Consider the following 53,505-nt stretch of genomic DNA (forward strand, 5'->3'; position numbering starts at 1 on the left):
CATCGGGCCGCCCGCGATGATCCCGGTCCCGGCCGGAGCCGAGCGCACGTTGACCTTGCCCGCACCGAATCGGCCCTTGCCGTCGTGATGCAGGGTGCGGCCTTCCTTGAGCGGAACGCGGACCATCTTCTTCTTGGCCGAGGCAGTCGCCTTCGTGATGGCTTCCGGCACTTCGCGAGCCTTGCCATGGCCGAAGCCCACGCGGCCCTTGCCGTCACCGACCACAACCAGCGCGGCAAAACCGAAGCGCTTGCCGCCCTTCACGGTCTTGGAAACGCGGTTGATGTGCACGAGCTTTTCGATCAGCTCCTCGCCACCTTCCTCGTCGCCGCCGCGACCGCGACGATCGTCGCGCCCACGGCCACGGCCACCACGGTCGTTACCGCCGCGATCGTTGCCGCCACGGCCCCGACCACGACCACGGCCGCCTTCGCGCTCGCCACCTTCAGCGGGAGCAGCAGCCACATCGGCAACGACGCCTTCGGCTTCAATGTTGGTTTCGTCAGCCATCTTAGAACTCCAGCCCGCCTTCACGCGCGGCGTCGGCCAGCGCCTTGACGCGGCCATGGAACAGGAAGCCGCCGCGATCGAACACGACGGAAGTCACGCCAGCCTTCTTCGCGGCTTCGGCCAGGGTCTTGCCAACCTGCGCAGCGGCATCGACGTTCGCACCGGGGCCCTTGCTGCCCTTGGTCAGGGTCGAGGCCGAAGCGATCGTGCGGCCAGCCGCATCGTCGATGATCTGGGCGTAGATGTGACGGCCCGAACGGTGCACCGACAGCCGAGGACGGCCACCGGCGCGCGCCTTGAGAGCGGTGCGAACGCGCCGACGGCGGCGCTCGAAAAGGGACAGCTTGGCCATTACTTCTTCTTCCCTTCCTTGCGGAAGATGAACTCGCCGCGGTACTTGATGCCCTTGCCCTTGTAGGGTTCAGGCTTCCGCCACCGGCGAATTTCGGCCGCAACCTGGCCGACCTTCTGCTTGTCGATACCCGAGATCTCGATCGTGGTGTTGTCGGGCGTCTTGATTTCAATGCCTTCCGGCACCGAGAAATCGACGTCATGGCTGTAACCGAGCTGCAGCTTCAGGTTCTTGCCCTGCGCGTTGGCGCGGTAGCCGACACCGGTGATTTCGAGGACCTTGGTGTACCCTTCGGTCACACCGGTCACGAGGTTCTGGACCAGCGTGCGCTGCATGCCCCAGAACGAACGGGCGCGCTTGGATGCGTTAGCCGGCTGCACCAAGATGCTGCCTTCTTCCACCGCGTAAGTCACGTCGTCAGCGAGGCTCAGCGTGAGGGTGCCCTTCGGGCCCTTCACTGTGAGGGTGCCGTCCGCGATCGCGGCAGTGACGCCGCCCGGAACGACAACCGGCCTTTTACCGATGCGGCTCATCAGAACACCTCCGCCAGCACTTCGCCGCCGACATTCTGCGCGCGGGCTTCGGCATCCGAAAGCACGCCGCGCGGAGTCGAGACGATGGTGATGCCAAGGCCATTGCGGACCACCGGGAGTTCCTTCGAACCCGAGTAGACCCGGCGACCAGGCTTGGAGACGCGGGCCACGTGCTTGATCGCGGGCTCGCCTTCGAAATACTTCAGTTCAATCCGCAGCTGCGGGTGGGCGCCAGTGGCGTCCTCGCTGAAACCACGAATGTAGCCTTCGCGCTGCAGAACTTCGAGCACACGAGCGCGCAGCTTCGAAGCCGGCGAAAGGACGGAGTCCTTCTTCGCACGCTGGCCGTTGCGGATGCGGGTGAGCATATCACCCAGGGGATCGGTCAATGCCATCGCTTTGGATCCTTACCAGCTCGACTTCGTGAGACCGGGGATAAGGCCCTTGTTGCCCTTGTCCCGCAGCTCAACACGGCACAGGCCGAACTTGCGATAGTAGCCGCGCGGGCGGCCGGTGGTGGCGCAGCGGTTGCGCACCCGGGTCGGGTTCGCGTTGCGCGGGATTTCGGCGAGCTTCAGACGCGCGATCAGGCGTTCGGTATCGTCGACGCTTTCATCGTCGGCAATCGCCTTCAGCTTCGCGTACTTGGCTGCGTACTTCTTGACGAGCAGCTTGCGCTTCTCGTTCTTGTTCACGGAACTCAGTTTCGCCATGGACTTAAGCTCTCTCTAACTCAGGCCGCTTGCGCAGCTTCGGCCTCGGCCGGGAACGGGAACCCGAACAGACGCAGCAGCTCGCGCGCTTCGTCGTCGGTCTTGGCAGTGGTCGTGACGATGATGTCCATCCCACGCACCTTCTCGATCTGGTCGTAGCTGATCTCAGGGAAGATGATCTGCTCCTTCAGGCCCATGGCATAGTTACCACGGCCGTCGAACGATTTGGCGTTCAGACCACGGAAGTCGCGAATACGGGGCATCGCCACGGTGATCAGCCGGTCGAGGAATTCGTACATGCGTTCACGGCGCAGGGTGACCTTGCAACCGATCGGCATGCCTTCACGCAGCTTGAACTGCGCGATCGACTTCTTCGCCTTGGTGATCACGGGCTTCTGACCCGAAATCAGTTCCATTTCAGCGGCGGCAGTCGTGACCTTCTTCTTGTCCTGGCTGCCTTCGCCAACGCCCATGTTGATCGTGATCTTCTCGATCTTGGGCACTTCCATGTGGTTCTTGTAACCGAACTTTTCGGTCATCGCCTTGGCAATTTCAGCGTCATACTTGCTGCGCAGACGCGGAACGTACTTGTCAGCCATCGATCGTCTCCCCGGACTTGACGGCCACACGGACCTTCTTGCCGTCCTTGGTTTCGAAACGCACTCGCGACGGCTTGCCTTCAACGGCCAGGCCGACCTTCGAGATCGCCATCGGCGCTTCGCGGCGTTCAATGCCACCCTGCGGGTTAACCTGGGTCGGCTTGCGGTGACGGGCAGCGATGTTCACACCCGAGACCACGACCTTGCCTTCCTGCGGCAGGACCTGGAGGACAGTGCCAGTGCGGCCCTTGTCCTTGCCCGAACGGACGACGACGTTATCGCCCTTCTTGATCTTAGCGGCGGCCATTACAGCACCTCCGGCGCAAGGCTGATGATCTTCATGTAGCCCTTGCCGCGCAGTTCGCGCACCACGGGGCCGAAGATACGGGTGCCGATGGGCTCGGCGTTCTTGTTGATCAGCACGGCAGCGTTGCTGTCGAAACGGATCACGCTGCCGTCAGCACGGCGCACGTCCTTCTTGGTACGCACGATCACCGCACGGTGGACGTCGCCCTTCTTCACCTTGGTGCGGGGCTGCGCTTCCTTGACCGACACCACGATGATGTCGCCCACGCCGGCAGTCCGGCGCTTCGAGCCGCCCAGCACCTTGATGCACTGGACGCGCTTGGCGCCGCTGTTGTCAGCGACGTCGAGCTGGGATTGCATCTGGATCATTGATCCGGTTCCTTCCTACTGGCTTGCCGGAACCTGTCCGGCAGTTCCAAATCGCTTGCGAGGCTCAGCGCCTCAGACGTCAGCCTCGACCGCAGCCGTCTTACCGGCGGTGACGCGTTCGATCACCTTCCAGTTCTTCAGCTTCGAAAGCGGACGGGTCTCTTCGATCCGCACGGTTTCACCGGTCTTGTAGGCATTGTCCTCGTCGTGGGCGTGATACTTCTTCGAACGACGGATGATCTTCCCGTAGAGCGGGTGCTTCACCTTGCGTTCGACCTTCACGACCACGGTCTTGTCGGTCTTGTCGGAAACCACGGTCCCGATCAGGATACGCTTGGGCATCGTGGTGCTCCTTACTTCGCCGCTTGGGCGCGTTCGCCCTGCAGCGTCTTGATGCGGGCGATGTCGCGGCGCACTTCCTTGATGCGCGCCGGACGTTCCAGCTGGTTGGTCGCAGCCTGGAAACGGAGGTTGAACGCCTCGCGCTTCAGGTCGGCCAGGTCAGCCGAAAGCTGATCGTCGCTCTTCGCGCGCAGATCTACAGCCTTGGCCATTATTCACCTCCCAGGTGGCTGGTGTCGCCGAGACGGGCAACAACCTTGGTCTTGATCGGCAACTTCATCGCCGCGCGGCTGAACGCTTCAGCGGCCAGCGGGCCAGCCACACCGTCCAGTTCGAACAGGATGCGACCCGGCTTGACGCGGGCAGCCCAGTATTCGATCGAACCCTTGCCCTTGCCCTGACGAACTTCGGCAGGCTTCTTCGAAACCGGCACGTCCGGGAAGACGCGGATCCAGAGACGACCCTGGCGCTTGATGTGGCGAGTGATCGCACGGCGAGCCGCTTCGATCTGGCGGGCGGTGATGCGCTCCGGCTCCATGGCCTTCAGGCCGTAGGAACCGAAGTTCAGATCGGTGCCGCCCTTGGCGTCGCCCTTGATCCGGCCCTTGAAGGCCTTGCGGAACTTGGTCTTTTTCGGTTGCAGCATGGCTTAGTTCCTGCGGTCTTCGCGCGCCGGACGCACGCCGGAAGTCTGCGCTTCCATCATCAGCCGGTCCTGCGCCATCGGGTCGTGGCCAAGGATTTCGCCCTTGAACACCCACACCTTGATACCGATGATGCCATAAGTGGTAAGCGCTTCAGCTTCGGCATAGTCGATGTTGGCACGCAGGGTGTGCAGCGGCACGCGACCTTCGCGATACTGTTCGACACGGGCGATTTCAGCGCCGCCGAGACGGCCGCCGCAAACCACCTTGATGCCTTCGGCACCAAGACGCATCGCGGACTGCATCGCCCGCTTCATCGCCCGGCGGAACGCCACGCGGCGGATCAGCTGATCGGCGATGCCCTGGGCGACAAGCTTGGCGTCGATTTCCGGCTTGCGGATTTCAACGATGTTCAGCTTGACGTCGCTGTCGGTCATCTTGGCGAGCTGCGAACGCAGCTTTTCGATGTCCGCGCCCTTCTTGCCAATGATGACGCCCGGACGGGCGGCATAGATCGACACGCGGCACAGCTTGGCCGGACGCTCGATCACCACCTTCGAAATCGCGGCCTGGGGCAGCGTTTCGATGATGAACTTGCGCATCTTGAGGTCTTCCTCAAGCAGCTTGCCGTAGCTCTTGCCCTCGGCATACCAGCGGCTGTCCCAGGTGCGGTTGATCTGCAGGCGCAGGCCAATGGGGTTGCTCTTGTGACCCATGGATCAGGCCTCCTCGACTTCGCGAACCACGATCCGCAGCCGGCTGAACGGCTTGAGGATTCGGGTCGATTTGCCACGGCCACGAGTGTGGAACCGCTTCATGGTGATCGCCTTGCCGACGCTCGCTTCAGCCACAACCAACGCGTCAACGTCGAGGTTGTGATTGTTTTCCGCGTTGGCAATCGCCGAAGCGAGGACCTTGCGGGCATCGACGGCCATCGCCCGCTTCGAAAAAGCGAGGATGTTGAGGGCCTCTTCGGCCTTCTTGCCGCGGATCAGCGCAGCGACCAGGTTGAGCTTCTGAGCCGAACCACGGATCGTGGTGCCGACAGCCAGCGCTTCCTTGTCACCGACGCGGCGGGGAGCTGCTTGCTTGCCCATTAGCGCTTGCCCTTCTTGTCGGCGGCGTGGCCGGGGAAGCTGCGCGTGGGCGCAAATTCACCAAGCTTGTGACCGACCATGTCCTCGTTGACCGAGACGGGGATGAACTTGTGCCCGTTGTAGACGTTGAACGTCAGACCAACGAACTGCGGCAGGATCGTCGAGCGACGCGACCAGGTCTTGATCGGACCGGAGCGGTTGCCACCATCCTGAGCGGCTTCCGCCTTCTTCAGGAGGTGCAGGTCGACGAAGGGGCCTTTCCAGACGGAACGTGCCATGGGGGCTTACCTCTTCTTCTTCGCGTGACGCGAACGGATGATCAACTTGTCCGTCTGCTTGTTGTTGCGGGTACGGGCGCCCTTGGTCGGCTTGCCCCACGGGGTAACCGGATGACGGCCACCCGAGGTGCGACCTTCACCACCACCATGCGGGTGGTCGACCGGGTTCTTGGCAACACCGCGAGTCAGAGGGCGCTTGCCCAGCCAACGATTGCGACCGGCCTTCGCCAGGTTCTGGTTCTGGTTGTCGGGGTTCGACACCGCACCGATCGTGCCCATGCAATCGCCACGCAGGTAGCGCTGCTCACCCGAGTTCAGGCGAACGATGACCATGCCGCGGTCACGACCGACGACCTGCACGTAAGTGCCGGCCGAACGGGCGATCTGACCACCCTTGCCCGGCTTCATTTCAACGTTGTGGCAGATGGTGCCAACCGGCATCTGGCTGAGCAACATCGCGTTGCCCGGCTTCACGTCGGTTTTTTCGCCAGCCACCACTGTGTCACCGACAGCAAGACGCTGCGGAGCAATGATGTAGGCCTGTTCACCATCAGCATACTTGATGAGGGCAATGAACGCGGTCCGGTTGGGATCGTATTCCAGGCGCTCGACGATCGCGGGAGCGTCCCACTTGCGGCGCTTGAAATCGATGAAACGGTACTTCTGCTTGTGACCGCCAGCGATTCCGCGCGAAGTAACGTGGCCCTTGTTGTTGCGGCCACCGGTCTTGCGCTTGCCTTCGGTCAGCGCCTTGACGGGCTTGCCCTTCCAAAGCGCCGAGCGGTCGACCAGGATCAGGCCGCGACGGGCCGGGCTGGTCGGGTTGTAGTTCTTGAGTGCCATGGTGCGCCTCAGATCCCGCTGGTGACGTCGATCGACTGGCCTTCAGCCAGACGAACGACCGCCTTCTTGACGTCCGAACGGCGATAGGGCTTGCCCTTCCACCGCTTGGTCTTGCCCTTCTGGGTCAGGGTGTTCACGGAGACCACCTTGACGTCGAACAGGGCTTCAACCGCCGCCTTGATCTGCGGCTTGGTGGCGCTGTCCGCCACCTTGAAGACCACGGCGTTGTTTTCGCTAAGCAGCGTCGACTTTTCAGTGATGTGGGGAGCCACGATCACGTCGTAGTGACGCGTGTCGATTGCGTCCTTAGCCATTGAAACGCGCCTCCAGCTTTTCGACCGCGGCGCGCGTCAGCACCAGCGTATCATGCTTCAGGATGTCATAGACGTTCGCGCCGATGGCCGGGAGCACGTTGATGCCGACGAGGTTGCGGGCAGCGCGGGCAAACCCGGCATTGACCTGCTCACCGTCGATCACGAGCACCTTCTTGCCCCAGTTGGCCTTGGCCAGCTGAGCAGCAACGGCCTTGGTCTTGGCATCGGTGACGTCGAGCGTGTCGACCACGACCAGTCCGGTCTTGGCCTTGCTCGACAGGGCCATCTTCAGACCCAGCGCGCGGACCTTCTTGTTCAGCGACACGTCGAATTCACGACGACGCGGACCCATGGCCTTGCCACCGCCGATGAACACGGGCGCCTTGCGATCGCCGTGACGAGCGGTACCGCCGCCCTTCTGGCGACCGAACTTCTTGCCGGTGCGGGCCACGTCTGAACGCTCGCGCGCCGCACGGGCGATGCCGCGACGGTTTTCGAGCTGCCAGGTGACAACGCGGTGCAGAATGTCGGCGCGCGGTTCGAGACCGAATACGTCGTCATTCAGTTCGACGTCGCCCTTGGCGGCGGTGCCGTCGAGATTGGAAAGCTTCACCTTCACGACTTAGCCCTCCTGGCCTTCACCGGCTTCCGGCGCGTCAACCACGGGGGCTTCGGCGGGAGCAGCGGCATTGCTGTTGGCGGCCTGCTTCAGACCAGCGGGATAGGGCGCTTCGGCGTGACGGGCGACCTTGACGGCGTCCTTCACGGTCAGCCATGCGTTCTTGGAACCCGGGACCGAACCCTTGACGAAGATCAGCCCGCGCTCGTCATCGACGCGCACGACTTCCAGGTTCTGTTGGGTGCGGTGACGGTCGCCCATGTGGCCAGCCATCTTCTTGTTCTTGAAGACGCGGCCCGGATCCTGGCGGTTACCGGTCGAACCGTGAGCACGGTGGCTGATCGAGACACCGTGGGTGGCGCGCATACCGCCGAAACCCCAGCGCTTCATCGCACCGGCAAAACCCTTGCCCTGGGTGTGGCCCGAAATGTCGACGAGCTGGCCAACCGCGAAATGCGAGGCGGCGATCGTCGAGCCGACTTCGAGCACGGCGTCATCCGCAACGCGGAATTCGACGACCTGCTGCTTCAGCGGCACTTCGGCCTTGGCGAAGTGTTCGCGCTGCGGCTTGGCAACATTCTTCTGCTTGGCAGCACCGGCGCCCAGCTGAACCGCGACGTAACCGTCACGTTCGGCAGTGCGGACCGAAACCACCTGGCAATCTTCCAAAGCCAGAACGGTGACCGGCACGTGCCGCCCGTCGTCCTGGAACAGGCGGGTCATCCCCACCTTCTTTGCGATCACGCCAGTGCGCATGATCCATTCTCCTACAGAGGCCTGCAGGGACCATCCCTACAGGCGTGTCCAGCCCATTTTGTGATGCGAGCCCCGTCCGGGCTGGGTGCCCCCTCAAGAGGGAGCGAGACGGGGGACGCATGCCCGAGGCTAGCCTCGGAGGTATCCCTTGTGTCCCCAACATTTGCCGGGGCTCTGTCTCGTCGCGGTCTTGATCCGCTTGGAGCCGGGTAGAAACCCGGAAGGAACGTGGACCGAGAGGTCCGAAACTTTGCGTCGAGCGTGGCTTACGCCAGCTTGATCTCGACGTTCACGCCAGCTGCGAGGTCGAGCTTCATCAGCGCGTCCACGGTGGTGGCGTTCGGCTGCACGATGTCCAGCAGCCGCTTGTAGGTGCGTACTTCGAACTGCTCACGCGACTTCTTGTCGATGTGCGGCCCGCGGTTGACGCAGAACTTCTCGATCTTGGTCGGCAGAGGAATGGGGCCCCGGATCAGCGCACCAGTGCGGCGCGCGGTTTCCGCGATTTCGCCAGTGGCCTGGTCAAGCACGCGATGATCGAACGCTTTCAGGCGAATGCGGATATTCTGAGCTTCCATTGTGTCCTGCTACCGATGAGAAAGAGCAAAGAGGCTTTCGCCCCCAATTGAATATGAAGGGCGCCCCTACACGCGGGTTGGGATTCGTGCAAGCCCCTTTTTTCGCAGTTTTCTGGCCTTTCCTGCCACCTGGTCCGGACATCTTGTGCCACGCAAGATAGTAACCACTTTGGATGCGCTGACGTAATGATGCGATAGGCGATTGGCCAAGTGGCCCGCGCCTGCCGAAACGAAAAAGCCCGGCCTCCTTGCGGAAGCCGGGCATTTCTTTCCGGTGTTAGCCGAAGATCAGCGAATTACTTCGTGATCTTGCTGACAACGCCCGAGCCGACGGTGCGGCCACCTTCGCGGATGGCGAAGCGCAGACCTTCGTCCATCGCGATCGGCGCGATCAGCTTGACCGACAGGGCAACGTTGTCGCCCGGCATCACCATTTCGGTGCCTTCCGGCAGAATCACTTCGCCGGTCACGTCGGTGGTGCGGAAGTAGAACTGCGGACGATAGTTGGCGAAGAACGGCGTGTGACGGCCACCTTCGTCCTTCGACAGCACGTAGACTTCGGCCGCGAATTCGGTGTGCGGGGTGACCGAGCCGGGCTTGGCCAGAACCTGGCCGCGCTCGACGTCTTCACGCTTCAGACCACGCACCAGCGCGCCGATGTTGTCGCCGGCTTCACCCTGGTCGAGCAGCTTGCGGAACATTTCGACGCCGGTCACGACGGTCTTCTGGGTGTCCTTGAGGCCGATCACTTCGACTTCGTCGCCAACCTTCACGATACCGGTTTCGACGCGGCCAGTCACCACGGTACCGCGACCCGAGATCGAGAACACGTCTTCGACCGGCATCAGGAACGGCTTGTCGGTCGGACGCGGCGGCTGCGGGATCGCCGTGTCGACGGCGTTCATCAGCGCAACGATCGATTCCTTGCCGATCTTTTCGTCGCGACCTTCGAGCGCGGCCAGAGCCGAACCCGGGATCACGGGGATGTCGTCGCCCGGGAAGCCATAGCTCGACAGCAGTTCGCGGATTTCGAGTTCGACGAGCTCGAGGATTTCCGGATCGTCGACCTGGTCAACCTTGTTCATGTACACGACCAGTGCGGGCACGCCGACCTGGCGGGCGAGCAGGATGTGTTCGCGGGTCTGCGGCATCGGGCCGTCAGCAGCGTTCACCACGAGGATGGCGCCGTCCATCTGCGCCGCACCGGTGATCATGTTCTTCACATAGTCGGCGTGACCCGGGCAGTCGACGTGCGCATAGTGACGCGCAGCGGTTTCGTACTCGACGTGAGCGGTCGAGATGGTGATGCCACGCTCGCGCTCTTCGGGAGCCTTGTCGATGTTCGCGAAGTCAACGGCTTCACCGCCGTTGATTTCCGCCATGACCTTGGTGATCGCGGCAGTCAGCGTGGTCTTGCCATGGTCGACGTGACCGATGGTGCCGATGTTGCAGTGCGGCTTATTCCGCTCGAATTTTGCCTTAGCCATTGTCTCAAACCTTCTTTCGCTTGAATTGAATCTGCGGGGTTTGGACGGCGCCCGCTGAATCTGGCGCCGCCCCTAGCCTGATCCGCAGGATCAGGCAACCCCTTCGAGAACGCGTGCTCCTGCCGATTAGGCAAGCTTCTCCTTGACCTCGGCCGCGACGTTCGCCGGGACCTCGTCATAATGCGAGAACTGCATGGTGTACTGGGCACGCCCCTGCGTGAACGAGCGCAGCTGGTTCACGTAACCGAACATGTTGGCCAGCGGCACCATGGCTTCGACGACCTGGGCATTGCCCCGGCTGTCGGTGCCCTGGATCTGCCCGCGACGGCTGTTGAGATCGCCGATCACGTCACCCATGAACTCTTCGGGGGTGACGACTTCGACCTTCATGATCGGTTCGAGGATCTTGATCCCGGCCTTCTGCGCACCTTCGCGCATCGCACCGCGACCAGCGATTTCGAACGCCAGCGCCGAAGAGTCGACATCGTGGTACTTGCCGTCGATCAGCTCGATGTCGAAGTCGACGATCGGGAAGCCGATCAACGCGCCAGTGGCCGCCGTTTCACGCATGCCCTTTTCGATCGCGGGGATATATTCGCGCGGAATATTGCCGCCCTTGATCGAATCGATGAAGTTGATGCCCGCGCCGCGTTCACCCGGCGTGATCTTCACCTTCACTTCGCCGAACTGGCCCGAACCACCCGACTGCTTCTTGTGGGTGTAGGTCAGCTCGACCGGCTTGCCGAGATATTCGCGGTAAGCCACCTGCGGCGCGCCGACATTGGCTTCAACCTTGAATTCGCGGCGCATGCGATCGACGAGGATGTCGAGGTGCAGTTCGCCCATGCCCTTGATGATCGTCTGGCCCGATTCGTGATCGGTCGAGACGCGGAACGAGGGATCTTCGGCAGCCAGGCGGTTGAGCGCGATGCCCATCTTTTCCTGGTCGGCCTTGGTCTTGGGTTCAACCGACAGTTCGATCACCGGCTCGGGGAATTCCATCCGCTCGAGGATGATCGGCTGGCGTTCGGCGCACAGCGTGTCCCCGGTGGTGGTTTCCTTGAGGCCCGCCAGCGCGACAATGTCGCCGGCATAGGCGGTTTCGATGTCTTCGCGGTTGTTCGAGTGCATGAGCAGCATGCGCCCGACCTTTTCCTTCTTGTTCTTCACCGAGTTCAGGTAGCTGCCCTTGGTCAGCGTGCCCGAATAGATGCGGCAAAAGGTGAGCGAGCCGACGAACGGGTCGTTCATGATCTTGAACGCCAGCGCGCTGAACGGCGCGTCGTCCGAGGTCGCGCGGCTATCGGCTTCTTCAGTGTCGGGATTGATACCCTGCACGTCGGCAATGTCGAGCGGCGAAGGCATGAAGTCCACGACCGCGTCGAGCAGCGCCTGAACGCCCTTGTTCTTGAACGACGAGCCGCACAGCACCGGAACGAACGCCTGGGCGAGCGTACCCTTGCGCAGCAGCGCCTTCAGCGTCGCCACATCAGGTTCGTTGCCTTCGAGGTAGGCTTCCATCGCGTCGTCGTCCTGCTCAACGGCAAGTTCGACCAGCTTTTCACGATATTCGGCGGCCTTATCGACCATGTCAGCCGGGATTTCCTCGTAGAAGAATTCCGCGCCGAGGCTTTCATCCTTCCAGATGATCGCGCGCTGGTTGATCAGGTCGACGAGGCCGATGAAGTCGCTTTCCGCGCCGATCGGCAGGTAAAGCACCGCCGGCTTCGCACCGAGGCGATCGATGATCGTCTGGACGCAGTAGTAGAAGTTCGCGCCGGTGCGGTCGAGCTTGTTGATGTAGCACATGCGCGGAACGCCGTACTTGTCGGCCTGGCGCCACACGGTTTCCGACTGCGGTTCGACGCCGGCGACGCCGTCAAAGGCGGCCACCGCGCCGTCGAGCACGCGCAGCGAGCGTTCGACTTCGATGGTGAAGTCGACGTGGCCCGGGGTGTCGATGATGTTCAGGCGGTGATCGTTCCAGAAGCAGGTCGTCGCGGCCGAGGTGATCGTGATGCCGCGTTCCTGTTCCTGCTCCATCCAGTCCATGGTGGCGGCGCCGTCGTGGACTTCGCCGATCTTGTAGGACTTGCCGGTGTAGTAGAGGATCCGCTCGGTCGTGGTGGTCTTGCCGGCGTCGATGTGCGCCATGATACCGAAATTACGGTATTTTTCAAGGGGATGGCTGCGTGCCATGATAGGGGTGTCCTCTTACCAGCGATAGTGGCTGAACGCGCGGTTCGCGTCGGCCATGCGGTGGGTGTCTTCACGCTTCTTCACGGCGTTGCCACGGTTGTTGGCAGCGTCGAGCAGTTCGGCCGACAGGCGCGCGGCCATGGTCGTTTCGCTGCGGTTGCGCGCGGCCGTGATCAGCCAGCGGATCGCCAGCGCCTGGGCGCGTTCCGGGCGGACTTCGACCGGGACCTGGTAGGTCGCACCACCGACGCGGCGCGAACGCACTTCGATCTGCGGCTTCACATTGTTCAGCGCATCGTGGAACAGCGCGACCGGATCGCTCTTGGCGCGGGTTTCCATGGTTTCCAGCGCACCATAGACGATGCTTTCGGCAACCGACTTCTTACCATCGAGCATGAGGTTGTTCATGAACTTCGACAGCACCTGATCACCGAACTTCGGATCAGGCAGGATTTCCCGCTTTTCGGGACGACGACGACGTGACATCGCTTGAATTCCTTATCCTGGGGCCGCGCAACTGACGGCGCGCCCGCATAAAACCAGCCGTAAGGGCCTTACTTCGGACGCTTGGCGCCGTACTTCGAACGGCTCCGCTTGCGGTCCTTGACGCCCTGGGTATCAAGCACGCCGCGCAGCACGTGATAGCGCACGCCCGGAAGGTCGCGCACACGGCCGCCGCGGATCAGCACGACGCTGTGTTCCTGCAGGTTGTGACCTTCGCCCGGGATGTACGAAATGACTTCGCGGCTGTTGGTCAGACGGATCTTGGCGACCTTGCGCAGCGCCGAGTTCGGCTTCTTCGGGGTCGTGGTGTAAACACGGGTGCAAACGCCGCGCTTCTGCGGGTTCTGCTCCATCGCAGGGACCTTGCTCTTGGCCTTCTGCGGCACGCGACCCTTGCGGATCAGCTGGTTGATCGTAGGCATGAAGTACTCTTCACCTTGGTTGAAAGGCCATCGCGGCACAGGTGAAGAGATTGCGAATCGCAAATGCGACAACTGCGAGGCCCTGCCCCGCCAGCCAGCATTCACGAGCCGAAAACGCTCCACCCGGCTGAATAGACCGGGTTACTTTGACGGCTTGCCCGGAAAACCAGACGCACCGGCAATGTTCAGCTCAATCCAGACACAAGGCCCGGAAGCGCGCGCCATTAGGCGGGATCGGGGGTGAGGTCAAGCCAGATAGCCACTTCAGACCGTTCGAACGCCTATCGAGCTCCAGACCATACGAGCAAGGACCGGATCGCTCTCTCACCCAAATTTTGGACCATTCAAGATAAGGAAGACCCGAAAATTCGAGAAGCATAGCGCATTATCGTATATATAATCTGTTAATATAGTTCAAAGGAACTATTAAATATATCATTTGTATCTCTTATAATCATCACTTCGAGGCTGTCGAGTTTATACAATTTTTTTCGAAAGCTCGGGCAAATCATGTTCGGATATGTTTGCACTTTAATGTGCTTCACGATTGGATCCGACGCTATGCATCTCACCCGCATCTCAACCTTTAGAATTGCCATTTCCTCGCTTGCCATCGTTGCATATGCCAGCCCGGCGATAGCCCAAGCCAATCTTTCTCCTCAGATCAATTCAGCAAACTCGCAAATTACTGGCTTCGTCAGGAATGTGGCGATTGAAAACCCCGATGACCTAGCTTTGGAGTACCAACTTCCTTCCGAGCAAGTTTGGCACGTCCTTAGGGCCGGAGCAGTAATTCAAGCCAAGGCGATAGGCGCCATCAAAGTGCGAACTGCATCGAGGCAGAATTTCATTCACACTGTTCAAGGCAACTCAAATCCTGCCGTATTTGCGCCAAAGGATTGGAGCTTCAGCGTAGCAGGCCCACTCGCTCAAATGAATCGAACCAAGACTGTGTGCGTCAATCAACGGGATTGCCACACGGTGCAGGTGCCGTCACCCGATCCTAGAAATGAAACGCAAATCGAAACTATTCGCCTTAGCTTGACCGAACAACTCAAGATCCAGGTCAATCAGATCGGGATAGGCCGCTTCGAAGACTGGCTCGGCACTGGCTTCCAAACAGCCAATTCGTTGTTCTGCGCACCAATGCCCTACCCGCTGAAAACCGATCAAGGAACATTTCAGGCTGGCGATTTCGCACCATCCCTTGGCTCGCAAATCTCGGTTGCGCGAACGAGTAACTGGCAGGACTTCAGCAGCTTCGCCATTGGCATCGCCAACTGGTGCTCGACCAAATCGGCGGCAGGCAGCCGGGCTGTGGGAGAGGCCCTGACGTATTCCGATTTCATCAAACTGGTATCCCAGCGCTCTCCTGACTTGATTGCGCGGCTAAGCGCCCCCGACCAGACTTCTTATTGGACCTTTCCGCTAATCGCGACCGACGCGCAATTGCGCACAAACCGAGCCGCCTACACCTATTCAGCAGGCGGAAGCCTGATTGACAGCCAGACATTGTATGCGGACAATACCGCCTCCAAGGTAATGGTCAGCAATGGAGCATCCCCACATGGGGTCGCACTTAGTCGTGCTCTGATTTCCCAATTTGGAAACAGGGCTGGCGTTAGGGTCTTCTGGCCAATCGAAAAGCGTCCAGAAGCGTTTAAGCGCATTACCCTTTTTGAAACCGCAAGAATCCAGCAGAGCCTGAATGATCTCTCCGTAAAGCTGTCGCGCTCCGGTGGGCGAACCTTCCGCATCCGGTTCGGACATGCCGGTCAGGCCCCGATCGTCGACAAGACAGTTGAGGCGGCCGGCCTTGAATATCCGCTCACTTCGATGACAGAGGGAACGTTTGTTTTCGAAAGTCGTCTCTACCTGAAGGGCGATGCCGCCTCTCCCGCAGTTGCACCTTTCGTGCCGCTGATTGACAATGAGGTGCTGATCGAACTGACCGCCAAACTGCCAAACAAGATCGATCTAGAAGCGGACAATCCCGGTCCAAATGTAGATTTGGACCTTAAAGCTGGTCAGGTGTCGGTTCTGGCAAAACTAAAATTCGAGAATGTGTCAGACTGGCAAGGCAATCCGTACATGCGGGTGTCGCTGCGACCGGCCTGTGAGCAGGCGCGCAACGCAGACGGCTCAATCAATTCAAACTGCGCGATCAATCTCTCAGGATTTCAAGTCACCAGCGATGGGGGCTTGATCGACGATCTTGGACATTGGATTGCAGGCGTGCAGAACACTGTCCGCACCATAATCTCCACCGAACTGACCAATGCGATTGCACTCAATGTGGGACAGATCGATCAAGGCATACTAAATCTGTCTGCACTGCTGGGTCAGGACAAGGTTGAACCGTGTGGAGCCGGGGCTGCCTGCTTGCCGATGCGCAAACTTGTTCCAATCGGCAACCAAGCTTTCAAGATCGGTACGATAGACACTTCGGCGACCAAGATCAGCGAAGCGCTTCTGGGTTATCGGCTGGAACAATTTCCCGTCCGCTTCACACGGTCGACCGCTTGCCGAGATCAATGCAGAGAGGTCGTCGGCTTGAAGGTTGAGCCCAAGGTCACCTTCGCAACCAATGCTCTTTTTGATCAGATCGTACCTTATGCAACTGCGGACTAGCGCTTTGCTAGCAATTTGAACCAGAGTGCCGCTTAGCAAGAATTGTAGAGTTATTGACGTCGATTGAAAGCCAGGGCCGCTGCTGCGGCTCTGGCTTGAGCCGTCAGACCACGGGCGATTGCAAGGGAACAATAGCCCAGGGCCATTCCTAGACTGCCAGTCTGTCGCGCAATTAGATCTGCAAGAATGGGCGAGGCCCCCTCACCCCCGCAAAACCATTTTCCTACACACCCCCGTCTGTGTCAGGTTGTCCCGCCAATGGGGAATCCAACACGCCTGACGGAGTTCTGGTCCCTTGAAACAATCCGATTTGACGAGTGACGGCGCGGGGCGCGCGGGGCTGGCTTGTGCTTCGGCGCGGCCGGGGCGGCGGACCAGCGGGAGTGCCTTTGCCGATCTGCCGCCCGCGCCGGACGATCCCTTGCTGGGCTTTGCGCCCTATGTCCACCGCGCGCCGCGGCGCAATTCGATCACGCCGGAGCGGCAGCGCGCCTTCATTGCCGCGCTGGCGGCGACGGGGATCGTCACGCAGGCCGCGCGCAGCATCGGCGCCAGCCTGGAGGCGCTGTACCGGCTGCGCCACCAGCCGGGGGCGGAGCAGTTCTCCGAGGCCTGGGACCGGGCGATCGACCGGGGCATTGCCCGGCTGGAAGACTGCGCGCTGGAACGCGCGATCATGGGCGAGGAGCGGCCGATCGTGCGCGGCGGCGAAGTGATCGGCACCTGGCGGCGGCACGACAACAAGCTGCTGATGTTCCTGCTGCGCCAGCGCCGCCCGCAGCGCTGGTTCAGCGAGGCGGGCGCCTTTGCCAGCCTGCGCCCGGGCCATCCGGTCTATGAACGGCTGCGCCGCGAATGGCTGGGCGAGGACGGCCAGAGCGAGGCCGAAGTACTGGCCGAAATCGACGCGATGATCATGGAGATGGCCGAGCGCAAGGACGAGAACGAGCGCCTGCTGGCCGGCTGGGCCGCCGAGGACGCGGGCGCGGTGGAGGCGGATTGAGCGTTGGGTGTGTTGGGGGTCGCGGGGCGCGCCCCCCTCCCTTTCCCTTTCCCTTTCTCTCGTCACCCCGGACTTGATCCGGGGTCCAGCTTTGGTCGAAGCGCCGCGCCTGAATGAACAAGCTGGGCCCCGGATCAAGTCCGGGGCGACGGCTTCGGGGGATGCCCCGGATCAAGTCCGGGGTGACGGTTTCGGGGGATGCCCCGGATCAAGTCCGGGGCGACGGCGCGTGGGCGGTCAGAGGCTGAAAGCGGGCCGTGCCGCCAGGCGCGCGCGCCATGCGGCGACGTGGGGGCGGCCCTCGCTCGCGTCGATCCGCAGCACCCGCGCGAAATCGAGTGCGACGCCGGCGGTGATGTCGGCCAGGGAGAAGAACTCCCCCGCGACATAGGGCCGCGAGGCCAGGTGCGCTTCGAACCGGGTGAGGAAATCCAGCAGCCGCGCGCGGCCGCGTTCGGCCAGTTCCGGAATCTGGGCGTAATTGTTGGGGCCGGGCAGCGCGCGGTCCTTCATTGCCGGGGCGGAATTGCGCATGGCTTCGGCAATGGCCATGAAGCATTCGCCCTCGATCCGGGCGTTCCAGCTGGCGACCTCGGCCTTTTCGAGCGGGGTGCGGCCAAACAGCGGCGGTTCGGGCTGCGCGGCTTCGGCCCAGGCGGCGATCGCGGCGTTGTCAGCCAGCACCGCGCCATCATCCAGCACCAGCGCGGGGACGGTGCAGGCCGGGTTGATCGCGCGGAAGGCGTCGGACAGTTGCTCCTGCGCGGCCAGGTCGACCACCACGGTGTCGTGGGCGATGCCCTTTTCCGCCAGCAGGATCCGCGCGCGGCGCGGGCTGGGTGCGCGGGGGTAATCGTAGAGCGTGGGCATCGGTCCTCTCCTTTTGCCCGGCAGTCTAACCATGCGCGGCGCGGGGCCAAGCCCCCTTACCTGCCGTTACGGCATGCTTGACTTGTTCATTGACCGTTATGTTATATTGTACCATACAAAGATCGTCGCCCCGGGCGACTCGCAAGCAGCCGACGGGGCGGCACCACTCAGGAGGATGCCACCATGGCCTATGCCGATACCTCTACCACCACCCGCAGGACCGGAACCGCGATCGCCGTGCTGGCGCTTGAAGCGGGGCTGGCCTGGGCGCTGATCAATGGCTTTGCGATGACGGGCGAAGGCAAGCTGCGCGAGACCTTCACCGCGATCTTCATTCCCAAGGAGAAGCAGCCGCCGCCCCCTCCCCCGCCGCCCCAGGCGAAGGACCGCCAGCAGCCACGCGACGCGGCGCCGGTCAAGGCGCCGGAGACGCCGTTCGACGCGCTGAAGGGCGGCGGCGCGCTGATCGTCCCCACCGGGCCGATTGCCGAGCCGGGCGGCGGCGAGATCGGCGAGGTGAAGTTTCCCGAGATCGCCGAGCCCCAGCCCCGCCCCAGCCCCGCCCCGCGTCTGGCCAGGCCCCGGGGCAATCCCGGCCAGTGGGTTTCGGCGAACGACTACCCAACCCGCGACCTCACCGAAGGGAACGAGGGGCTGGTCCGCTTTCGCCTCGAGGTGAGCGCGCAGGGCAAGGTGACCGCCTGCACCATCACCCAGTCGAGCGGCCATCCGGGGCTGGACGCCGCCACCTGCGACAAGCTGCCGCGCCGCGCCAAGTTCGATCCGGCGAGCGACGCCACCGGTGCCCCCGCCGCCGGCACCTATACCGGCGCGGTGCGCTGGCAGATCCCCGAGTGAAGACCCCCTTCACCCGGGAGCCCCGCCTGGCCCGACCAGGCGGGGCACTGCCCGCCAGGCAACACCGCCCAACACCTCCTCCTCAAATTGCCGGTTGACAGCACACGTCAAAACTGGACTCGTGTCCATAAATGTCAGGCGAGAGGCACGGCTGAAAGCAGTGCGCGGCGCGAACGGCATTTCAAAAGAAAACAGAGTGCCGAGGAGAGACCGCAAATGCCTGAGGCCGCAGCTTCGCTGGAACAGCTGTTTCAACCCATCCAGATTGGCACCATGCGCCTGCGCAACCGGGTCATGATGCCGCCGCATGGCGGGATCGTCGGCAACCTGTGGGGCAGTCGCAGCGATGCGGAAAAAGTCGCCGCCTACTGGGGATCGCGAGCCCGCGACGGGGTGGCGTGGATCGACGGGATGAACGGCTGGCTGAACAAGAACATCACCAGCCCGGGCTTCCTGAACGCCGGTTCGGGCGCAGGGTCATCGATCCACGGGGTGTTTCGCCTGCCCTGCTTCATGGATCATGCCCGGATGTATGCCGATGCGGTGCATGAGGCCGGGGCCTGCGTCACCGCGCACTTCACCTTGCAGGGCGGCTTGCCGCACAGCCCTTCGGCACGCCTGGCCAATTTCACCAACAACCTCGTACCCCATGCCCTGACGGCTGGCGAGATCCGCGGCCTGGTGGAAGAGTACGCCTTTTCCGCGGGCCGGGTGAAGGCCGCCGGGATCGACGGCGTCGAGTTGCACGCCAATCACGAAGACGTCCTGCAATTGTTCATGTCGCCGGAAACCAATCGCCGCGACGACGAGTACGGCGGCGACTTCGACCGCCGGCTGCGCTTCATCAAGGAGATCTTCGCCGCGATCCGGTCGGAAGTCGGCCAGGACTTCACCCTGGGCATCCGGATGAACATGGATGAGTTCACCAAGGACGGCTATGACGTGGAAGGCGGGATTGCCATTGCCAAGGCGCTGGAAGCGACCGGCCACATCGACTTCTTCCACGGCGTGGTCGGCAACAACTGGGGTGCGCCCAGCTATATCCAGGCCCACCATTACGACCGCGCCCAGTGGTCCTCGCTCGCCGGGCGCTACAAGGCGGCCCTGTCGATCCCGGTGATCTATACTGGCCGCATCAACGATGCGCTGACCGGCGCGAAAGTCATCGCCGAAGGCCACGCCGACGTGGTTGGCATGGCCCGGGCGATGTTTGCCGAACCGAACATGGTGTCCAAGACCCGCGCCGGTAAGACCGACGAAATCCGCCCCTGCATCGGCTGCAATGATTGCCTGCATACCCTGATCGTCGAAGCCATGCCGTTCGGCTGTTCGGTCAATCCGCAGACCGGCCACGAAGCCGAAGGCCCCCTGCCCCCGGCGGACACCAGGCGGCGGGTGCTGGTGGTTGGCGCCGGTCCGGCTGGCCTTGAACTTGCGGCGCTGCTGGCCGAACGCGGCCACGAGGTGACCGTCTGGGAACAGGGGGACGCGATCGGCGGACAGATGCGCACTGCGGCAAACGTGCCGGAAAATCGCGCTTACAGCGACTTTCTGGATTTCCAGGAACGCCGCCTGCAGCGACTGGGCGTAACCCTGGCTTGCGGCACAACCGCCACGGCTGACACCATCCAGGCCTTTGGCGCGGATGTCGTCGCCCTGGCGACCGGGGCAACGCCGCGCGATCCAGAGATCATCGGGGGCGACCAGCCCTTCGTGGTGCAAGGGCGGGAAGTGATGGCCGGCCGCGCGGCGGCGGGGGACCGCGTGGTCCTGATCGCCATGGAAGACCACATGCAGCCCCTGACCGTTGCGAGCTATCTGGCCGAACAGGGCAAGCAGGTGCGGATCATCTACCAGACGCCCGGCATCGCCCCGCTGGTCGGCAAATACTCGATCGGCGCGCCGCTGGCAAAGCTCACGGCAAAGGGCGTCGAGGTGCGCGTCATGGAACGCGTGGTGGAAATTACCGAGGACCGCCTCGTCACGCGCAATGTCTATTCCGGCGCCGAAGCGGAAGTGACCGATTTTGACAGTGTGGTCCTGGCCTGCGGCGGGCGCGCCGAGGATCGCCTGTTCCACGAATTGCAGGGACGGATTCCCGAGCTCCATATCCTGGGCGATGCCTATGCGCCGCGCCGCATCTGGCATGCGACCAGGCAGGCCCGCGCCCTTGCCCTGACCATATAGGTCAGGCCCCATAAACCGCACCTTCGAGGCAGCGTGGACAATTTCGATGTCTGCTGTTCGGGCCCTGCCGCCGCCTCAACTACCGCGTCACCCCGGGCTTGACCCGGGGTCCAGCTATTCTTCGTGGGGCAGGAAAGGAAGCGGGCCCCCGGGTCAAGCCCGGGGTGACGGCACGGGGAAGTGAGCGTTGGGCGCAAACGCCAGTCCGCCGCGCCAAACTCCAGGTCGGCACTTGTCCTCGCGGCCCAGGTGCGGCGTCCGGCAATCGGCGCCGACCCGCTATCGCGCCGGCATCACCCGCTGCAGGAAGTCGATCACCGCGCTGTTGAATTCGTCGTTCTTGTCGCCCGCCACCATGTGGCCGGCGCCGCGAATGTCGGCGACTTCCAGCTTGGGGATGCGGCGGTAAAGGTCTTCGACGCCTTCATCGTCGACAATGTCGCTTTTCATGCCGCGCACCAGCAGGGTCGGCACGCGGTCGGTCCAGTCGGCGCGGTCCATGATGTCAAGAATGCGGTGCGGGTCGCCGCGCATGTCCTGCATCATTCGCGGGTCCCAGTGCCAGTGATAGCGCCCGTCCGCGCCCAGCCGCAGGTTCTTGTGCAGGCCCGACAGGTCCTTGGGCCGGGGGCGCGAAGGGTTGTAGGCGGCGATGGCGTCGGCCGCTTCTTCCAGGCTGGCGAAGCCCGTGGGGTTCGCGGTCATGAAGGCGCGGACCTTGTCCGCCCCCTCGATCCGCATCTTCGGGACGATATCGACCAGCACCAGCGCGGCAATGTCCAGCCCGTGCGTTGCCGCGACCAGCGAAGTGATCCCGCCGAGCGAGGCCCCGACCAGCGCCAGCGGACGGTTGGCGCGGCTTGTCGCAATCGCCATCAGGTCATCGGCGCGTAGTTCGATCGGGTAGGAGCCATCGGGCGACCAGTCGCTCTCGCCGTGGCCGCGCAGGTCATAGTTGATTGCGAAATAGCCGGCTTCGGCCAGTTGCAGTTCGGCCTTGGACCACGAATGGCGGGTCTGCCCGCCGCCATGGCCCAGGATCACGGTCGGCGCAGCGCGGGGACCCGCGATGTCGGCGGCCAGGCTCAGTCCCTCTCCAACAGGGATGCGGATTGTTTCCGGTTGCATCGGAGGAACGATGCCCCCCCGTGCCGGGGTGGTCAACGCGAATTTTAATCGGGCGGTTAAAGGGTGCCCCCGCCGCGCTGGCGGAGGGGGCGCCCCTCAATAGTCGATCAGCTCGAAGTCCTGCTTTTCGCTGCCGCAATCGGGGCAGTACCAGTCATCCGGCAGATCCTCGAACCGGGTGCCGGGGGCGATGCCTTCATCGGGCAGGCCCAGTTCCTCGTCGAAGATCAGGCCGCAGTTCAGGCAGCGGTACTTGCGATAGGGTTGCATGGCCCCGTGCTCCTCAGTTCGCGGTGAAACGGATCGGCACGTGCTTGGGTCCGCACACGAAGTTGGAAATGGTGCGTTCGCACTTGCCGTTCAGTTCGACCGACGTGATGCGCTTGAACAGTTCTTCCCACAAGATGCGCATTTCCATCCGCGCGAGGTGCTGGCCCAGGCACACGTGGACGCCGTAGCCGAAGGCGATCTGCGGGTTGCTTTCGCGGTCGATGCGGAATTCGAACGGATCGGCCCAGACGCTCTCGTCACGGCAGCCCGACTGGTAGGACAGCATCAGCCAGTCGCCTGCCTTGATCTGCTGGCCGCCGATTTCGCAATCGGCCACGGCGCTGCGCATGAAGTGCTTGACCGGCACTTCCCAGCGGATCGATTCCTCGACGAAGGCGTTGATCAGCTCGGGGTTCTCCTGCATCTGGCGCAGCAGTTCCGGCCGTTCGGCCAGCGCCCACATCGCGCCCGCCGTGGTGTTGCTGGTGGTATCGTGCCCGGCAGTGGCAGCGATGATGTAATAGCCCATCATCTGCCGGTGGTTGAGGTATTCGCCGTCGATCTTGGCATTGGCGATCAGGCTGTTGATGTGATCGGTGGGATTGGCCCGGAACTTTTCGGTGACCGCCTTGAAATAGTTCTCCAGCTCCATCGTGGTTTCCCACAGGCTCTTGAGCATTTCGTCGGGGCTCAGTTCGGCGCGGCGGCGGTTGAGTTCGGGGTCGGCGTTGTTGAACAGTTCCTGCGTCAGCTTGAGCATGAACGGTTCGTCCTCCTGCGGCACGCCCAGCACGGTCATGATGACGCGCAGCGGATAGAGGAAGGCGACGTCGGTGGCGAAATCGCATTCGCCGCCCGTGCTCAGCATGTGGTCGACGAATTCGCGGGCGATGCCGCGGATCGCTTCTTCCAGCGGGCGGATCGCCTTGGGCGTGACGTGCGGGAATACGATCGCGCGCAGGTCCTTGTGTTCCTTGCCATCGACCGACACCAGGCTGCGGATCAGGTTGGGTTCGCCCCCGGTCAGCATTGCGACGCGGGCGCTGGCCTCCTTGGTGGACAGGAACGTGCTCTTGTCGCCGTTGTGGAAGATGTCGGGCTGGCGCTCGATCTCCTTGATGTCGGCGTGGCGGCTGACCACCCAGAACGGGTCCATGTCTTCCAGCTCGGCCTTGTCGAGCGGCTGGTTGGCGCGGATCGTGCGGAAGGCTTCGTCCACGATCTCGCGCTGCGAATAGCTCTTCGGATCGATGATCGCCTGGGCGAGTTCCTTGGCCAGTGCCATGTGCAAATCCTTCTCCTGACGGGTCCGGTCTTGCCGGAGTCGAGGGGAAGCTAGAAAACAGTTGGTATACGGTCAACAACTAAGTTAGCATGGAGCCATGGACCAGCTCGTCTCCCTTGCCCCGGTGCGCCGCACCCAGGCCGAACGCCGCGCCGAAAGCGAAGACAGGCTGCTGGGCGCGGCGGCCGAGATCATCGCGCGCGAAGGCTACCTTGCCTGCACGCTTGACCGGGTGGGCGAACGCGCCGGCTTTTCGCGCGGGCTGGCCAGCCGCAAGTACGGTTCGAAGGACGGCCTGATCGAAGCGGTGATCTGGCGCGTTTCGGCCCACGTCCACGAACAGGTCGACGCGGCGATCGCCGGGGTGCCCGATCCGCTCGACCAGTTGCTGGCCCTGTTCGACCGCTTCGTCGAACTGGTGCTGAGCGATACGTCGGTGCGGGCCTATTTCGTGCTGTTCAGCGCGATGATCGCCAACCGGCTGGAAACGCGCAGCGTGTTCGACGAAGTGCAGCGCCGGTTTGGCGAGCGGATCGAGGCGCTGATCATCGACGCGCAGGCGGCGGGGCGGATGTCTACCAGCCTGCCCGCCCAGCACGCCGCCTTCATGCTCGGCTGCCTGCTGGCGGGGATCTCGATCGAGACGCAGATGGACTATGCCACCACCGCCGAGGGCGATCCCGCCGCGCTGCGGGCGGACCTGCGGGGCATGGTCCGCCGCGCACTGGCGGCCTAGCTGCCGCCCAGCGCGACACGCAGCCGGACATAGGCCGAACGCCCTGTTCCCGGCAGCCGCGCGCCCAGCGCCACGTCGGAGGCCGCGTTCCGGTTATAGCCGGCGAGGTGTTCGACATATTTGCGGTTGAACAGGTTTTCGACCCCCGCATCGATCCGCAGCCCGTCGCGGACCAGCCAGTGGCCGTGCAGCGCAGCGGTGACGCGGCCGGCGGTGCGCGCCTCGCTGTTGCTGGCGGCCACGCGCTCCTGCGCGTCCACCGCCTCGCCTTCCAGCGACAGGCCCCAGCGCGCTTCCTCCCAGCCCAGCGCCAGGCGCACACTGGCCGGGGCAATGCGGTAGAGGTTGTCGGCAATGTCCACCCGCCGACCGCGCACCAGGCTGGCGACGCCGTCGATCCGCAGCGGCCCGGCCAGCCGCGCGCCAAAGGCAATGTCGGCGCCCCACAGTTCCGCCTCGACATTGGCGAAGCGCAAGGGGGTGGCATCGCCGCTGGCCGCCGCGACCATTTCCGCCGGGCTGTCGATCGTGCCGGGCGTCGCGTCAAAGGGCACGCCCTGGATGAAATCGTGGATCCGCCGCCAGAACAGCGCCGGGCGGGCATAGGCGCTGCCCGAGGCCCAATCGACCCCGGCTTCGGCCAGCCAGGCGCGCTCCGGCTTCAGCGCCCCGCCCCCGCCCAGGTAGATGTTGCCATCGGCCAGCCCGCCGCTCGCCTCGGTCGGCAGCCAGCCAAAGCGTTCGACCAGGCTGGGCACGCGGGTCTTGTGGGCCAGGGTCAGGCGCGGGGTGAAATCCCCCTGCGGCGCCCACAGCCGCAGCGCGCCGTCCACGGTGGTGCCCTGCCAGTCGCGGTCGGACAGGCCGAACAGCCGGGCGAGGTTGGCCGGCCCGGCCGGAACGCCGCTGCCCAGGTGCGGGGCATCGACCGCGGCGGAATGCCGGTCCACCCGCAAGCCGGCCTCGCCCTGCACCGCGCCCAGTGCGCCGCGCAGTTCGGCATAGGCGCCGTAGCGGCTGGTCCGCCCGCGATCCATCGCCATGATCGAGAAGGCCGGTTGCAGCGGGTTGTAGAGCCGGAACGCCTTGTCGACATGTTCGAAATCCGCCCCCAGCCGCAGGTGCCGCTCGGCGCTGCCCAGCCGCAGCGACAGGCCGCTGCCGAGCGTGTCCGCGCTGGTGTCCGACTGGCGCACCGCCGCCATGGCGGGCGCAGGGCGGAGCGAGAAATTGTTCATGCGGTGATCGACCGCGGTGAAACTGGCCTGCGCTTCCAGCCGGACGTTGCCCGCCAGATCGCCTTCGAACCGGGCCTGCAGGAAATCGGTGTGGAAATAGACGATGTCCATCGCAAAGGGCGGATTGCCCGAGCGCCCGGTCTGCTGGCGGCGGTATTCCAGCCCCAGTTCGCCCCCGCCCAGGCGCAGCCCGGCCTGCGCGCCAAACACTGCGCGGCGGTGGCTGGAGCCGCCGATCCGCCCGCCCGGAATGCGCAGGTCATCGCCCTGTTCCCACGAGGCGACCAGCCCGGCGCGCAGCTTGTCATTGGCCAGCGCGACCAGCCCGCCCAGCGCCACGGAATCATCTGCCGAACGGTACTGGGTGGTGACATCAACCTGCGGGCTGAGCCCAGGCCCGCTGCCAAAACGCGGCGCCTTGAGCACGACGTTGACCGCCCCGCCCAGCCCCGGCCCATCGCGCACCGGGGAAATGCCGCGCGCCAGTTCCACCCGGTCAACCAGCACCATCGGCGCGTAATGCATCGCCGGGTCCATCGCGTTGGGGCCGCCGCTGCCAAAGTGCTGGCCGTTGATCGTCAGCAGCACGCGCTCACCAAACAGGCCGCGCAATTGCACCTGGCCTGACAGCGCCCCGTTGCCGACCAGCGCCGCCCCCGGCAGGCGGGCGATGAAGGCCGCCGCATCGGGAGCGGCAACCGGCTCGGCATCGCGCGGGGCGACGCTGTCGGTCGGCGTGGCACGCGTCACGCGCGGGGCGGTCACGACGATGGTTTGCGCATCAGGCGCATCCTCGGCGCGGACGGGAGCGGACTGGACAATGGCGATAGCGGCCACGGAGGCAGTCAGAATGGATGTGAATTTCATGGATCAAGCCTCGGATATAAGGGAATTTACTGGGCAGTGCCCAACCAGCGCGACAGGCGCGCGATGCGCGAAACGATCAGCGCGTCGATCAGGATCATCGCCAGCAGCGACAGGGTGAGCAGCGGCAGCAAGACCATCAGCACGCCCAGCACCGCCGCGATCACGCCGATCCGCGCCTTGACCGGGGGCAGCGGGGGCGCGCCCAGCTGGCCCTGCGGCTTGCGCCGCCGCCACATGACGAAGCCGCTGACCGGCAGAACCACCAGGATCACGGCGGTCAGCAGCCCGATCAGCTGGTTGATCCAGCCGAGCAGCTGTCCTTCGTGCCAGGCGATGCCATAGGCCAGCACGCGGTCGATCACGTGCTTGTCGGCCTGCCCTTCGCGCGCCAGCTCGCGCCCGGTCATGGCGTCATAGGTGATCGTCACGCGCAAGGGGCGGTTGGCGCTGTCGGACCGCACGGTCCAACTCGCACTGCCCTTGCGCCCGAACCGCGCCGGGCCGCCCGGCGGGGTGACCAGCACCGGAAAGGCGAGGCGTTCGCCGCGCGCCTTGGCGACCATTTCGCTCAGCCGCACCGGGGCCATCGCGCCGTGGCCCATGCCGCCGTGGCCCATCGCCGCGTGGTCCGCGCCAATGTGCGCCATGCCGGTATGACCCATGGCAGCATGGTCCATCCCGGCCATCATCGCGGCGTGATCGTGTTCGGCATGGGGATCGCCCACCGGCGTGCCGCCGATGGTCCAGTCCTCCGCGCCCTTGACCCAGCCCAGTTCGGCCCGCACCGCCTTGAACGCACTGCCCCAGGCATGGGCCCAGGGCAGGCCGGTAAACAGCAGCACCAGCGCCAGCGCCGAAACCCAGAAGCCGCCCACCGCGTGGAGATCGCGCCAGAACAGTCGCCCGCCCGAACCAAGCCGGGGATAGAGCACCCCGGCCAGCCCGCGCCCACGCGGCCACCACAGGTACAGCCCGGACAGGATCAGCACGATTGCCCAGCTGGCGGCGATCTCCACCACCCAGCTGCCCGGATGGCCCAGCAGCAATTGCCCGTGGAGCTTCTGCACCACTTCGCTGATCAGCGTTTCGGGATCGCGGCTGCCCAGCACCTTGCCCTGCGGCGAGACGAACACGTCGCGCATTGCGCGCCCCGGCAGGGCGAGGTGGATCATGGCCGCATCGCCTGGCGCTTCGGGCAGGCGATAGGAATGGAACGTCGCCCCCGGATAGGCGGCCAGCGCCGCCTGCAACTGGGCATCGGGCGAAACCTCACCCGCCACCGGCAAAGCGCGATATTCGCGTTCCTGCCACTGGTCGAGCTGCGGCTTGAACAGGTAGACCGCCCCGGTGCTGGCCAGCAGCACCATCAGCGGGATCACCAGCAGTCCGGCGTAGAAATGCCAGCGCCACAGCAGGCGATAGAGCGCGGTGGCCTGTGCGTTGTCGTTGCGCATCGTGCTTACCACTTCACCTTGAGATCGGCCACGAAGGTGCGCTGCGGCAGCGGGTGCGCGACGTAGGCCTGGTAGTTGAACAGGTTGTCGATCCCCAGGCTCAGCTGCGCGGCGGGGGTCACGTCCCACGACAGGCGGGTATCGACGGTGACATATTCGCTCTGGAAGCCATAGGCGCGACCGCGTTGCAGTCCGAACAACTCGGAATTGGGCCGCGAGGCCGCCCGCCAGCCGAGCGAGAGTTTCAGCGGATCGGCGATCCGGTAACGCAGGTTGCCGTTGCTGCGCCACGCCGGGATACGCGGAAACTGCACCCCTTCCGCCGCCGGAGCCGCCGCGTTGCGCACGGTTTTCGCGCTGATCCAGGCGACGTTGGCATCGAGGTCCAGCCCGGGCAGCAGGTCCTGCGCTTCAAGGATCAGTTCGGCGCCGTATTGCCGCACCTGATCGACGTTCTTGTAGCTCGATACCACCGTGCCGAACTGGTTCAGCCCCTGGAAGCTGAAGATCGCGTCCTTGATGTTCTGGTAGAACAGCGAAGCGGTCAGCCGCACCGGCCCGCTGCCATAACGCAGGATCAGGTTGGCATCCTGGCTGCGTTCCGCCTTCAGGTTCGGGTCGAAGCTTTGCGGGTCGATGGCCTGCGTTATGTCGTCAAACCGGCCCTGGAACAGTTCGCCCACGGTGGGAAAGCGCTTGGCCGTGCCAAGGCTCAACTGCACCGCCAGATCGCGCGTTAGCTGCCCCTGCACGCTCAGCTTGGGGCTGAGCGATGTGTCGCTGCGTTCGGGATAACGATCATCCTTGCGCGCCCCGGCATAGAGCTTGGCAATCCCGCCTGAATAGGCGCGCCAGCGGTCATGGCGCAGCCCGGCGGTCAGCACCCAGTCCGGGGCCAGTTCCACCGCGTTTTCGGCCCAGACGCCCCACAGGCTGGTCTTGCCATAGGTCGCCGCGCTGAACGCGGGCGTGGCTGCCGCCCGCCAGGCGCCGGTGGTGAACGTGTCGGTGCTGGTCTCGTAGAGGTTGGCCTGCGCGCCCAGTGCCAGCTTGTGCGCGCCAAGCTGGCGTTCCAGCACCACATCGCCAGTGTACCAACCGGGACTGCGCGAGAGCGACTGGGTGCCCGCCCCGCCCGCCGCGCCGGTCAGGTAATCCTTGCTGGTGCGCGCGTCCCATTTGGGCATCCAGAACCGCGAGAGGTTGAGCGACAGGTCCCAGCCCGCGAGCGGCCCGGCGAGTTTGAGCCCAGCCAGGTATTCGCGCCGCCGGGTGGCCGACATGGTCAGCCCGCTGGCATTCCACGCCTTGCCGCCAAAGCTGACCTTGCCCTGGTAGACTGGCGCGCCGCTGGCCGCATTGGTCAGCCACGAGCGCGGCTCGAGCAGGTCCTGCTGCGTCCACCAGACCATGCCCAGCGCGTCGATCTGCCAACCGCCGCCCGCGTCATAGCCCAGCCGCAGCCGCAGCTGGTCCTGCGTCACCGCCACCGGGCTGGCCGCGCCGAACACCGGGGTCGCCAGCCGTGGGTCGACATAGGCGCCGGTCACCGCAGTGCCGCTGCCAGTGGTGGGCGAGAGCAGGTTGTAGGTCATCGACTGGCCGGTGTTGTGGAAATGGCGGAACGAGCCGCGCGCGCTGAGCCGCGAATTGGCCGGCTTCAGCGTAAAGCCGCCTTCGACGCTATAGCCGCTGAAAGTCTGGTCAAAGCCATATTCCCTGAACGGCATGACCATGCCCTGCACCGTCGCATAGGCGCCGGTTTCCTTCGGCTCCTGCGTGGTGACCGAAATCACCCCGCCCATCGAATTGCCGCCATAGCGCGCCGAATAGGGGCCATAGACCACGTCGAACTGACGCACTTCGGCCGGGCCGACCACGTTCCACTTGGGCGGATAGTCATAGCGGTTGCCCAGGAAGTTCGAGACGACGAAGCCATCGACCATCACGATGGTCCGCGCGCTTTGCACCGTGTTGGTGCCGCGCAGCGCGACCACGGCGTTGTCATCCCCGGCAAAGCGCTTGCGCACGAAGAAGTTGGGCACGTACTTCATCAGGTCTTCGACGTTGATCGCGTTGACCGCGGCGAAGTTTTCCTGGCCCAGCGAAACCGACAGCCCGCGCGGGACAACGGTGACGGGGGCATCCTTCTGCCCGATGACCAGGATGGTGGACTGTCCGTCCGTTTCGCCCTCGTCCGCAGCGGCGGCATGGGCAGGCTGGACCAGCGCAAGGCTGGAAATGCACGCAGAAGCGCGCAGCAGGGTCTTTAATTTCATGGGTATTCCAGTCAATCACGTGAACAGGCAGGCCCACGCGCGCTGGGCGCGGGGCCGCTGGATGGTTCAGGCGATCGCTGGCGGTCCGGTCTGGTATGGGGGCGGTGCGGCCAGGCCCTGGCCCACGGCCACGGCCTGCACGGCAAAGCTGGCCGCCACGGCGGGCGGCGGGGGCAGCGGCACTTCGGGCAGCGGGGCCAGAGCGGCCAGCGCGGCCATGCCGGCAAAGGCGCAGGGACTGTGCTTGTCCTGGTGATCCTTGCCCGGCACCTCGTGGTCGCCCAGCGCCACTTGCACCTGCTTGGGGGTGCCGCTGGCATCGGCGCAGAGCGTGACGGTGATCGACCCGGCAGAGGGCGCGGCCATGTAGCCGCCCGGCACCAGCGCGCGCACCAGCAGCGCGGCGGCGACCAGCAGACCCGCCAGCGCGCGGTTGTGAATCAAGGCGGTACGCAGCGCCTGCATGGGCCGCGCCCTAGGCCCGCCCCCGGGCAAAGTCACGTGCGAACCGCTCGCAAGGACACATGGCATTGTCAGCCCGCTCCGCTTGGGGCAAGCTGGCGGCAACGAGACATTATCCTTTCATCGGAGCCCGATATGCATCGCCCCCTGATTGCCGCGCTGGTTGCCGCCTGCGCCGTGCCCGCGCTGGCCGCCCCGACCTATATCCACGCCGGCCGGCTGATCGCCGTGCCCGGCCAGGCACCGCGCGGCCCGGCCACGATCGTGGTCGATGAAGGCCGCGTCCAGTCGGTGCAGGATGGCTTCGTCCCCGCCCCGGCCGGCGCGGCAACGATCGACCTCAAGGCGCGCACGGTCCTGCCCGGGCTGATCGACAGCCACACCCACCTCTCGTCCGACCGCGCCGGGAACGAAGGGCTCGCCGCCGCGATGACTGACAGCCTGCCGCTGAACGCCCACGAAACCTACTGGAACGGGATGAAGACCCTGCGCGCCGGGTTCACCACGGTGCGCAACCTGGGCGACGATCAGGGCAAGGTGCTGGCGCTGAAGGAAGCGATCCGGCGCGGCTGGGTGATGGGCCCGCGGATCATCGACGCGGGCGAATCGATTTCCACCACCGGCGGGCACATGGATGGCCGCGTTGGCCTGGCCGACGATGTCCACGCCCTGGTCGGCACCGAAAACCTGTGCGACGGCGCCGACGACTGCCGCCGCGCGGTGCGCCGCCAGATCGGGCGCGGGGCCGATGTGATCAAGTTCGCCACCACCGGCGGGGTCAATTCCGGCACGGGCCTGGCCACACGGATGTTCGATGACGAAGCCCGCGCGCTGATCGAAACCGCCCATGCCTATGGCCGCAAGGTCGCGGTCCATGCCCACGGCGCGGAAGGGATCAAGCTGGCAGTGCGGGTCGGCGCGGATTCGATCGAGCACGGCACCATGATCGACGACGAGATCGTCAAGCTGATGAAGGAACACCAGACCTTTTACGTCCCCACGCTCAGCACGGTGAACGGCTATCTCGAACGGCTGGCGGCCAATCCCAACGCCTATCCCCCCGCGGTCAAGGCGCAGATCGACTGGCGCATCGGCATTACCGGCAAGGCGCTGCAAAAGGCGTTCCCCGCCGGGGTGAAGATTGCCTATGGTACCGATGCCGGGGTATCCAAGCACGGCCGCAACGCCGACGAATTCGAGCTGCTGGTGAAATACGGCATGCCGCCGGCCGAAGCGCTCAAGGCGGCGACGGTCAATGCCGCCCAGCTGCTTGGCGTGGACAAGGAAACCGGCACGATCGAAGCGGGCAAGGCGGCCGACATCATCGCCGTCAGCGGCGATCCGCTGGCCGACATCACGGTGATGAAGGCGGTGAACTTCGTGATGGCGCGCGGCACGGTGGTGGTCGGGCCATAAGGCCCCCGCCGCTTTGCCTATTCCCCGGTCAGGAAGGCGACCAGCGCCTTGACCTTCTTCTGCCGCCACTGCGGCGTGGGGGCGACCAGCCAGTAGCCCTGGCGGCAATCAATCGCGGGGCCGTGCTGGGTGATGCGGCCCACTTCGATCCAGCTTTGCGCCAGCAGCGCGGGGACGCGGGCCTTGCCCATCCCCGCCACGGCAGCGGCCATTGCTTGCCCGGCATCGGTGACGGTGACCGGCACGGCATCCGGCCCGGCGGCTTCACCCTGCGGCGCGGGATCGCCCGGCCAGGCAATCCAGCAGCCCTGCCCGACCTCGACCTGTCCGGGTTCGCCCAGCGGCACGCCTTCCAGGTTGCCCGGCCCGTCGGTCCAGCGCACCGCGAGGTCGAGGTTGGCCTCGGTAAAGTCGGCATCTTCGGCGCTGACCATGTTGAAGCGCACTTCGGGATGGTCGCGCCGGAACGCAGCGAGGCGCGGAGCAAGCCAGGTGGCAAAGAATTCGCGCGGGGCGGCGATGGTGTAGACGTGGCTGGACTGCCCGGCCTGCATCATCTGCACCGCGTCTTCGAAATGCAGGAACCCGGTGCGCAGCGCTTCCAGCCCGGCCACGGCTTCCTCGGTCAGTTCGAGGCCCTTGGGCGTGCGGCGGAACAGTACCACCCCCAGCACGTCTTCCAGCGCGCGGATCTGCTGCCCGACCGCCGCCGGGGTGACCGCCAGTTCATCCGCCGCACGGGTGAACGACAAGTGCCGCGCCGCGGCATCGAACACGCGCAGGGCGTTAAGGGGCAGGTGCGTGCGCTTCATGCCGGTTCCCTATGGTCTGACGCGGTGTTGGGCAAGTGCCACGCGCTGCGGCCGGCCCCGCGTTATCCCGCCGTGGCCGGGGCGGCGAGCGGGAAGAACGGGATCGCCACTTCGAACAGTTCGCCGTTGTCGCGGCGGAAGGTATAGTGCCCTTCCATGCTGCCGTGCGGCGTGGTCAGCGGGCAGCCCGACACGTAATCGTGGCTTTGCCCCGGGGCGAGCACAGGCTGTTCGCCCACCACCCCCTCGCCTTCGACATAGTTGATCAGCCCGCGCCCATCGGTGATCCGCCAGAACCGCGACAGCAGCTGGACGGTATGGCCCGACCCGTTCTCGATCCGGATGTGATAGACCCAGAACCACTTGCCGGCATCGATCCGCGACTGTTCCGGCAGGAAGTTCACCGCGACGCGCACAGTGATCCCGTCAGTCAGGGCGGCATGCTGGAACAGTTCCTTCATGCCGCAGAGGTTAACGCGCCAATCGCGCGCCGACAATGGGGCATCGGGGCACTGTGCTGGGCTTGGGCCCGATCAGCGCCCGATCGAGCGCAGCGCCTGGTCGAGATCGTCGATCACGTCGAGCGGGTCTTCCAGCCCGACGTTGAGCCGCAGCATCCCTTCGGTCACGCCCATTTCGGCGCGCGCTTCGGCGCTGACCGAATAGTGCGTGGTCGAGGCGTTGTGGCACATCAGGCTGCGCGAATCGCCGATGTTGTTCGAAATGTCGATCAGTTGCAGCGCGTCGAGCAGCGCGTGGGCTTCCTTGCGGTCGGACATCTCGAAGCTGAAGATCGAGCCGCAGGCATCCATCTGGCGCATCGCCAATTCGTGCTGCGGATGGCTGGGCAGGCCGGGATGGTTGATGCGGTTGACCCGCCCTTCGAGGAACTGGCCGACCTTGAGGCAGTTCTCGCTCTGCCGCTTGACCCGCAGGTCCAGCGTTTCCAGCCCCTTCAGCACCACCCAGGCGTTGAACGGCGACAGGTTCGGACCCGTGTTGCGCTGGAACGGCAGCAGCACGTTGTTGATGAAATCGGCCGATCCGCACACTGCCCCGGCCAGCACCCGGCCCTGCCCGTCCATCAGCTTGGTCGCGGAATAGGCAACCACGTCGGCCCCGAATTCCAGCGGGCGCTGCAAGGCGGAAGTGCAGAAGGCATTGTCCACCACGGTGGTAATGCCGTGCTGCTTCGCCAGGTCGCAGACGAATTGCAGGTCGACGATGTCCATCGTCGGGTTGGCGGGGGTTTCGAAAAAGAACACCTTGGTGTTGGGCTGGATCGCGGCTTCCCACTGCGCGTTGTCGCGCGCGTCGATCGTGGTGCTGGTGATCCCGAAGCGCGGCAGCAGGCTGTCGACCAGCCAGCGGCACGAACCGAAGGCGGCGCGCGCCGCCACCACGTGATCGCCCTGGCTCAGCTGGCACAGCATCGCCGCGGTCATTGCCGCCATGCCCGATGCCTGGACGCGGCACGCCTCGGCCCCGTCCATCAGCGCGATGCGTTCTTCCAGCATGGCGACGGTCGGGTTCTGCAGGCGGGAATAGGTCATCCCCTGCGCTTCCCCGGCAAACCGCGCCGCGACAGTGGCCGCATCGTCAAACGAATAGCCCGAGGTCAGGAACAGGGCCTCGCTGGTTTCGCCCTGCTCGCTGCGCCAGGTGCCGGCGCGGATGGCCTGGGTGGCGGGGCGCCAGGTCTGCGTGATCGAGCGGTCGGTTCCGGTGGTGCGCTTCATAGTGCGGCGGCTTTAGGCCCGCGGCGCAAACGGGGCAAGGCATTGCATCCCTTCGCCGCGCCGGATAATCCCCCGCGCATGGGCGCAGGCTTTACCAGGGAACGGGACCCGGCCGATTGGTGCGCGGTCTGGGCGGTATTCTTCCTCGCGCTGGTGTGGTGGCGCCTCGGCATTCCTTCGCGCATCTACTTTGACGAGATCCATTACGTCCCCGCCGCGCGCAAGCTGCTGGACGGGCTGCGGGTCAATCCCGAACACCCGATGCTGGGCAAGGAGGTGATTGCCGCCGCGATTGCCCTGTTTGGCGACCAGCCGCTGGCCTGGCGCGGGCCGAGCGCGGTCGGCGGGGCGATCGGCCTGTTCGCCTTTGCCCGGCTGGTGTGGTTCGCCACCGGGCGGCGGGCGGTGACCTTTGCCGCGATGTTCCTCGTCGCCACCGATTTCGCCTGGTTCATCCAGAGCCGGATCGCGATGCTCGACATGGTCATGGCCATGTTCGGGATGATCGGTCTGTGGCTGGCGGTCAGCGCGGTGCGCCTGCCCCATCAGGGGCGCTGGCGGCTGGCCTTGGCCGGGATCAGCCTGGGCCTGGCGATCGCGGCCAAGTGGTCGATCGCCCCGGCGGCGATGCTGCCGGGGCTGGTGTTCCTGGGCTGGAAGGTCAAGGACCTGGGCTGGCGCGGGCTGTACCAGCGGGCTGGCGGGCCGGTGCCGGGCATCGCCCTGCCCGAAGCCGCGCTGTGGCTGGGGCTGGTCCCGCTGGCGGTCTACTGGCTGACTTTCTGGCCGGCGTTCCACTGGGCGAAGAACCCGGTCAACCCGTGGGATCCGATTGGCTGGCACGTCTACATGCTGCACCTGCAGGACAGCGTCACCCGGCTGCACCCCTATCGCAGCCAATGGTACCAGTGGGTCGGCAACTGGCGGGCGATCTGGTATCTCTACGAGCCGGTTGACGGCCCGGCCCATCGCGGCGTGCTGCTGATTGGCAATCCCTTCACCATGCTGGCCGGCCTGCCCGCGCTGACATGGTGCCTGTGGGCCGGGGCGGTGCGGCGGCGCTGGGACATGCTGGGCTTCGCCGCGCTCTATGTGCTGTCGCTGGCGATGTGGGCGCTGTCGGGCAAGCCGATCCAGTTCTACTACCACTACCTGCTGCCGGGCACTTTCCTGATGGTCTGCCTGGCGCTGGCGCTGGACGATCTGTGGCGGCGGCGGACGGACGAATTGCGCTGGATCGCTCCGCTGTCGCTGCTGACCAGCGCGGCGATGTTCGCCTGGTTCTACCCGATCATCTCGGCCGCGCCGCTGTGCTGCGGGCGGCCCAGCTATATCCAGTGGATGTGGCTGGACTCGTGGCGCTGACCGGCCATATTGGGTTTCAAACAGGAGACTCAATTTCATGACCGACTACACCGCGCCCATGACCTTTGCCCATGGCCCGGCCATGGCCAACCGCTTCATGCTGGCCCCGCTGACCAACCTGCAAAGCAACCCCGACGGCACCCTTTCGGATGACGAGATCAACTGGCTGGTCAAGCGCGCCGAGGGCGGCTTCGGCCTGGTGATGACGGCTGCCGCCCACGTCCAGCAGCAGGGCCAGGGCTTTCCCGGCCAGCTTGGCATCTGGTCGGACGACCACCTGCCCGGCCTGACCCGCCTTGCCAGCCTGCTGCGCGAACGCGGCGCGCTCAGTTCGGTGCAGCTGCACCACGCCGGGATCCGCAGCCCGCAGGACCTGGTCGGCACGCCGGTGGGCCCGTTTGCCGATGCCGAAACCGGCGCCCGCGCGCTGTCCACGGCCGAGGTCGAGCAGCTGCGCGATGATTTCATCGCCGCCGCCGTCCGCGCCGAACGCGCTGGGTTTGACGGGGTGGAGATCCACGGGGCGCACGGCTATGTCCTCGCCCAGTTCCTCGACGGCGACAACAATCTGCGCGAAGACGGCTGGGGCGGTTCCTATGAAAACCGCACCCGGATGATCCGCGAAGTGGTCGCCGGCGTGCGCGCTGCCACCGGGCCCCAGTTCCAGGTGGGGCTGCGCCTGTCGCCCGAACGGTTCAACATCAAGCTGGCCGAAGCCAAGCGCTTTGCCGAGGAGATGATGACCGGCGGCAGCCTCGACTACCTCGACATGTCGCTGTGGGACTGTTTCAAGCTGCCGAACGAGGCCGAACACGCCGACCGCCCGCTGATCGCCCATTTCACCGCGCTGGAACGGGGCGAGACGCGCCTTGGCGTGGCCGGCAAGATCATGGACGCGGCCAAGGTGCGCGCCTGCCTGGATGAAGGAGCAGATTTCGTCTTGCTGGGGCGCGGCGCGATCCTGCACCACGATTTCCCCGCGCGGGCCAAGGCCGATGCGGATTTCGCCAGCGTTCCCAACCCGGTCACCCGCGCGCACCTGCGGGCCGAAGGCCTGGGCCCCGGCTTCGTGGAATACATGGCGACGTGGAAGGGATTCGTGGAGGGCTGAAGCCCTCCACCACTCACACCCTTAATACTTGCCCCAGACGAACTTGCTCGACAGCGCGAAGTTCCAGACCGAACCCAGCACGATGCCGACGATCGCCGCCGGATAGGGATTGAACCCGATCCGGACCAGCGCGGTCGCCGCGCCGATGTTGGCGAGCAGGCCGAACGCACAGGTCAGCAGGAACCGCGCCCAGCCCGACATGAGCGGGCCGAACCCGCGCAGCCGCTTGTCGGAATAGGTCAGCTCGTTATTGAGCACGAAGTTGAAAGTCATCGCCACCAGCGCCGCAGCGGTCTGCCCGACGATGAAGGCCGTTTCCTTGGGGTAATGGCTGACGGCAAAGGTCGCGCCGAACAGGTTCAGCACCACCGCCAGCACGGCCATGTGGACCACCACGCCCATCCCGCCGATCGTGCCGAACAGCGCGAAGCGGGTGGGAATCCAGCGCCCCAGCCACTTGTCGTAGAGGCCGACCAGGAATTCGAACACCACCGTGCGGTCCAGCTTGCTTTCGCCATCGGCGCGGGCGGCAAAGTTCATCGGTACTTCCTTGATCCGCAGCGGCGCTTCGACCGTGGCGAGAATGTCGAGCAGGATCTTGAAGCCCACGCCCGAGAGGCGGTGGGCATCGGCCCGCAGCACTTCGGTGCGCAGCATGAAATAGCCGCTCATCGGGTCGGACAGTTCGACGCCGGTAACCTTGTTGGCGATGCGGTTGGCAATGCCCGATGCCTTGACCCGGTCGGGCCGGCCCCAGGCTTCGGTGCTGGCGCCTTCGGCAAAGCGGCTGGCATAGGCCAGGTCATAATCACCGCTTTCGATCGCGGCGAGCATGCCGGGCAGCAGCGCCGGATCGTGCTGGTGATCGGCGTCCATGACCCCCACCACGGGAGCGGAAGTCGCGCACATCCCCTCGATCGCAGCGGATGACAGGCCGCGCCGGCCAATGCGCTGGATCACGCGCACGCGCGGATCCTCGCGGCCGATCGCGCGGGCTTCGTCGGCGGTGCCATCGGGGCTGTTATCGTCAACCACGATCACTTCCCAGGCCACGCCGGCCAGCGCCGCGTCCAGGCGCTCGATCATGCCGCGCACGTTGCCGCGTTCGTTGTAGGTCGGCAGAACGATGCCGAGTTGGAGCGGTTGCGTCATCCGGGCGCCCTTAGCAGCTTTTCTGTATGATCCGGTTAAACACGCAAATTTACAAGCGCGCCAGAACCGCGTCGCCGATTTCGGCGGTGCCGTGGCTGCCGCCCAGGTCGCCGCCCTTGATCCCGTCGCCCAGCGCCTTGGCCACCGCCGCCTCGATCCGCGCGGCATCGGCTTCGCGGCCGAAGGAGTGGCGCAGCATCATCGCGGCCGACAGGATCGTCGCCATCGGGTTGGCCAGCCCCTTGCCGGCAATGTCGGGGGCGCTGCCGTGGATCGGCTCGTACAGCCCGCAGGTCCCTTCGGCGAGGCTGGCCGAAGCCAGCAGCCCGATCGAGCCGACGCACATGCTGGCCTGATCCGAAAGGATATCGCCGAACATGTTGCCGGTGACGATCACGTCGAACTGGCCGGGGTTCTTGACCAGCTGCATCGCCGCATTGTCGACGTACATGTGGGTGAGTTCGACGTCCGGGTATTCGCGCGACACTTCGATCATCACGTCGCGCCACAGCTGGAAGGTTTCCAGCACGTTGGCCTTGTCGACCGAGCACAGCTTGCCCTTGCGGCCCTGCGCCGCCTTGAACGCGACGTGGGCGATGCGCGCCACCTCATCCTCGGCATAGGACATCATGTCCCAGCCCTGGCGGCGGCCATCGGGCAGCGTGCGAATGCCCTTTTCCCCGAAATAGACGTCGCCGTTCAGCTCGCGCACGATCAGCAGGTCAATCTGGCGCGCCACTTCGGGGCGCAGGCTGGTCAGGTCTTCCAGCCCTTCGAAGACCGTGGCCGGGCGCAGGTTGGCGAAGAAGCCCATCGCCTTGCGCAGTCCCAGGATCGCCTGTTCGGGGCGCAGGTGGCGTTCCAGATTGTCGCAATCGAAATCGCCGACCGCGCCGAACAGGATCGCATCGGCCGCGCGCGCCGTTGCCAGCGTGGCTTCGGGCAGCGGATGGCCGTGCTTCTTGTAGGCAACCCCGCCGACGTCCCCTTCCATCAGGGTCAGCCCCGGCAGGTCGAGCGCCTGGAGCACCCGCACCGCTTCGCGCGTCACTTCGGGACCGATGCCGTCACCGGCGAAAACCGCAACCTTCATGGCAATTCCGATATGCTAGACAATCCGGGCCAGCCGCTCGCGCAGCATGGAGCGCGCCCCCATAACATCGCCGCGCCGTTCGGCAAGCGGATAGCGCGCGATCCGCGCTCCCAGCGCATCGAACGCGGCGAGCTGGACGGCGATCTCGTCGCTGTCGGGCCGGGGCGGCGCGCCATAGCCGAGCTCGCGTAGCAGCAGCGCTTCATAGCCGATCAGCCCGGGCAGCCAGCCGCGTGCGGATGGCGCATGGCACACCGCATCAAGCAGCGCGGCGAGCGCGGGGAACAGCGCCGGATAGGGTTGCCGCTCGGGCAAGGCGGCGGCGGTCAGCGCGGTGGTCCAGCCGATCGCGGCAGCGGGCAATGGTTCGCCCAGCCACGGCCCGCGGCTGTTGAGCAGTTCCAGCCGGGCAAACGGCAGCTGCCCTTCCGTTCGGCTGCGCAGGTCCGCCTCGACCATGTTGCCCGGGATCAGCACCGGGCGCAGCTGCCGCCCGCGCCCGCCCGCGACATAGCCGGCGACCATGCCGTGCGCCTCGGTCAACAGCCGGACGATCGCCGCCGTCTCGCCATGCGGACGAACGGCACAGACAATGGCAGGGGTGCGCAGCTGCATCAGCGCAAGCTGTGGCGGGAAACGCGCCGGGGTTCAACCGGCGCGGCGCGGCAGGCCTAGTTCTTCGCCTTGGCGGCGAGCGCGGCTTCGAGCGCGGCGATCCGTTCGGACAGCTTCTCGTTTTCCTCACGCGCCTTGGCCGCCATGGCCTTGACCGTGTCGAATTCCTCGCGGCTGACGAAGTCGAGCCCGCCCATCCGCTCCTTCAGGCGTTCGCGCGCGGCATCGCGGGCTTCGCGGCCCATTCCGGCCACGGTGCCGGCGGCGCTGTTCACCAGCTTGGCAAGATCGGCGAGCAGGGGATTTTCGCTTTGCATGGCGGCGATGTGGTCCCGTTTGGCGGCGGGTTCAAGGGCTATTTGAATTCGACCGAAGTGACCGCGCCCGAATTTTCGGCACCATCGGCAGCGGGATTGGCCTCAAGGAACTGCCAGTTGAGTACCGTCGCGAACAAGGCCCAGGCTAGATAAGGCACCAGCAGCGCGGCGGCGAGCGGGCGGACCTTGTTGAACAGGACCACCGTGGCGATCACCGCCAGGTCCAGCACCACCAGCAAGGCCAGCGCGGCGGTGATCTGGTGCAGCGCGAAGAACAGCGGCGACCAGGCCAGGTTCAGCACCAGCTGGGCAACAAACACGCCGATCGCCGCATTGCGCCCCGGCGCCCCGCGCGCGGTGATGACCATGGCCACGGCCAGCCCCATCAGCACATACAGGATCGTCCAGACAATGCCGAAGGTTGCCGGCGGCGGATAGAGCGACGGCTTGACCAGGTCGATGAACCACGGATTGCCCGCGGCGGACCCCGCCATCGCCCCGGACAGCGAGCCCAGCAGCAGGATCAAGGGCACTGTGAACAGCGCCCAGCGCAGCAACGAAGCGCGCAATTGCGCGGGCGAGGCAAGCTCGGTCATGCGGTATGACCCTCGATTCGGATTGCGACCATCGCCGGGATAGTGGCAAGCCCTTGAAGACGTGGCAATGACTCTAGTCGCGGTGGGCCGCAATCAGGAATTCTACATTGCCTTCAGGGCCTTTGATCGGGCTTTCCACAATTCCCTGGACCTGCCAGCCCAGCCCTTCGATCCAGCCTTGCACCTCGTCGCAGACGCGCTGGTGCAGCGCGGGATCGCGCACCACCCCGCCCTTGCCCACTTCGGCGCGGCCAACCTCGAACTGCGGCTTGATCAGCGCGACCAGCTGGCACGGGCTGGCGGCGAGGCGCAGCGGCACGTCCAGCACCTTGGCCAGCGAGATGAAGCTGGCATCGCACACCACCCAGGTGCACGGCCGGTCGATCAATTCGGGCGTCAGAATGCGGGCGCTGGTCTGTTCCAGCACGGTGACGCGCGGGTCCTGACGCAGCTTCCAGGCAAGCTGGTTGGTGCCCGAATCGACCGCGAAGACATGCGCCGCGCCCTTGCTCAGCAGCACGTCGGTAAAGCCGCCCGTCGAACTGCCGATGTCCATTGCGGTGACGCCCGCCGGGTCGAGCCCGAAATGCTCGATCGCGTGGGCCAGCTTGATCCCGCCGCGCGACACCCACGGATGATCGCGCCCGCGCAGCTCCAGCGGGGCATCGGCGGCAATCGCCTGCCCGGGCTTCGCGATCTTGGCTTCGCCGCTGAACACCAGCCCGGCCAGGACCACCGCCTGCGCGCGGCTGCGGCTTTCCACCAGGCCGCGATCGACCAGCAACTGATCGACGCGGGCCTTGCCCACCTTGGCCTTGGATGGATTGGTCATATCGTTCCGGGGGTTGTGATGCGCTGCGCCTCATTCCATAGGGAAGCGATGAAGGCAATCGCGCGCTCCGAATGGCCCCTCGCGCTGGCTGCGGCCGGCATGGCCCTGCTGCTGCTCGGATCGTGCAGCGCGCCGCCCCCGCCCCAGCCGATTCGCGCGCCTGCACCGGTGCCGGCGCCCGCACCGCCGCCGCCGCCCGCTCCCCTGCCGCGCCCGACCGACTGGCGCGACATCATGCCCCCGCCCGGCACCTGGCGCTGGGCCATGGCTGCTGGCCGATCGACCGCGCACTATGTCGCGGCAGACGGCGCCGCGCTGGCCAGCCTGACCTGCGACCGTGCTGGCGGGCAAGTGCTGCTGGGCCGCGCTGGCACTGCGAACGGACAGGTCGCGATGGGCGTATCGACCACCGGGGCGGGCCACCGCCCCCTGCTGTCGAACCCCCAGGCCGGGGGCAGCGGCTGGATCGTCGCCACGATCCCGGCGCGCGACCGGGTGCTGGATGCCATGGCCTTTTCGCGCGGGCGGTTCCTGCTCGACGTGGCGGGGCAGACGCCGCTGGCTCTGCCCAGCTGGCCCGAGGTCAGCCGGGTGATCGAGGATTGCCGATAACGGTGGAAAACCGGGCCAAAGCGCGCCGGAAGCCTCGAATTCTGACGCCGAAAAAAAACTTTGCAAGACTTGTTGTGCCGCGCGGAATCAGACACACCTAAGCACAAGGACGCGGCGGTTCAGACTGCTTCGTCCCAGCCCCCGAGAGGGGGCGTCTTTGGCTCAAACAGCGCGAAAGGAGGTGACCGATGTCTCATGGTTCAGCAGGGAGGTCGGTAATCCGCAGCGCGAGGCATTATCGCTGAGTTTCGATCTGGCGATAAAGGCTTCGTGAGCGGCGCTTCCGGCCGCTGACCATGTGAAGGGCTGCTTCCGGATTGACCGGGGCAGCCCTTCTCATATCCGGGCGAGTTACCAGCGGACTGACAGTTCGGCGACCACGGGCCGCGCCGCGCGCAGCCGGGCATCGCTGGATGCCAGGGTCACTTCGCCGCTGATCCCATTGGGATAGTCATCCATCGGGCTGGGTTCGAACCGGATCGACAGGTTGCAGCCGCCCGGCAGGCTATCCAGCTTGCCCCCGGCCAACTCGTTGACATAGCCGCCATAGTTCCACCCGAACCCGTAAAGCTTGAACGGCTTGCCGTTGACCTGCTGGACCCGCGCCAGGCCATCGCCCAGCCGCAGCCCGCCGGCCGTCCAGCGCGATTGGCCGACGATTCGCACGCTGGATACGGTGTGGGCCTGGTCATCGGTCAGGATCAGTTCCAGCCGCCGCGCCGGATCGGCCGGCCACAGGACGATGCCGTCCAGTTCCTCGCCCTCGGCCCCGGCGATCTTGTCCCGCACCGCCGCCGCGCCGAAGCGCTGGCGCACCGTGGCAAAGGTGTCCTTCGGGCCAACCGGCAATGAACAGGTCACGGCCTGGCTGACGGGCTTGGCCGGGACAGCGCGTTTGGCCGGGGCGGCCTGCGCGGGGGCCGACAGGGCAGCCAGCAAGGCAAGGACGACAATTCGGGACATGGGCAGGCTCCATCCAGGGTGATGACCCAGCATGCCGCCCCTTGGCCTTTGCCGCAATTGGCCCTATCACAACAGGACAACAAATTGGGGTTCATTTATTTCATTGCGCTTGCCTTGTTGGTAATTTTCATTCAAGGCGCCCGTTCCATTCAGCCTAGGGATCCGTCTGCCATGTCCGCCTCCTTGCCTTTCGCCCATGCGCCCCACCCCGCCCCCACGGCGGCCGCGGTCCGGGCAGAGGTACTGGCGAACCCCGGTTTCGGCACCCGTTTCACCGATCACATGGTCTCGATCGACTGGAGCGAGGACAAGGGCTGGCACGATGCGCAGGTCCTGCCCTATGGCCCGATCCCGCTCGATCCCGCCGCTTCGGTGCTGCACTACGCCCAGGAAATCTTCGAAGGGCTGAAGGCCTATCGCCACCCCGACGGGTCGATGGCGCTGTTCCGCCCCGATGCCAACGCCCGGCGCTTCAACGCCTCGGCCAAGCGGCTGGCCATGCCGGAACTGCCCGAAGACCTGTTCGTCGAGGCGATCCACCAGCTGGTGCGCGCTGACAAGGACTGGTTCCCCACGGTCGAGGGCGGCTCGCTCTACCTGCGCCCGTTCATGATCGCGACCGAGGCGTTCCTCGGCGTGCGCCCGGCCAAGCAGTACAAGTTCCTGGTTATCGCCAGCCCGGCCGGCAACTATTTCAAGAGCGGCGCGCCCGCCGTGTCGATCTGGGTGTCGGACTATACCCGCGCGGCCCCCGGCGGCACCGGCGCGGCCAAGTGCGGCGGCAACTATGCCGCCAGCCTGGTCCCCACCGCCGAAGCCTTTGCCCAGGGGCATGACCAGGTGCTGTTCCTCGATGCCGCCGAACACAAGTGGATCGAGGAACTGGGCGGCATGAACCTGTTCTTCGTGTTTGCCGATGGCAGCCTGATCACCCCGCCGCTGACCGGCACCATCCTGCCCGGCATCACCCGCGACAGCCTGCTGACCCTGGCGCGCGAGGAAGGCCTGAACGTGCGCGAGGAACGCTACAGCCTGGACCAGTGGCGCGCCGATGCCGCCTCGGGCCAGCTGGTCGAAGTGTTCGCCTGCGGCACCGCCGCGGTGGTCACCCCGGTGGGCAAGGTGGCCGATCGCGGCGGCGAATTCACCATCGGTTCGGGCGGCCCCGGCCAGCTGACCGGCAAGCTGAAAGCCCGGCTCACCGCGATCCAGCGCGGCGAAGCGCCGGACAGCCATGGGTGGGTTTCCGTACTGGACTGATCGGCTTGCCTGCGGCACCCTGCCGCGATGCAACCGCTTGATCGCCGCCGTTTCCTGAGCGCCACCAGCGCTGCCTTCGGCGCGCTCGCCCTGGCCAATTGCGGCAGCGGCGGATCGAGCGGGGCGAGCGGCGGCGGCGCTGCGGGCGGCGGCACTGTGCCCGGTCCCAGCCCCACGCCCGCGCCGATCGGCTATGGCGCGCTCCAGCCGGATGCGGCGGGCCTGCTCGACCTGCCGGCGGGCTTTTCCTACCGCGTACTCTCCCGCGTGGGCGACACGATGAGCGACGCGCTGCGCGTGCCCGACAATTTCGACGGGATGGGCTGTTTCGCCCTTCCCGGCGGCAAGCTGGCGCTGGTCCGCAACCACGAGCTTTCGCCCGGCGCGGACGGCGGCGGCGCGCTGCCGGCAGGCTATGACGCGACCAGCGCCGGCACGGTCCTGCCCGGCGGCACCACAACGCTGGTGCTCGATGCCGCGACACTGGCGGTGGAACGGCAGTTCCGCTCGCTCACCGGCACGATCCGCAACTGCGCCGGGGGCGTGACGCCGTGGGGCACCTGGCTGACCTGCGAGGAGGACACCACCCCGCCCGGCAGCGTCCAGCGCGATCACGGCTATGTCTTCGAAGTGCCCGCCGCCGCCAGCGGAGCGGTCAGCGCCGTGCCGCTGAAGGCGATGGGCCGGTTTCGCCACGAAGCCGCCGTGGTCGATCCCGCCAGCGGCGCGGTCTACCTGACCGAGGATCAGGGCGACGGCCTGCTCTATCGCTTCCTGCCCGCCAGCCCCGGCAACCTGGCGGCCGGCGGGCGGCTTCAGGCCTTGGCCATGCCGGCCGGGGCGACCACCGATGCACGCAACTGGACCAGCCAGGATTTCACCGCCGGGCAATGGCACGCGGTGCGCTGGGTGGACCTGACCGATCCCGAAAGCCCGGCGGACGACCTGCGCCAGCGCGGTCTGGCCCAAGGCGCGCTGCGCTTTGCCCGGGGTGAAGGGATCCACATGGGCGTGGGCGAGCTGTACTTCATCAGCACGTCTGGCGGGCAGGCCCAGCTTGGGCAGGTCTGGCGGCTGTCCTTGGCCGCCGGGGCGGAGCGGTTGCAGCTGTTCTACGAAAGCCGCGACGCCAGGGAGTTCTTCTACGGCGACAACGTCACCATCGCGCCGGACGGCCAGCTGCTGATCTGCGAGGACCAGCCGACCAGCCCGCTCGACAACCATGTGCGCGGACTGACCCGCACCGGCCAGCCGTTCACCCTCGCCCGGCTGCGCCTGCAGACCGAGCTGGCCGGGGCCTGTTTTTCTCCCGATGGCAAGGTGCTGTTCCTCAACGCCTACAGCCCGGGCCGGACCTTTGCGATCACCGGGCCCTGGCAGCACCTTTAGGGTAAAGGCGGCGCGGAACCTGCCGCCCCCACACCTGCACCGTCACCCCGGGCCTGACCCGGGGTCCAGCTTCCTTCCCGCCGCAGCAAAGAACAGCTGGACCCCGGGGCAAGCCCGGGGTGACGACAAAGGGAGAGGCAGCCGTTCCGTTGCTTCGGAATTTGCCTCCGCAGCCTAAAAGATCAGCCGCCCTTCCCCGAACACCAGCGATGCGGCGCTGGTGTCGTTGGCGCCGCGAAAGCCCTTCACGCCCAGCGCTTCGCGCGCTTCGGCCGGGGTCAGGTGGAGGTAGTCCTCCCAGCGGACAGTGAACAGGCAGGCGCTCTGCGCGCCGACTTCGTAGCCGTGGCTGAAGTTGTGCCAGACCTGCGGCCAGGCCTGAGGATAGTGCAGCATGGTGCGCATCAGCCACGGGAAAGTGACCAGGGTGTTGGTCACCAGCAGTTCCCCCGCCAGCTCCGCGCCAATGTGGGCGAACATGTTGCCGCTGCGCAGCCCGGCGGGAAAGGCTTCGGACACGGCGTCGAAGCCGACTTCGCCGATCAGGTGGTCGAAATCGTGGGTCTGTCCGGTGCGCAGGGTGAAATAGTCGAGATCGGCCGCCGGCGCCCAATTCGGATCCTCGCGCCGCTGGGGCAGCAGTTCCAGCGTCAGGTTCAGCCGGACCATCTGGTCGTGCAACTGGCGGCCCAGCGATCCCGGCGCATATTCACCCAGATCGGCGACCGAATAGGTCGAGATGAAGCGGTCGGCAAACCAGCGGTCCAGCGCCGGGTTGACCTGCCGTTCGGCCTGGATCAGCCGGTCGACATGGTCGCGGCCCCGCACCCGGTCGATCGCGGCGACCATGCTGCCCAGATCGTCCACCAGCGGATGGTCCGCGCCGTTGCGGCGCAGGCATTCGGTAGTCACCCAGTCGCGGATGCGCGGCTCGTTCAGCCAGCGCGACGAACTGACCAGCACGCTGCTGGCCGTCGGCACGTGGCGCCGCCCGTCAAGGAATTCCACCGTATCCGCCATGTCCGCCTCCTCCGCGCCCGACCCGCGCCGGGATCGGAGGGGCGCGGCGCGCTGTCAATCAGCGGGATCGGACATTGTGAACAGGCCGGGCTGCAAAACGCGGCCTACTTGCCCACCTTGCCCCGCGCGGCGGCAAATTCGCTGCCGGGCTTCCAGCTGGGCCAGCGGCTTGAATTGGCAAGGTCCGTGGCGATCGCGCCGAGCAGCTCGATATCCTGCACCGCGCCGTCGAGGTTCCACTTTGCGTCCCAGGCATCGCAGGCCTGGTGATAGCAGCGCCCGGTATAGTCATCGATCCACGCCTGCCCCGCGAGGCGTCCGCCTTCGACAATGTCGGAGGCCCCCGCCAGGCTCATCATCAAGAGCACCGGCACCCCGCGCTTGGCGAAGGGGAAATGGTCAGCCCGGTAGAACAGCCCGCGTTCCGGCAGGTTTTCGGGCGTGATCGTGCGGCCCTGCTTGGTGGCGAAGGCAAGCAGCTCGTCCTCCATGCTCGACTGGCCCTTGCCGATCAGCACCACGTCGCGCGCGCGCCCGGCGGTCTGCAACACGTCGATGGTCAGGTTGGCGACGGTCTTGTCCATCGGATAGACCGGGTCCTGGGCATAGGCTTCGCTGCCCAGCAGCCCGCGTTCCTCTGCCGTCCAGAACCCGAACACCACAGAGCGTTGCGGGGCGGGTCCGGCCACCATGCGCCGGGCAATCTCCAGCACCCCGGCCACGCCCAGCGCATCATCGTTCGCGCCCGCGCGGTAGATCCGGCCCTGCGCATCGGGCGCGCCCTGGCCATAGGCGTCCCAGTGCGCGCCGAGCATGACCACCTCGTCCGCACGCTTGGTGCCGGGCAGGCGTGCCAGCACGTTCTGGCTGGTCACCACTTCGTGCGCCGAAGGGATTGCGGCGGACAGCGTGACGCCCTCCAACGGCACCGGCTTGAACTTCGCGCTGCGCGCCGCGACGCGCAGCTTGGCCAGGTCCAGCCCAGCCATGGCGAACAGCTTGTCCGACACATCGTGCGAGAGCCAGCCCTGCAGCGCCAGGCTGGTCTGGCTGCCGTCCTTGCGGACCAGGCCATAGTTTTCGCCGCCCGGGCTGGTCACGACGTTCCAGCCATAGCCGACCCCTTCGGCATCGTGGACGATCAGCGCCGCCACCGCCCCGCGCCGGGCGGCTTCCTCGAACTTGTAGGTCCAGCGGCCGTAATAGGTCATCGTCCTGCCGCCGAACTTGCCCCAGACCTTCTCGTCATGGTCTGCGGCGAAATCGGGGTCGTTGATCAGGAACACCGCGACCTTGCCCTGGAGGTCCTGGCCCTTGAAATCGTCCCACTTGCGTTCCGGCGCGGAGACGCCGTGGCCGACGAAGACCAGCGGCGCATTGGCGACCCGCGCCACATCGTCGGCGCGCAGGGTGGACAGATAGGTGTCGGTCCCCAGCTTCAGCGGCAGCGCGCCCTGCGGCGTCGCCAGTTCCAGTTGCTGCGGCTGGCCCAGCCGGGTGTGAAGCAAGGGCACCTGTTGGACCCATTTGCCGTCCGGCCCGCCCGGCTGCAGCCCCAGCGCCTGAAACCGCCCGACGAGGTAGCCGACCGTCCGTTCCTCGCCCAGGGTGCCGGGGGCGCGGCCCTGGAACCAATCGTCGGTCATGGTCCGGACCGTGGCGGTCAGATTGGCGGGATCGATGGCGTCCTGGGCCATGGCGGGCGCAGCGCAGGCCAGCGCGGCGAACATCAGCAGGTGCTTGGTCATGCCGCCTGAACTAGCGCCTGCGCAGCGCCGCGCAACCGCGATTGTGCGCGGCGATGAAACATCGCAATGTTCCCTCTTGCGAACCCGTCGCACGACGCGCATTTAGGCGTAGTAACTTACAAAATTTGCGAGAGGAACTTCCCCATGGCCGATGCCGAATATGTCCCGCCGCCAGTCTGGGTCTGGGACAAGTCCAACGGCGGGCAATTCGCCAATATCAACCGCCCCACCGCCGGCGCGCAGACCGAAAAGGAACTGCCGGTGGGTGCACATCCCTTCCAGCTCTATTCGCTGGGCACGCCCAATGGCCAGAAGGTCACGATCATGCTGGAAGAACTGCTCGCGGCGGGCCACGCCGGGGCGGAATACGATGCCTGGATGATCAACATCGGCCAGGGCGACCAGTTCGGCTCGGGCTTCGTCGCGCTCAACCCCAACAGCAAGATCCCGGCGATGTGCGACCGTAGCGGCGACCAGCCGCTGCGCCTGTTCGAAAGCGGGGCGATGCTGCTGCACCTGGCGGACAAGTTCGGCGCCTTCATCCCGCAGGACCTGGCGGGCCGCACCGAATGCACCTGCTGGCTGATGTGGCAGATGGGCAGCGCGCCGTTCATCGGCGGCGGCTATGGCCACTTCTACCACTATGCGCCGGTCAAGATCGAATATGCGATCAACCGCTATGCGATGGAAACCAAGCGCCTGTTCGACGTGGCCAACAACCGCCTGCGCGAGGCACGGTTCCTGGCGGGTGACGACTATTCGATCGCCGACATGGCCGCCTTTACCTGGCTGGGCAATCTCTACACCGGGATCGCCTATGGCAACACGCGCGAGTTCCTGGAACTGGAGCAGTACGAGGCGGTCGGCCGCTGGGTTGGCGAAATCGCCGCCCGCCCGGCGGTGCAGCGCGGCCGGGTGGTCAACACCCAGCGCATGCCCGAACGCCACAGCGCGGCCGATTTCGACGGCGTCGAACTGATCGTCTAAACCCCCTTCCCAAGCCAGCGCGGCCTGCCTATAGGCCGCGCTCCCGCTGGGGCGTCGCCAAGTGGTAAGGCACCGGTTTTTGGTACCGGCATTCGCAGGTTCGAATCCTGCCGCCCCAGCCAGCATTTCCTGCATTTCCAGCCAATTCGCCGCGCCCGGCGCGCCTGGCCCAGGCTGTGCGCCGCACGCGCGGCTACGGCCTTTTCCCTATGCCTGCCTAACACAAATGCAGCCCCGCGCGCCTATGCCGGGGCACGGCAAACAAACAGGGTTAGCAGGCGCAAGATGTTGAAAAAGATCGCCCCTTCGCAAGTCGAACTGGGCATGTTCATCCACAAGCTGGAAGGGAGCTGGCTGAAGCATCCGTTCTGGAAATCGCGGTTCCTGCTGGACGACACGCAGACCCTGGCGGACCTGCGCCACAGCGAGATCGACGCCGTGGTGATCGACATTGCCAAGGGCCGCGACGTGGAACCGCGCCCGCGCGGCGAAGCGGGCGAAGCCCCGGTGCGGCGGGTCTTCTCGCCCCCCGCACAGGCTCCGGCCGCGCGCCGCCGCCCGCTGGTCAGCCATGACGACAAGCCCGACTTCGCCTCTACCGCGCGCACCGGCATGGCCCGCGAATTCGGCATGGCCCAGACCGTGGCGAAGCGCGGCGAGAAGCTGGTCAGCAAGGTGTTCCTGTCGAGCCGGCTGGGCAAGGCGGTCAACGCCACCGAGGTTGAGCCGGTGATTTCCGACATCTTCGCCTCGGTCCAGCGCAACCCGCACGCCTTCAACGGGCTGATGCGGTGCAAGCGCGACAACCAGTTCATCTACCAGCATTCGCTGGCGGTCAGCGCGCTGATGATCTCGCTGGGCAAGACGATGAAGCTGGGGCCGATGATGATCCGCAATGCCGGCATGGCCGGGCTGCTGCTGGATGTCGGGATCGGCCACCTGCCGATCAACCTTGACGAATGCAACGGCGACTACCGCGACTTCGGCGACGCCCTGCTGCGCAACCACACCACGCTGGGCTACGATTACCTGCGCATGGGCGGCGACATCCCCGAGGAGGTCGCGCTGGTGGCCTTGCAGCACCACGAACGGATGGACGGTTCTGGCTATCCCGCCGGGCTGCGCGGCGACCAGATCAGCGTGCTGTCACGCATGGCCGCGATCTGCGACACCTATGACATGCTGGTAACCGATTCGAACCAGCGGCGCGGGCTCGACCCGGCCACCGCGATTGTCGAACTGTCGGAAATGGACGGCAAGTTCGATCGCGAGATCCTGGCCGCCTTTGTCGAGGCGGTCGGTGCCTATCCGATCGGTTCGGTGGTGCGCCTGGCGTCGGACCGCCTGGCGCTGGTGGTCGATCAGGACCCGGCGGATCACCGCATGCCGCGCGTGCGCACGTTCTATTCGGTCGCGCTGCGCAAGATGATCCAGCCGGAAGACATCCAGCTGGCCCATTGCTTCGGCCGCGACAGTGTGGTCGGCATGGCCGATCCCGAGGTCTATGGCATCGCCGATTTCGCCAAGCTGCGGCTGCGGCTGTTCACCGCCGCGAGCAAGGCGGCGGGCTAGGCAGGCCCCGACCGTCCCCCTTCGTCACCCCGGGCTTGACCCGGGGTCCAGCTGTTGATGCCAAAACCGCGCCCCGAGCAAAGCTGGCCCCCGGGTCAAGCCCGGGGTGACGGTTCTGGTTCGGATGGTTGGCCCGTCAGTCCGCCACCACCGGCAAATAGATCGCGCTGGCATCGGCCTCGCCCCATTTCACCGTCTGCGTCGCCTTCTTGTAGGCCGCAGGCGGCGCATCGAAGATCGAGGGCACCCAGGTCTGCGGGTTGCGATCATACAGCGGATACAGGCTGGACTGCACTTGCACCATGATGCGGTGGCCCGGCTTGAACACGTGGTTGACGCTCGGCAAGTTCCACCCGAAGCGATAGGTTGCCCCCGGGGTCAGCGGCATCGGCTTGTCGAACCCGCCCACATAGCGCCCCCGGAAAATCTCGATCCCCACGGCCAGCTGGTAACCGGCCATCACCGGGTTCGCGCTCTTCTCGTCCGGGCCAACGTCGATCAGCTTGACCACCCAGTCGCTATCCTGCCCGCTGGTCGCGGCGTGCAGGTCGACGCGCGGCGCGCCCTTGATGTGGACCGGCGTGTCCAGCACCGGCGTGACATAGCTCAGCACGTCCGGGCGCCCATCGACAAAGCGCTGGTCCTGCACCAGCCAGGTGCGCCATTCATCCCCGTCCATCCGGATCGGGCGCGGCAGAAACGGCACGGGCTTGGCCGGATCGGAAACATAGTCATCCGCCCCGGCCTGCTGCGGCCGGGTGAACGACAGGCCGAAATCCTCGGTCAGGTAGAGCGGGGTTTCGGTGCCTGCCGGCCACTTGGCGTCCACCTCCCAGCGGTTCGCGCCGGTGGCATAAGTGACGGCGGCAGGCATCGCCGGGCACGGCTGCGGATTGCTTTTCACCCGGCAGTCGAAGAACGGCTTGATCCAGTTAAGGCGGAACTGCAGCGCGGTATCGCCTTCGAATTTCAGCGGCCCCAGGCTCGAACCTTCGTAATTCGCGCCGGAATGGCGCCACGGCCCGATCCCCAGCATGATCGGCGCATCGGGCTGTGCGGCCTTGATCGCCTTGAATACCGCCGGGGCGCCATAGCTGTCCTCCTGGTCCCACTGCCCCAGCATGACCAGCGTCGGCACGGTCAGCTTGCGTTTGGCCAGCAGCTTGTCGACCGCCTGTTCCTGCCAGTAGCTGTCATAGGCGGGGTGCTCCATCATCTTGCGCACCACCGGCAGGTTCTCGATCCCCCACAGCCGCGCATAGCCCGCCGATGATCCGGCCTTGAGGTAGCTGACATATTCATCGCCCGTGCCCATCGGCACGCTGCCACCGCCCTTCTCGACCATCTGGCTCAGCGCGAAATCGAAGCCGAAGGTGCGGAAAGCGCCGTTGTGGAACCAGTCATCCCCCATCCAGCCATCGACCATCGGCGATTGCGGCACCGCCGCCTTCAGCGCCGGGTGCGGGTCGATCAGGCTCATCAGCGTGGTGAAGCCCAGGTAGGACGAACCGATCGTCGCGACCTTGCCGTTGGCTTCGGGCACGTTCTTCACCAGCCAGTCGATCGTGTCATAGGCGTCGGTGGCGTGATCGACCTTGGTCTTGTTGAGCGGCCCGCGCAGCGGCCGGGTCATCACGTAATCGCCCTGCGATTTATACATCCCGCGAATGTCCTGATAGACGCGGATATAGCCATCGTTGACGAACGGCGCGTCCATTACCGGCAGGATCTCCTCGATCTTCTGGCTGCGGTTGCGGCTGGTCGCGGCAGTGGCATTATAGGGCGTGCGGCTGAGCAGGATCGGCCCGTCCTTGGTCCCCTTGCGCATCACGATCACAGTGAACAGCTTGGTCCCGTCGCGCATCGGCACCATCACTTCGCGGCGGATGTAATCGGCCTGCGGGCGCACCCATTCGTAACTGGGGGTCTTGTCGCTCGCCATCGGATCAAGCGGCGCGGGCGGCGGGGCGATCTGGCCCATCAGCGGCAGGGCGGCGGCAATCAACAACAGGGCGGCAGGCTTGCGCATGATAACTCCATGAAAGGAAACACGACCAAGGCTAGCAGCTTTGTTGCGCTTGAGAAGGCGCGCGCGCTGGCTATTCTGCGAACGACAAGGAGAAGACGATGCGTGCAGTCCAGGCAGTGATCCACCAGACCGGCGGCCCCGAAG

General features: G+C 65.5%; 58 protein-coding genes and 1 tRNA gene (2 of these 59 cut by a window edge). 15 read left to right on the plus strand and 44 right to left on the minus strand.

Annotated elements, in window-relative coordinates; translation table 11 throughout:
- From rpsE to rpsL, 23 genes are all read right to left on the minus strand, one after another.
- Positions 1-510, minus strand: the 5' portion of a protein-coding gene (rpsE, locus tag ACE3N9_RS01605; protein WP_374280189.1) for a 30S ribosomal protein S5. It extends 222 nt beyond the left edge of the window; 510 of the gene's 732 nt are visible here — the first part of the coding sequence; it begins with the start codon at positions 508-510; the stop codon falls past the left edge of the window.
- 1 nt (position 511) lies between these two features.
- Complete coding sequence (rplR, locus tag ACE3N9_RS01610) at positions 512-862, minus strand: 50S ribosomal protein L18 (RefSeq protein WP_374280191.1); 351 nt, start codon at positions 860-862, stop codon at positions 512-514.
- On the minus strand, positions 862-1,395 hold the full coding sequence (gene rplF, locus ACE3N9_RS01615; protein WP_374280193.1) for a 50S ribosomal protein L6: 534 nt from the start codon (positions 1,393-1,395) through the stop codon (positions 862-864). The genes rplR and rplF overlap by 1 nt, the downstream gene beginning before the upstream one ends.
- A complete protein-coding gene (rpsH, locus tag ACE3N9_RS01620) occupies positions 1,395-1,790 on the minus strand; it encodes a 30S ribosomal protein S8 (RefSeq protein ID WP_374280195.1) in 396 nt (131 codons plus the stop codon). The genes rplF and rpsH overlap by 1 nt, the downstream gene beginning before the upstream one ends.
- A gap of 12 nt (positions 1,791-1,802) precedes the next feature.
- A complete protein-coding gene (rpsN, locus tag ACE3N9_RS01625; RefSeq protein WP_374280197.1) occupies positions 1,803-2,108 on the minus strand; it encodes a 30S ribosomal protein S14 in 306 nt (101 codons plus the stop codon).
- Between the two features lie 20 nt (positions 2,109-2,128).
- Positions 2,129-2,707 carry a 50S ribosomal protein L5 gene (gene rplE / locus ACE3N9_RS01630; protein ID WP_374280199.1) on the minus strand — a complete coding sequence of 193 codons (579 nt, stop codon included), beginning with the start codon at positions 2,705-2,707 and terminating at the stop codon, positions 2,129-2,131.
- A complete protein-coding gene (gene rplX / locus ACE3N9_RS01635) occupies positions 2,700-3,014 on the minus strand; it encodes a 50S ribosomal protein L24 (protein ID WP_374280201.1) in 315 nt (104 codons plus the stop codon). The genes rplE and rplX overlap by 8 nt, the downstream gene beginning before the upstream one ends.
- Positions 3,014-3,382, minus strand: coding sequence for a 50S ribosomal protein L14 (gene rplN, locus ACE3N9_RS01640; protein WP_370306782.1), 369 nt, complete (start codon positions 3,380-3,382; stop codon positions 3,014-3,016). The genes rplX and rplN overlap by 1 nt, the downstream gene beginning before the upstream one ends.
- A gap of 72 nt (positions 3,383-3,454) precedes the next feature.
- Entirely contained in the window at positions 3,455-3,724 is a 270-nt protein-coding gene (gene rpsQ / locus ACE3N9_RS01645; RefSeq protein ID WP_374280203.1) for a 30S ribosomal protein S17, read from the minus strand.
- 11 nt (positions 3,725-3,735) lie between these two features.
- Entirely contained in the window at positions 3,736-3,936 is a 201-nt protein-coding gene (rpmC, locus tag ACE3N9_RS01650) for a 50S ribosomal protein L29 (protein ID WP_374280205.1), read from the minus strand.
- Positions 3,936-4,370, minus strand: coding sequence for a 50S ribosomal protein L16 (rplP, locus tag ACE3N9_RS01655; RefSeq protein WP_133722282.1), 435 nt, complete (start codon positions 4,368-4,370; stop codon positions 3,936-3,938). Before rplP ends, rpmC begins: the two co-directional genes overlap by 1 nt.
- Positions 4,371-4,373: 3 nt before the next feature.
- Complete coding sequence (gene rpsC / locus ACE3N9_RS01660; RefSeq protein WP_374280208.1) at positions 4,374-5,084, minus strand: 30S ribosomal protein S3; 711 nt, start codon at positions 5,082-5,084, stop codon at positions 4,374-4,376.
- A 3-nt stretch (positions 5,085-5,087) separates the two neighbouring features.
- Positions 5,088-5,465, minus strand: coding sequence for a 50S ribosomal protein L22 (gene rplV / locus ACE3N9_RS01665; protein ID WP_374280210.1), 378 nt, complete (start codon positions 5,463-5,465; stop codon positions 5,088-5,090).
- Positions 5,465-5,743 (minus strand): 30S ribosomal protein S19, encoded by a 279-nt coding sequence (gene rpsS / locus ACE3N9_RS01670; RefSeq protein WP_374280212.1) that lies wholly within the window; start codon positions 5,741-5,743, stop codon positions 5,465-5,467. The genes rplV and rpsS overlap by 1 nt, the downstream gene beginning before the upstream one ends.
- Positions 5,744-5,749: 6 nt before the next feature.
- Positions 5,750-6,586 carry a 50S ribosomal protein L2 gene (gene rplB, locus ACE3N9_RS01675; protein WP_374280213.1) on the minus strand — a complete coding sequence of 279 codons (837 nt, stop codon included), beginning with the start codon at positions 6,584-6,586 and terminating at the stop codon, positions 5,750-5,752.
- Between the two features lie 8 nt (positions 6,587-6,594).
- Entirely contained in the window at positions 6,595-6,900 is a 306-nt protein-coding gene (locus ACE3N9_RS01680) for a 50S ribosomal protein L23 (RefSeq protein ID WP_374280215.1), read from the minus strand.
- A complete protein-coding gene (gene rplD / locus ACE3N9_RS01685; protein ID WP_374280217.1) occupies positions 6,893-7,519 on the minus strand; it encodes a 50S ribosomal protein L4 in 627 nt (208 codons plus the stop codon). Before rplD ends, ACE3N9_RS01680 begins: the two co-directional genes overlap by 8 nt.
- 3 nt (positions 7,520-7,522) lie before the next feature.
- Complete coding sequence (rplC, locus tag ACE3N9_RS01690; protein WP_374280219.1) at positions 7,523-8,275, minus strand: 50S ribosomal protein L3; 753 nt, start codon at positions 8,273-8,275, stop codon at positions 7,523-7,525.
- A 266-nt stretch (positions 8,276-8,541) separates the two neighbouring features.
- Positions 8,542-8,853, minus strand: a complete 312-nt coding sequence (gene rpsJ / locus ACE3N9_RS01695) for a 30S ribosomal protein S10 (protein WP_088307768.1) — start codon at positions 8,851-8,853, stop codon at positions 8,542-8,544.
- Positions 8,854-9,149: 296 nt separating this feature from the next.
- Positions 9,150-10,340 carry an elongation factor Tu gene (tuf, locus tag ACE3N9_RS01700; protein ID WP_374280221.1) on the minus strand — a complete coding sequence of 397 codons (1,191 nt, stop codon included), beginning with the start codon at positions 10,338-10,340 and terminating at the stop codon, positions 9,150-9,152.
- A 126-nt stretch (positions 10,341-10,466) separates the two neighbouring features.
- Positions 10,467-12,539, minus strand: a complete 2,073-nt coding sequence (gene fusA, locus ACE3N9_RS01705) for an elongation factor G (RefSeq protein WP_374280223.1) — start codon at positions 12,537-12,539, stop codon at positions 10,467-10,469.
- Between the two features lie 15 nt (positions 12,540-12,554).
- The gene (gene rpsG, locus ACE3N9_RS01710; protein ID WP_374280225.1) at positions 12,555-13,025 is read right to left on the minus strand and encodes a 30S ribosomal protein S7; all 471 of its coding nucleotides are present in this window, start codon (positions 13,023-13,025) and stop codon (positions 12,555-12,557) included.
- A 68-nt stretch (positions 13,026-13,093) separates the two neighbouring features.
- Positions 13,094-13,465: a 30S ribosomal protein S12 gene (rpsL, locus tag ACE3N9_RS01715; protein ID WP_374280227.1), complete on the minus strand. Its 372-nt coding sequence runs from the start codon at positions 13,463-13,465 to the stop codon at positions 13,094-13,096.
- A 561-nt stretch (positions 13,466-14,026) separates the two neighbouring features.
- On the opposite strand from rpsL, the gene ACE3N9_RS01720 reads away from it, so the two are divergent.
- Positions 14,027-16,096: a hypothetical protein gene (locus ACE3N9_RS01720; protein WP_374280229.1), complete on the plus strand. Its 2,070-nt coding sequence runs from the start codon at positions 14,027-14,029 to the stop codon at positions 16,094-16,096.
- A gap of 295 nt (positions 16,097-16,391) precedes the next feature.
- Positions 16,392-17,099: a hypothetical protein gene (locus ACE3N9_RS01725; RefSeq protein WP_374280231.1), complete on the plus strand. Its 708-nt coding sequence runs from the start codon at positions 16,392-16,394 to the stop codon at positions 17,097-17,099.
- 237 nt (positions 17,100-17,336) lie between these two features.
- Here the strand turns inward: ACE3N9_RS01725 and ACE3N9_RS01730 are convergent, their stop codons facing one another.
- Positions 17,337-17,969 (minus strand): glutathione S-transferase family protein, encoded by a 633-nt coding sequence (locus ACE3N9_RS01730; RefSeq protein WP_374280233.1) that lies wholly within the window; start codon positions 17,967-17,969, stop codon positions 17,337-17,339.
- 183 nt (positions 17,970-18,152) lie between these two features.
- On the opposite strand from ACE3N9_RS01730, the gene ACE3N9_RS01735 reads away from it, so the two are divergent.
- Positions 18,153-18,827: a TonB family protein gene (locus tag ACE3N9_RS01735; protein ID WP_374280235.1), complete on the plus strand. Its 675-nt coding sequence runs from the start codon at positions 18,153-18,155 to the stop codon at positions 18,825-18,827.
- A 216-nt stretch (positions 18,828-19,043) separates the two neighbouring features.
- On the plus strand, positions 19,044-21,014 hold the full coding sequence (locus ACE3N9_RS01740; protein ID WP_374280237.1) for an FAD-dependent oxidoreductase: 1,971 nt from the start codon (positions 19,044-19,046) through the stop codon (positions 21,012-21,014).
- A 279-nt stretch (positions 21,015-21,293) separates the two neighbouring features.
- On the opposite strand, the gene ACE3N9_RS01745 is transcribed toward ACE3N9_RS01740, so the two are convergent.
- The 3 genes from ACE3N9_RS01745 to ACE3N9_RS01755 form a co-directional block, all read right to left on the minus strand.
- Positions 21,294-22,142 (minus strand): alpha/beta fold hydrolase, encoded by an 849-nt coding sequence (locus ACE3N9_RS01745; RefSeq protein WP_374280239.1) that lies wholly within the window; start codon positions 22,140-22,142, stop codon positions 21,294-21,296.
- A 96-nt stretch (positions 22,143-22,238) separates the two neighbouring features.
- Entirely contained in the window at positions 22,239-22,412 is a 174-nt protein-coding gene (locus tag ACE3N9_RS01750) for a rubredoxin (RefSeq protein WP_374280241.1), read from the minus strand.
- 13 nt (positions 22,413-22,425) lie between these two features.
- A complete protein-coding gene (locus ACE3N9_RS01755; RefSeq protein WP_374280243.1) occupies positions 22,426-23,697 on the minus strand; it encodes a cytochrome P450 in 1,272 nt (423 codons plus the stop codon).
- A 97-nt stretch (positions 23,698-23,794) separates the two neighbouring features.
- On the opposite strand from ACE3N9_RS01755, the gene ACE3N9_RS01760 reads away from it, so the two are divergent.
- Positions 23,795-24,433 carry a TetR/AcrR family transcriptional regulator gene (locus ACE3N9_RS01760; RefSeq protein ID WP_374280245.1) on the plus strand — a complete coding sequence of 213 codons (639 nt, stop codon included), beginning with the start codon at positions 23,795-23,797 and terminating at the stop codon, positions 24,431-24,433.
- Here ACE3N9_RS01760 and ACE3N9_RS01765 read toward each other — a convergent pair.
- The 4 genes from ACE3N9_RS01765 to ACE3N9_RS01780 form a co-directional block, all read right to left on the minus strand.
- A complete protein-coding gene (locus ACE3N9_RS01765; protein WP_374280247.1) occupies positions 24,430-26,508 on the minus strand; it encodes a TonB-dependent receptor in 2,079 nt (692 codons plus the stop codon). The two genes, ACE3N9_RS01760 and ACE3N9_RS01765, sit on opposite strands and share 4 nt — an antisense overlap.
- Before the next feature lie 56 nt (positions 26,509-26,564).
- Positions 26,565-27,992, minus strand: coding sequence for a PepSY-associated TM helix domain-containing protein (locus tag ACE3N9_RS01770; RefSeq protein ID WP_374280249.1), 1,428 nt, complete (start codon positions 27,990-27,992; stop codon positions 26,565-26,567).
- Between the two features lie 5 nt (positions 27,993-27,997).
- Positions 27,998-30,271 carry a TonB-dependent receptor gene (locus tag ACE3N9_RS01775; RefSeq protein WP_374280251.1) on the minus strand — a complete coding sequence of 758 codons (2,274 nt, stop codon included), beginning with the start codon at positions 30,269-30,271 and terminating at the stop codon, positions 27,998-28,000.
- 66 nt (positions 30,272-30,337) lie between these two features.
- Complete coding sequence (locus ACE3N9_RS01780) at positions 30,338-30,736, minus strand: hypothetical protein (RefSeq protein ID WP_374280253.1); 399 nt, start codon at positions 30,734-30,736, stop codon at positions 30,338-30,340.
- Positions 30,737-30,868: 132 nt separating this feature from the next.
- Between ACE3N9_RS01780 and ACE3N9_RS01785 the strand changes: the two genes are divergently transcribed.
- On the plus strand, positions 30,869-32,149 hold the full coding sequence (locus ACE3N9_RS01785) for an amidohydrolase family protein (protein WP_374280255.1): 1,281 nt from the start codon (positions 30,869-30,871) through the stop codon (positions 32,147-32,149).
- 17 nt (positions 32,150-32,166) lie between these two features.
- Here ACE3N9_RS01785 and ACE3N9_RS01790 read toward each other — a convergent pair whose 3' ends face one another.
- From ACE3N9_RS01790 to ACE3N9_RS01800, 3 genes are all read right to left on the minus strand, one after another.
- Complete coding sequence (locus ACE3N9_RS01790) at positions 32,167-32,961, minus strand: LysR family transcriptional regulator (protein WP_374280257.1); 795 nt, start codon at positions 32,959-32,961, stop codon at positions 32,167-32,169.
- 62 nt (positions 32,962-33,023) lie between these two features.
- Entirely contained in the window at positions 33,024-33,422 is a 399-nt protein-coding gene (gene apaG / locus ACE3N9_RS01795) for a Co2+/Mg2+ efflux protein ApaG (RefSeq protein ID WP_374280259.1), read from the minus strand.
- 72 nt (positions 33,423-33,494) lie between these two features.
- Positions 33,495-34,700: a PLP-dependent aspartate aminotransferase family protein gene (locus ACE3N9_RS01800; RefSeq protein ID WP_374280261.1), complete on the minus strand. Its 1,206-nt coding sequence runs from the start codon at positions 34,698-34,700 to the stop codon at positions 33,495-33,497.
- A gap of 78 nt (positions 34,701-34,778) precedes the next feature.
- Here ACE3N9_RS01800 and ACE3N9_RS01805 point away from each other — a divergent pair, with 78 nt between their 5' ends.
- Together ACE3N9_RS01805 and ACE3N9_RS01810 are read left to right on the plus strand one after the other, a co-directional pair.
- Complete coding sequence (locus tag ACE3N9_RS01805) at positions 34,779-36,065, plus strand: phospholipid carrier-dependent glycosyltransferase (protein WP_374280263.1); 1,287 nt, start codon at positions 34,779-34,781, stop codon at positions 36,063-36,065.
- Between the two features lie 37 nt (positions 36,066-36,102).
- Complete coding sequence (locus ACE3N9_RS01810) at positions 36,103-37,176, plus strand: NADH:flavin oxidoreductase (RefSeq protein ID WP_374280265.1); 1,074 nt, start codon at positions 36,103-36,105, stop codon at positions 37,174-37,176.
- A gap of 21 nt (positions 37,177-37,197) precedes the next feature.
- Here the strand turns inward: ACE3N9_RS01810 and ACE3N9_RS01815 are convergent, their stop codons facing one another.
- The 6 genes from ACE3N9_RS01815 to ACE3N9_RS01840 all read right to left on the minus strand — a co-directional run bounded on the left by ACE3N9_RS01815 (position 37,198) and on the right by ACE3N9_RS01840 (position 41,781).
- Positions 37,198-38,328: a glycosyltransferase gene (locus tag ACE3N9_RS01815; protein ID WP_374280267.1), complete on the minus strand. Its 1,131-nt coding sequence runs from the start codon at positions 38,326-38,328 to the stop codon at positions 37,198-37,200.
- 49 nt (positions 38,329-38,377) lie between these two features.
- The gene (gene leuB, locus ACE3N9_RS01820) at positions 38,378-39,421 is read right to left on the minus strand and encodes a 3-isopropylmalate dehydrogenase (RefSeq protein WP_374280269.1); all 1,044 of its coding nucleotides are present in this window, start codon (positions 39,419-39,421) and stop codon (positions 38,378-38,380) included.
- 15 nt (positions 39,422-39,436) lie between these two features.
- A complete protein-coding gene (locus tag ACE3N9_RS01825) occupies positions 39,437-40,036 on the minus strand; it encodes a DNA repair protein RecO (protein ID WP_374280271.1) in 600 nt (199 codons plus the stop codon).
- A 56-nt stretch (positions 40,037-40,092) separates the two neighbouring features.
- Positions 40,093-40,353: an accessory factor UbiK family protein gene (locus tag ACE3N9_RS01830; RefSeq protein ID WP_374280273.1), complete on the minus strand. Its 261-nt coding sequence runs from the start codon at positions 40,351-40,353 to the stop codon at positions 40,093-40,095.
- Between the two features lie 38 nt (positions 40,354-40,391).
- Complete coding sequence (locus tag ACE3N9_RS01835) at positions 40,392-40,949, minus strand: TspO/MBR family protein (RefSeq protein WP_374280275.1); 558 nt, start codon at positions 40,947-40,949, stop codon at positions 40,392-40,394.
- A gap of 73 nt (positions 40,950-41,022) precedes the next feature.
- Positions 41,023-41,781, minus strand: coding sequence for a TlyA family RNA methyltransferase (locus tag ACE3N9_RS01840; protein WP_374280277.1), 759 nt, complete (start codon positions 41,779-41,781; stop codon positions 41,023-41,025).
- A 48-nt stretch (positions 41,782-41,829) separates the two neighbouring features.
- On the opposite strand from ACE3N9_RS01840, the gene ACE3N9_RS01845 reads away from it, so the two are divergent.
- On the plus strand, positions 41,830-42,393 hold the full coding sequence (locus ACE3N9_RS01845; protein WP_374280279.1) for a hypothetical protein: 564 nt from the start codon (positions 41,830-41,832) through the stop codon (positions 42,391-42,393).
- A 351-nt stretch (positions 42,394-42,744) separates the two neighbouring features.
- Here ACE3N9_RS01845 and ACE3N9_RS01850 read toward each other — a convergent pair whose 3' ends face one another.
- Positions 42,745-43,356, minus strand: a complete 612-nt coding sequence (locus ACE3N9_RS01850) for a hypothetical protein (protein ID WP_374280280.1) — start codon at positions 43,354-43,356, stop codon at positions 42,745-42,747.
- 171 nt (positions 43,357-43,527) lie between these two features.
- Here ACE3N9_RS01850 and ACE3N9_RS01855 point away from each other — a divergent pair, with 171 nt between their 5' ends.
- Both ACE3N9_RS01855 and ACE3N9_RS01860 read left to right on the plus strand, forming a co-directional pair.
- On the plus strand, positions 43,528-44,616 hold the full coding sequence (locus ACE3N9_RS01855; RefSeq protein ID WP_374280282.1) for a branched-chain amino acid aminotransferase: 1,089 nt from the start codon (positions 43,528-43,530) through the stop codon (positions 44,614-44,616).
- A 27-nt stretch (positions 44,617-44,643) separates the two neighbouring features.
- Positions 44,644-46,005: an alkaline phosphatase PhoX gene (locus ACE3N9_RS01860; RefSeq protein ID WP_374280284.1), complete on the plus strand. Its 1,362-nt coding sequence runs from the start codon at positions 44,644-44,646 to the stop codon at positions 46,003-46,005.
- Positions 46,006-46,179: 174 nt separating this feature from the next.
- On the opposite strand, the gene ACE3N9_RS01865 is transcribed toward ACE3N9_RS01860, so the two are convergent.
- Entirely contained in the window at positions 46,180-47,025 is an 846-nt protein-coding gene (locus tag ACE3N9_RS01865; protein ID WP_374280286.1) for a hypothetical protein, read from the minus strand.
- Between the two features lie 104 nt (positions 47,026-47,129).
- Positions 47,130-48,773: a M20/M25/M40 family metallo-hydrolase gene (locus ACE3N9_RS01870; protein WP_374280288.1), complete on the minus strand. Its 1,644-nt coding sequence runs from the start codon at positions 48,771-48,773 to the stop codon at positions 47,130-47,132.
- 144 nt (positions 48,774-48,917) lie between these two features.
- On the opposite strand from ACE3N9_RS01870, the gene yghU reads away from it, so the two are divergent.
- The 3 genes from yghU to ACE3N9_RS01885 all read left to right on the plus strand — a co-directional run bounded on the left by yghU (position 48,918) and on the right by ACE3N9_RS01885 (position 51,332).
- Complete coding sequence (gene yghU / locus ACE3N9_RS01875; RefSeq protein WP_374280290.1) at positions 48,918-49,760, plus strand: glutathione-dependent disulfide-bond oxidoreductase; 843 nt, start codon at positions 48,918-48,920, stop codon at positions 49,758-49,760.
- A gap of 47 nt (positions 49,761-49,807) precedes the next feature.
- Positions 49,808-49,882: transfer RNA gene (locus ACE3N9_RS01880), tRNA-Gln, on the plus strand.
- Positions 49,883-50,045: 163 nt separating this feature from the next.
- Entirely contained in the window at positions 50,046-51,332 is a 1,287-nt protein-coding gene (locus ACE3N9_RS01885) for an HD-GYP domain-containing protein (RefSeq protein ID WP_374280292.1), read from the plus strand.
- 136 nt (positions 51,333-51,468) lie between these two features.
- On the opposite strand, the gene ACE3N9_RS01890 is transcribed toward ACE3N9_RS01885, so the two are convergent.
- Positions 51,469-53,361, minus strand: a complete 1,893-nt coding sequence (locus ACE3N9_RS01890; RefSeq protein ID WP_374280294.1) for a CocE/NonD family hydrolase — start codon at positions 53,359-53,361, stop codon at positions 51,469-51,471.
- 98 nt (positions 53,362-53,459) lie between these two features.
- On the opposite strand from ACE3N9_RS01890, the gene ACE3N9_RS01895 reads away from it, so the two are divergent.
- Positions 53,460-53,505, plus strand: the start of a protein-coding gene (locus ACE3N9_RS01895; protein ID WP_374280296.1) for a quinone oxidoreductase. Its footprint extends 932 nt past the window's final position; only the first 46 of its 978 coding nucleotides appear in the window; its start codon is at positions 53,460-53,462; its stop codon lies off the right edge, out of view.

It is taken from the genome of Novosphingobium sp., from assembly GCF_041905565.1.
Taxonomy (GTDB): domain Bacteria; phylum Pseudomonadota; class Alphaproteobacteria; order Sphingomonadales; family Sphingomonadaceae; genus Novosphingobium.

What these genes read in the sequence shown, in the direction of transcription:
- ACE3N9_RS01740 (WP_374280237.1), top strand. Translation starts at nt 19,044, where the DNA reads ATGCCTGAGGCCGCAGCTTCGCTGGAACAGCTGTTTCAACCCATCCAG.
- ACE3N9_RS01885 (WP_374280292.1), top strand. Translation starts at nt 50,046, where the DNA reads ATGTTGAAAAAGATCGCCCCTTCGCAAGTCGAACTGGGCATGTTCATC.
- ACE3N9_RS01770 (WP_374280249.1), bottom strand. Translation starts at nt 27,992, where the DNA reads ATGCGCAACGACAACGCACAGGCCACCGCGCTCTATCGCCTGCTGTGG.
- tuf (WP_374280221.1), bottom strand. Translation starts at nt 10,340, where the DNA reads ATGGCTAAGGCAAAATTCGAGCGGAATAAGCCGCACTGCAACATCGGC.
- rplV (WP_374280210.1), bottom strand. Translation starts at nt 5,465, where the DNA reads ATGGGCAAGCAAGCAGCTCCCCGCCGCGTCGGTGACAAGGAAGCGCTG.
- ACE3N9_RS01760 (WP_374280245.1), top strand. Translation starts at nt 23,795, where the DNA reads ATGGACCAGCTCGTCTCCCTTGCCCCGGTGCGCCGCACCCAGGCCGAA.
- ACE3N9_RS01775 (WP_374280251.1), bottom strand. Translation starts at nt 30,271, where the DNA reads ATGAAATTAAAGACCCTGCTGCGCGCTTCTGCGTGCATTTCCAGCCTT.
- rplB (WP_374280213.1), bottom strand. Translation starts at nt 6,586, where the DNA reads ATGGCACTCAAGAACTACAACCCGACCAGCCCGGCCCGTCGCGGCCTG.
- rpsQ (WP_374280203.1), bottom strand. Translation starts at nt 3,724, where the DNA reads ATGCCCAAGCGTATCCTGATCGGGACCGTGGTTTCCGACAAGACCGAC.
- ACE3N9_RS01815 (WP_374280267.1), bottom strand. Translation starts at nt 38,328, where the DNA reads ATGACGCAACCGCTCCAACTCGGCATCGTTCTGCCGACCTACAACGAA.
- rpsG (WP_374280225.1), bottom strand. Translation starts at nt 13,025, where the DNA reads ATGTCACGTCGTCGTCGTCCCGAAAAGCGGGAAATCCTGCCTGATCCG.
- rpsH (WP_374280195.1), bottom strand. Translation starts at nt 1,790, where the DNA reads ATGGCATTGACCGATCCCCTGGGTGATATGCTCACCCGCATCCGCAAC.
- ACE3N9_RS01850 (WP_374280280.1), bottom strand. Translation starts at nt 43,356, where the DNA reads ATGTCCCGAATTGTCGTCCTTGCCTTGCTGGCTGCCCTGTCGGCCCCC.
- ACE3N9_RS01745 (WP_374280239.1), bottom strand. Translation starts at nt 22,142, where the DNA reads ATGCAACCGGAAACAATCCGCATCCCTGTTGGAGAGGGACTGAGCCTG.
- ACE3N9_RS01865 (WP_374280286.1), bottom strand. Translation starts at nt 47,025, where the DNA reads ATGGCGGATACGGTGGAATTCCTTGACGGGCGGCGCCACGTGCCGACG.
- ACE3N9_RS01870 (WP_374280288.1), bottom strand. Translation starts at nt 48,773, where the DNA reads ATGACCAAGCACCTGCTGATGTTCGCCGCGCTGGCCTGCGCTGCGCCC.
- apaG (WP_374280259.1), bottom strand. Translation starts at nt 33,422, where the DNA reads ATGAAGGAACTGTTCCAGCATGCCGCCCTGACTGACGGGATCACTGTG.
- yghU (WP_374280290.1), top strand. Translation starts at nt 48,918, where the DNA reads ATGGCCGATGCCGAATATGTCCCGCCGCCAGTCTGGGTCTGGGACAAG.
- rplR (WP_374280191.1), bottom strand. Translation starts at nt 862, where the DNA reads ATGGCCAAGCTGTCCCTTTTCGAGCGCCGCCGTCGGCGCGTTCGCACC.
- rpsJ (WP_088307768.1), bottom strand. Translation starts at nt 8,853, where the DNA reads ATGGAAGCTCAGAATATCCGCATTCGCCTGAAAGCGTTCGATCATCGC.
- rpmC (WP_374280205.1), bottom strand. Translation starts at nt 3,936, where the DNA reads ATGGCCAAGGCTGTAGATCTGCGCGCGAAGAGCGACGATCAGCTTTCG.
- ACE3N9_RS01855 (WP_374280282.1), top strand. Translation starts at nt 43,528, where the DNA reads ATGTCCGCCTCCTTGCCTTTCGCCCATGCGCCCCACCCCGCCCCCACG.
- ACE3N9_RS01810 (WP_374280265.1), top strand. Translation starts at nt 36,103, where the DNA reads ATGACCGACTACACCGCGCCCATGACCTTTGCCCATGGCCCGGCCATG.
- ACE3N9_RS01800 (WP_374280261.1), bottom strand. Translation starts at nt 34,700, where the DNA reads ATGAAGCGCACCACCGGAACCGACCGCTCGATCACGCAGACCTGGCGC.
- ACE3N9_RS01790 (WP_374280257.1), bottom strand. Translation starts at nt 32,961, where the DNA reads ATGAAGCGCACGCACCTGCCCCTTAACGCCCTGCGCGTGTTCGATGCC.
- ACE3N9_RS01825 (WP_374280271.1), bottom strand. Translation starts at nt 40,036, where the DNA reads ATGCAGCTGCGCACCCCTGCCATTGTCTGTGCCGTTCGTCCGCATGGC.
- rpsC (WP_374280208.1), bottom strand. Translation starts at nt 5,084, where the DNA reads ATGGGTCACAAGAGCAACCCCATTGGCCTGCGCCTGCAGATCAACCGC.
- fusA (WP_374280223.1), bottom strand. Translation starts at nt 12,539, where the DNA reads ATGGCACGCAGCCATCCCCTTGAAAAATACCGTAATTTCGGTATCATG.
- rplX (WP_374280201.1), bottom strand. Translation starts at nt 3,014, where the DNA reads ATGGCCGCCGCTAAGATCAAGAAGGGCGATAACGTCGTCGTCCGTTCG.
- ACE3N9_RS01840 (WP_374280277.1), bottom strand. Translation starts at nt 41,781, where the DNA reads ATGACCAATCCATCCAAGGCCAAGGTGGGCAAGGCCCGCGTCGATCAG.
- ACE3N9_RS01845 (WP_374280279.1), top strand. Translation starts at nt 41,830, where the DNA reads ATGAAGGCAATCGCGCGCTCCGAATGGCCCCTCGCGCTGGCTGCGGCC.
- ACE3N9_RS01890 (WP_374280294.1), bottom strand. Translation starts at nt 53,361, where the DNA reads ATGCGCAAGCCTGCCGCCCTGTTGTTGATTGCCGCCGCCCTGCCGCTG.
- rplN (WP_370306782.1), bottom strand. Translation starts at nt 3,382, where the DNA reads ATGATCCAGATGCAATCCCAGCTCGACGTCGCTGACAACAGCGGCGCC.
- rpsL (WP_374280227.1), bottom strand. Translation starts at nt 13,465, where the DNA reads ATGCCTACGATCAACCAGCTGATCCGCAAGGGTCGCGTGCCGCAGAAG.
- ACE3N9_RS01785 (WP_374280255.1), top strand. Translation starts at nt 30,869, where the DNA reads ATGCATCGCCCCCTGATTGCCGCGCTGGTTGCCGCCTGCGCCGTGCCC.
- rpsS (WP_374280212.1), bottom strand. Translation starts at nt 5,743, where the DNA reads ATGGCACGTTCCGTCTGGAAAGGCCCCTTCGTCGACCTGCACCTCCTG.
- ACE3N9_RS01680 (WP_374280215.1), bottom strand. Translation starts at nt 6,900, where the DNA reads ATGGCTAAGGACGCAATCGACACGCGTCACTACGACGTGATCGTGGCT.
- ACE3N9_RS01830 (WP_374280273.1), bottom strand. Translation starts at nt 40,353, where the DNA reads ATGCAAAGCGAAAATCCCCTGCTCGCCGATCTTGCCAAGCTGGTGAAC.
- ACE3N9_RS01735 (WP_374280235.1), top strand. Translation starts at nt 18,153, where the DNA reads ATGGCCTATGCCGATACCTCTACCACCACCCGCAGGACCGGAACCGCG.
- ACE3N9_RS01730 (WP_374280233.1), bottom strand. Translation starts at nt 17,969, where the DNA reads ATGCCCACGCTCTACGATTACCCCCGCGCACCCAGCCCGCGCCGCGCG.
- ACE3N9_RS01755 (WP_374280243.1), bottom strand. Translation starts at nt 23,697, where the DNA reads ATGGCACTGGCCAAGGAACTCGCCCAGGCGATCATCGATCCGAAGAGC.
- rpsN (WP_374280197.1), bottom strand. Translation starts at nt 2,108, where the DNA reads ATGGCGAAACTGAGTTCCGTGAACAAGAACGAGAAGCGCAAGCTGCTC.
- rplC (WP_374280219.1), bottom strand. Translation starts at nt 8,275, where the DNA reads ATGCGCACTGGCGTGATCGCAAAGAAGGTGGGGATGACCCGCCTGTTC.
- leuB (WP_374280269.1), bottom strand. Translation starts at nt 39,421, where the DNA reads ATGAAGGTTGCGGTTTTCGCCGGTGACGGCATCGGTCCCGAAGTGACG.
- ACE3N9_RS01805 (WP_374280263.1), top strand. Translation starts at nt 34,779, where the DNA reads ATGGGCGCAGGCTTTACCAGGGAACGGGACCCGGCCGATTGGTGCGCG.
- rplE (WP_374280199.1), bottom strand. Translation starts at nt 2,707, where the DNA reads ATGGCTGACAAGTACGTTCCGCGTCTGCGCAGCAAGTATGACGCTGAA.
- ACE3N9_RS01835 (WP_374280275.1), bottom strand. Translation starts at nt 40,949, where the DNA reads ATGACCGAGCTTGCCTCGCCCGCGCAATTGCGCGCTTCGTTGCTGCGC.
- ACE3N9_RS01780 (WP_374280253.1), bottom strand. Translation starts at nt 30,736, where the DNA reads ATGCAGGCGCTGCGTACCGCCTTGATTCACAACCGCGCGCTGGCGGGT.
- ACE3N9_RS01720 (WP_374280229.1), top strand. Translation starts at nt 14,027, where the DNA reads ATGCATCTCACCCGCATCTCAACCTTTAGAATTGCCATTTCCTCGCTT.
- ACE3N9_RS01860 (WP_374280284.1), top strand. Translation starts at nt 44,644, where the DNA reads ATGCAACCGCTTGATCGCCGCCGTTTCCTGAGCGCCACCAGCGCTGCC.
- rplF (WP_374280193.1), bottom strand. Translation starts at nt 1,395, where the DNA reads ATGAGCCGCATCGGTAAAAGGCCGGTTGTCGTTCCGGGCGGCGTCACT.
- rplP (WP_133722282.1), bottom strand. Translation starts at nt 4,370, where the DNA reads ATGCTGCAACCGAAAAAGACCAAGTTCCGCAAGGCCTTCAAGGGCCGG.
- ACE3N9_RS01750 (WP_374280241.1), bottom strand. Translation starts at nt 22,412, where the DNA reads ATGCAACCCTATCGCAAGTACCGCTGCCTGAACTGCGGCCTGATCTTC.